The organism is Chryseobacterium sp. WG14 (assembly GCF_024586945.1).
Classification (GTDB): domain Bacteria; phylum Bacteroidota; class Bacteroidia; order Flavobacteriales; family Weeksellaceae; genus Chryseobacterium.
Window position 1 is genome coordinate 57672 of the sequence record NZ_JALCZD010000004.1, and the last position, 57671, is coordinate 115342.

Sequence of the window (57671 nt, forward strand, 5' to 3'; positions counted from 1 at the left end):
CTGTTTCAGGATGAGGGATATCTCCCTGAATAATTATGGTTCCTGTTTCTTCAATTGCTGTATCAGTCACAAACTTCCTTATGGCAGACATGCCTCCGTTGGCACCAATGACAAGATCTGCCGTAGCTGGTAATCCGTTCTCAAAAAGCAGTTGCCATTTCCCGCCACAAACCTTAAGGTCGATGCATTTTCTATCCCAACTCACTGAATCATTGGTTAAACTTTCGAGTAGCATTTTTCTCAGGTTATTTCTGTTGATTTCAGGATTGTCAAACTGATTTTCAGGGGTGATTTGTTTGGTGAACAATATTTTCCCCTGTTCATCAGTGATGGTAATCCCCATGGGTACAGCTGTTTTGTAATAAGCTTCCAGCAATCCGGCCTTTTTCATCGCTTTCTGTCCGGAATCTTTGTGAAGATCCAGCGTTCCACCACATATTCTGGCATCCGGATCTTTATCTCTTTCGTATACGGTTACTTCAATGCCTTTTTGCTGAAGTAATTTTGCCATTGTCAGCCCAACAGGACCGGCTCCAATAATGGCTACTTTTTTGTCTTTGAGTAACATAATTGTTGTGCTATTAAATATGGATACAAATTTCCGTGTCATTTTAGAGATAAAATAATTATATTAGACTTAAAAATAGCTGTAAAAGACTTTTATGGATATGATTGATCAAACGGTTCCCAATATTCTAAAGACCTTAGCCTGTTTATTGGGTTCTGAAATAAAACAGAGAAAACTGGAGATTCCATTCCAGTTTGGAAAAGGATATTGCAGTGGGTTTATTTTTAATCAGTATATCCGGATGCTCATTAGTAATTATGAGCTATATGAAGACTTGATCATTGAAAATCCGGATGTGAATATTGCTAAAAAAATGATCTTTTTTAAGTTTCAGAATATTTTTCCCAAAACAGAAATATCTCCGGGAGGAAATCCGGCCGAACTGCCTTCGGTTATGGTGGCAACGAGCCGTCTTAATACCGATAGGTTCATCCCTATTCATTCCAATAGAAACACAATCAATATAGAAGTGGATGCAGATTACTTGAAAGGGTTGTTTCAGATATCAGATCAGTCACCGATATTGAAAAGTCTGCTGGAGAATACTGAACCCTTTCTGTTTGAACATATGATTAATCCTTCTCTGCAAAATGTTGTCAATGAGATCGTTTCTGAAGAGGTAGATGAAAATTTTAAGCTGTTTTTTTTAAGGATAAAAGCTGAAGAGCTGATTTGCAGACTATTGATAGAATTGGAAAAACGAGATGAAAAACGTCTCTACGCGCTCAACATCCATGATATTGAAATGATGTATACAATAAAGGCAAAAATTCTTGAACAACTAGAAATTCCTCCTGTCATCAAAGACCTGGCTGCAGAAGCTGGAATGAGTGCTACCAAGCTCAAACGACTGTTCAGACAGATTTTTGGGAACAGTATTTTTAATTATTATCAGGAATTCAGAATGAAGGAAGCCGCGCTATTGCTGAAAGAGAAAAAGTATTCCGTTTCTGAGGTGGGCTACAAACTGGGGTTTTCTAATCTGAGCCATTTTTCAAAAGTGTTTAAAGAGCACATCGGGATGAATCCTAAACAATACTCAATGGGATAAAAAGTGAAACAGCAGAGGTGATTTCAACAGCGAAATGGCCTTTTTGTTATAATTAAATCTAATTTTGTTGCCAAATAAAATGAAAGACGGTTATTCTATTTTTCAACCGGTATTAATTCTATTGAGTATGGCTTGAAACTACATATTTTCCGGCTTCGGTAAAAGAAGAAACTGACACCTATAAGTAAATAAATAGCAAATATTCCAATGTCCAGAAAGCTTGTTTAACTTGAGTTGGAAGCATGAATAATCGTTATTGTATTAACGCTGCGTTCGCCAAGGTTCTATTTAAGTCTTTATTTACGTTCACAAGGGCACTTTGTTTAGCAGAGAAAGAATACTTTGCTGAGCTAATTGCCCTTGCGAACGTAAAAAATTTCAATTGTAAATAATCCTTTGCAATCTGTAGCGTTTAAAAAATTATTTATAGGTTTTTACCCTGGATTCGGAGTATTTACTTGGCCTGTCCAATATCCAGTCTTTCAAATTTACCTTCAGAATTCTTATGAAACTTGAAAAATACGGGAAATGTTCCCCATTGTCCGGCTTTAAAGCTTCCGTAAATGTCCTTTCCTTCATTTTCTACGCGGTCTATGCTGAGAAAATGTTCTTTACCCAAGGCTTTGGAGAAAAAAGAGGTAAAATCTACAGTATTGCCGTCATCTGTCATGACCGGATTTTCTGTAAAGAAGCTGTACCATTTTTTATCTCCGGTTTGCAGTGCTTCTATGGCATTTTTTACCGTTTCGTCTGTTATTTTTGATAAGTCCATTGTTTGTTGTTTAGAGGATTGTGTTTTTTTTTGATTTTCTTTGACCTGTCCGCAAGCTGTCAGGGAGAAGCTTGTAACCAATATTGTCATGTATATATATTTTTTCATCTCTGTTAGGATTTAAGAGGATGTTGCAGATAAATGATCAGGAGGTTGAGAAATAAGAAGGGAAGCTCAATAGCTACACCTTTAAAATCTTTGTCCATAAGGTGAAAGCAGATAATCAACAGGATACCTGCTGCCATCAGGAAATTCCCCCAGACAAATGTTTTTGGAAATAAAATCATCACTGAAGCCAGGATGGTAACAGCTCCATTAATCATGAGTGCTGTTCGGCTGAATCCCCATTTTCCGAACATCTCCACCATTTCCTGTTTTCCGGAAAACATGGCAGTTCCTTGTTTAAGTCCCATGAATACAGCGCCCAGAATAAGTATTGAACTAATAATCTTTATTATCATAATGTGTATTTTATAAAGTCAGCTGCTTTAATAAACAGTATAACAAATATGCAGGAAAAGAATGGTTTTTGAATGGTGAATTTTTCGGAAGTTATTGCTCATTGTCATTTTAAATGTATTAAAAGATAGAAGCCACAGTTTATAAACTGTGGCTTCTATAACTACTAAGAACTATTTAATACTATTTTGTTTCCAGGTAACCGTAGTGTAAAGAGGGGTCTTTTCCAAATAAACAGGAAAAAATATTCTGGAACTCATGGATATACCTGCATTTTATAGAATTGCCATATATTTTGAGCCCTTCCAGTATTTTCCTGGAACTCAAGTCTATATCATATTTTATAAATGTTTCCGGTCTTTCATACCGTATTCTCTGATCTGAACTATACGTTCTGGAAAAGCCCAGTTTTTCAAGCCATTCTTCCGTGATACGAATAGGTTTAATAGAATCTGCCGGAACTGAAAGGCTCTGACTGTCATTTTCAATTTTAACAAAATAAGCTTGCTCCAAACTCTGAAAAATTTCAGTGATCGTATAAATCTGATTTTTGTACTCGACTAAATTTTTGATTTTAAGATCTGCTACGTTCATAATATTTTGATTTTAAAGGTGGTATTAGTACTATATAAATTAGCAAATACTATGCCCTGCATCATATTGTCTGCCAGCGTTTTAATGAATATTGTGTTAAATATCACACCTAAAAGATTAATAAAGTGTTAAAACCTTTATAGTCAGAGGGATTAGAGCCTGTTTTTATAAAAAATGTGTGGTATCTATGTGGTACCGGTATTGGCAGATGTATTGGCTGTAGCCAGCAGAAGGGCTAATATAACAGCAATAACAAGTACGGAGATAAATACATTCCAGGAAAATGAATGAAGGAGATATCCGGTACCACTTCCCAGAATACTGGACCCAAAATAATAAAATAACCAGTAAATGGAAGTAGCTGAAGATTTTCCCTTTCTGGCATGAAGGGCAGTCATCTGGCTGGCCATAGTATGGGCTGCAAAAAAGGAAAGTGTAAATATCCCCAGCCCGAAAATGACCACATACAAATTTTCTGACAGCAGTAAACATAGTCCGCAAAGCATCAAAAGAATGAAGCTTTTCAGAATGTTATTTTTGGAAAATCTTTTAGAAAGCTTTCCTGTAATCATAGTACCAAATACTCCGAAAATATACATCAGAAATATAAAGGCAATAATAAAGTGACTTAATGAAAAAGGTTCTGCTTCTAACCTGAAAGTAAGATAATTGTAAACACTTACAAAAACACCCATCAGTAAAGCTGCAATAAAGTATAACCGAAGCATATAAGGATTCATGAGAAACCCTTTCATCTGTTTTACCTTTTGATGGTAATCGGTTTTCTGTGGATTGAAGAATTTTGACTCGGGAAATAGTTTCCAGAATATAAGCCCTAGGATCAGACTTTCCAGCCCAATAATAAAAACCGCATTACGCCATCCGAATTCGCCAGCTGCAATGGTAGCCAATATCCTTCCGCTCATCCCTCCAATAGTATTACCACTTAAATACATACTGATGGCAGCGGGTACCGCAGCGAGATAAACCTCTTCAGTAAGGTAGGCAAGGGCGACAGCAGAAACACCGGAAACCACAAATCCTTTCAGTACTCCAATTCCAATAAGAAGACTGAGACTGGGAATCCAGGTTGAAATAATAGTTAATAAAGCTGATGAAATCAACGAAAATACCATCAGCCGTTTTCTGGAATAGCTGTCTGCCTTAAAAGCGAAAAACAATAATCCCAGTGCCATCCCTATAGTAGATGAAGAAACAAGCAGGGAAGTATCACCTACGGTTACATTGAACTGCTCTGCAGCCATCGGGAGCAACGGCTGAAAAAGATAAAGCTGCGCAAATACAGAAAGTCCCGAAAAAAAAATACAAAGTTTTATATATCGGAGGCGCAGGCTTCCCTGGTTGGCTTTTTCAGGTGAATTCATGATTTTTTGCAATTAAAATGCAGTATTGACTGTAGAAATTTTGGTTCTGTAAATTTCAAGATATTTTTTTAATCCTGAAAATGCTTATCTCAATGATTTTTATCGGCAAAACCAATCAATGCATCATCTCGTATACCTTAATCAGCTCTGCAATATTACTGACCTCCAGTTTTTGAAATATCCTTTTCTTATACGTGCTTACAGTAGACATCTGGATACTGAGCTTATTGGAAATCTCCAGGTTTCCGTATCCGTCAGCCAACAGCTTAAAAATTTCATACTCTCTTGAAGAAAGCTTTTCTACAGGATTATCCCGCTTATTCTGAATGATCAGGCCGATAAGTTCTACAGGATAAAAATAACCTTTTTCAATCACTGTTTTCACTGCGTTTTTAATTTCTTCCTCACTGCTCTGCTTGTTCAGATATCCTTCAGCACCTTCCCTGATATACTGGATGGCTACATCCTGGTCATAGCCTGAAAATACAAGAATCTTTAAATCTTTCTGTATATTTTTGAGCTCAGAAATCATTTTTTTATATTGAGTTCCCGGCATATCAATATCCAGGATCAGAAGATTATAATATTGAGACTTCAATGCTTCTTTTACCCGTTCATAGTTTTCAGCAAAGTCTATTTTCAGTTCAGGGTAAGCAGATTCAAGAACAAGGGCTGTTCCTGCTCTTACCACATAATGATCATCAGCAATTAAAATTCTTTCATTCATATAATTAGTTTTTTTTGAGGGTAATTTCTACAATGGTTCCTTTCGGGAAATTTTGGCTGAAACTGATCTCAGCGTTAATCTTTTTAACCAGGTGAATAACCATATGCAGCCCCAGTCCTTTACCTTTAAAACTGGGCGTTTTCCATTTAGGATTTTTGAACAAATTCATATAAATGGCTATTTGTTCCGCAGACATTCCGGTTCCCGTATCATCTATGATGATAATGACTTTCTGTTCATCCTCTATAATATTAAGACTAATCTCTCCTTTATATGTATTTTTTACAGCATTATCGAGGATATTATGAATAATGGCAGACAGAATACTTTCGCTCATTCTGCTGTTTACATTAGTCTCCGTAGCATTAATAATAACAGTCTCTCTTTCCTTTGCGATTTCCCAGAATAATTTTTTCTTGATCTCTAAAATCCTGTTGACAGGATATTCCTGTTCCTCAACAATGCTTTCGGCTTTATAAAGTTCTGTATATTCTTTTAAATTCAATGTAAACTGGTACAGCTGTTCCGAAGATTTGTAAATACTGTCAAAATACTTTTTCTGAAGCTCTACATCATCAGATTCATGAAGCTTTTGGGAAAGCATGGCAATAAACCTGATGGGAGTAGTGATATCATGACTAATGGTCTCCACCAGCTTTTTTTGATATTCCGTTTCTTTCTGTAAATCATTTTTTACCACCTCAAGCGTAAGGGAAGTTTCCTTAAGTTTGGAATTTTTGTTGTGAACAATCCGTTTTAAAGCTTTGTTTTTTGTTCTTAATAAATTGGTAGTCAACATTATAATAATGATGATTCCCACAAGGAAAATAATAGAAAGTAATATCTTAAATAGCAGCGTTTGAAAAAAATAAGGCTGAATTCTGAACTTAACAGCTTTTTCTTCATATTTCCCATCCGCAGAGGCAAGTACCCTCACCTTTAAGGTATATTCTCCCGGGCTGAGGGTGCTGATAGTATACTTCAGATCTTTCCCCAACGTCACCGCTTCCCAGTCAGATTCTTCTTCTCCCGATATTTTAGCCTCTATATAAAGGTTTTCAAAATCAGAGAAATAAGGAATATCTATGAAAATGTCAGCTGTTTTGTAGTCATTCTTCAGATCGAGTACATCATCAAAATAGAGGGTTTCAGCATGACCAATTTTCGCTCTTTCTATATAGATTTTTTTAGGATCCGGATAATAGGTCTGAACCTGAACAGGGTTGAAAAATACAAAACCATCCATGGAAGGAAACATAAACTCTCCATTTTCCAAAGCATAAGCATTAGGCTGGGAATTGCCATTGAATTCATTAGAAGTAAAACCGTCTTTTTTAGTGAAACGGTAATAGAAGACCGGCCTTTTCCTGTTCTCTGCGTACTGAAGAAGCTGTTTTTTAGGAACTTTATACAGGCCATTATTCGAGGATATCCAATAAAACCCCTGTTGATCCTCAAGAATAGAATGGGCAGACTGCAGGTAGTTATTCCTGTCATTAGGCATCTTAATCAGTTTCCTGTCTTTAAAAAGATAAAAACCGTTTTTATGAGTCATAATCCAGATCAGATTATCCTTTGTTTTTACAATACTTTTTACAGAGATATTTTTGATTAACAGATGAACTGTATTTTTATCTAACATTACCAAATGCAGTCCATTATTATTGCCTGCCAGCACCTGATTTTCATTATATTGGAGAAAAGCAGTGACAGGGCTTTTAAAACTATAAATATAATCTGGCTTTGTAAACTGATCCTTTTTGAAAATCTGCAGCTGGTACCGGGAAGAGTTTAACAGGGAAAGGGCATATAAATTTCCACTTTTCATAAAGTTCTCAAAACCCAGTTTAAAAAAAGTAGAATCTTTTTTCTTATAACCCGAATTTTTATAAAACCTAATGATGCTCTTTCTTTTGCGGATCAGAATATTACCCGAGTTATCATACATCATAAGGGAATTGTCATTATTCCCAAAAGCATATTTATTGACAATGCCGTCTTTCCCAAACTCGGTTCCATCCTCCGTTATAATTGTATTTTTACTAAAAGGTAATGAGGCATTGGATACATTATTTGAAAAATCATCTTCCTTTCTGGCCACATGTATGTTTGAAAGATGAACAATATTAAGTCCGTTATTCAATGTACCAAGATAAAGATTATTGAAATTTTTGCCGTAATACATAGAGTAGTAGGAGTGGCTGCCTATTTCTTTATAGGTTACAAGAAATTTTAAAGAAGGCCTGTTTCTGCTGTCCTCTACAAGGTAGATATTACTTTTGTTGATGATAAAAGACTGATTGGTGATCTGCTGCCAGTATATTTTAGTTTCCGGATCATTAAAAAGACTCGGTTGATCAAAAACAGAAAGTTTTCCTTTACAGAGAGAATATGTTTTTCTTGTTTGAAGATCATTTATAAAAAGAGTTTCATGGAGAACAAAAATATTATTCAGATCTTCATTGGTAAAAGGGATGGCTATTCTTGTTTCAATACCCTTTTCATCCTTATATATTACAGCGTTCTTTTCTCTGAAAATATACTTTGAGTTTTTGAGCTGTATAAAATATTGAACGTCATTATAAAAACTGGAAGATATGGTATTGTTTGCAATTCTTTGGATCTGCTGATCTCCTTTTGAAAAAGAAACCCTGTCATTAGGGTTGAGCTTACTGAGCCTTGGAAATCTGTTTTTGATGATGATCTTATCTTCCTGAGAATTAGTAAGTGTTGTAATACTGTCTTGAATGGAATCGCCAATAAACACCCCGAAATGCAGGCTGTTTATTTTAAAATTATTAAACGTGACAAACGAAATGCCATCATACCGCACAAGTCCGTTTTCCGTAGATATCCAGATAAAACCGTATTTATCCTTGACAATAGCCTTCGCACTGCTTTGTGGAAGACCATTATCTATATTATACCAGGTGGAAGTATAGCGTTGTCCGTAAATAGGTAAGTATAAGAAAGCAAAAAAAACTACCCAAGCCCTCATATGTGCAAAACTCATCTATGTTCTCGCATATCAATGCAAAAATTTGTTAATATTAGTTTTTGTACAAGCCGAAGTTTTTTTTAAGATTGAGAATGATTGAAAATAATTTTTTGTCACTTAAGTTTTCTAGGTTTTGCGTTTTATCGTTAAACATATTTGTTTTACGGTGTAAAAATAGTGAAATTATACAGATAAACCAGTATTTTTCAATTTGTTTTAATTTGTGTTTTTTTTATAACCATTGATAATTAAACATATAATGGCTGTTTTATTTCTATTGGTGGTGAATAAATATTCTTTGAAATTAGAATTTCTATTAATAATTTTAATCCAAAATACGCTGAAATCATCTGGTTTATTCCAGCAGATAGCTGTACTTCTTTTGATAATACATTGATAGATAAGAATATCGATACTAGATATTCTCAAATAGGTGATTTTTTGTATTAAATGTTTATTTTTTATATTATTTTAAAAATGAATTAATATTATTCTTTTACTGAGTTTTTTGTAGTAATAATTTTACAAAAAGTAGGATGTTAATTCTATGGATAAATTTTGCATCAGTGAAATAAGATATATATTTTTGCAAAACAATTTCTAAACATCGATGAATAGAGGGTTTTTATTTAAATAATGATTCTGAAAACACAAACGGTTCAACCCACAAAAAAAGGTCTCTTTTAAGAGATCTTTTTTGTTTTTTAAGGCTTTGCCCACTTTTATTTTTAAAATTCTTTTACTAAACGCTATAGAACTGTCATTTTTTTTAATGGTTTGATAATAATTATTTATTATATTTAATTTTCTATTACCAAAAAAATATTAAACTATGGATCTATTTATGTTAGTGCCAATTTTTGGTGTCGTGGCTTTGCTTTATACATTTCTTCAGAGTAACTGGGTCAGTAAACAGAATGCCGGAAACGAAAAAATGAAAACAATCAGCGGATATATTGCTGATGGTGCGATGGCTTTTCTAAAGGCCGAGTACAAGATTTTAACCTATTTTGTTATTGTAGTAGCTATTTTGCTCGCTGTGATGGGAACCACCAATTCCAATTCACACTGGAGCATAGGAGTTGCTTTTGCAGTGGGAGCTGTATTTTCGGCTCTGGCAGGCTTTATAGGAATGAAGATAGCTACAAAAGCTAATGTAAGAACTGCTGAAGCGGCAAGAACCTCACTTTCTAAAGCCCTTAAGGTCTCTTTCACCGGAGGTTCCGTTATGGGAATGGGAGTTGCAGGACTTGCTGTATTGGGATTAGGATCGCTGTATCTGATCATTAAACAGATTTTTGCTCCTGATGCTACAGTAGATTCACATGAGATGGAAAGGACAATTGAGATTCTTACCGGCTTTTCTCTGGGTGCAGAATCTATTGCTCTTTTTGCAAGAGTAGGTGGGGGTATTTATACGAAAGCAGCAGATGTAGGGGCTGACCTTGTAGGAAAGGTAGAAGCCGGAATTCCGGAAGATGACCCTAGAAATCCTGCTACCATTGCAGATAATGTAGGAGATAATGTAGGAGATGTTGCCGGAATGGGAGCTGATCTTTTCGGTTCTTATGTAGCCACAGTCTTAGCGACCATGGTTTTAGGAAGAGAAACAATCTCTGATGATTCCTTCGGAGGCTTTGCTCCAATTCTGTTACCCATGCTTATTGCAGGAACAGGGATTATATTTTCCATGATAGGGACTTTGTTTGTAAGAATTAACGACAATGAAGGTTCATCCACATCCAGCGTACAGAATGCTTTAAATCTGGGAAACTGGGGAAGTATTGTCATTACAGCTATTTCTTCTTATTTTCTGGTCAATTACCTGCTACCTGAAAAAATGATGCTCAGAGGTCATGAATTTACCAAAATGGGGGTGTTTGGAGCTATAATGGTGGGACTAGTTGTAGGAACTTTGATGAGTATCATTACGGAATATTATACAGCTATGGGTAAAAGACCCGTTTCAAGTATCGTAAGACAATCTTCTACAGGTCATGCTACCAATATTATCGGTGGGCTTTCTGTGGGGATGGAATCTACGCTGCTTCCAATTCTCGTACTGGCAGGTGGAATTTACGGTTCTTATTTGTGTGCGGGATTATACGGAGTTGCCATTGCCGCTGCCGGAATGATGGCTACTACCGCGATGCAGCTGGCTATTGATGCTTTCGGACCTATTGCAGATAATGCAGGAGGTATTGCAGAAATGAGTGAACTTCCTAAAGAAGTCCGTGAAAGAACAGATATTCTGGATGCTGTAGGAAATACCACTGCAGCTACAGGAAAAGGATTTGCTATTGCTTCAGCAGCATTAACGGCTTTGGCCTTATTTGCTGCTTTTGTAGGAATTGCAGGAATAGATGGTATTGATATTTACAGAGCCGATGTATTGGCCGGATTATTTGTAGGAGGAATGATTCCTTTTATATTCTCTTCCCTCGCGATTACCGCTGTAGGACAGGCTGCAATGGCTATGGTAGAAGAGGTTAGAAGGCAGTTCCGGGAAATTCCGGGGATTTTAGAAGGAAAAGCACAGCCGGAATATGAAAAATGTGTAGCTATTTCTACAGATGCCTCTATCAGAAAAATGATGCTTCCGGGAGCTATTGCTATCATTTCACCATTGCTGATCGGATTTATTTTTGGTCCTGAAGTGTTGGGTGGATTTTTAGCTGGTGCTACTGTAAGTGGTGTTTTAATGGGTATGTTTCAGAATAATGCGGGGGGAGCCTGGGATAATGCGAAAAAATCATTTGAAAAGGGAGTGGAAATTAACGGGCAGACTTATTATAAAGGTTCCGAACCTCATAAAGCTTCCGTAACAGGAGATACCGTAGGAGACCCGTTTAAAGATACGTCGGGGCCCTCAATGAATATCCTGATCAAATTAATGTCCATTGTTTCATTAGTAATTGCGCCCACCTTAGCGGTGTTGCATAAAGATAAAATTGAAGCCAACAGAAAAGCAAAGCTGGAAAGTTTAACCAGGGCAGAAATGGACCATGGAGGCAGTAACGGAACAGATTCAGTATATGTTTCAGCTCCCAAAGAAGTGAAAGGTCACCTTAATGAAAACGGAGACTTTGTCTATGAAACAGGGGCTGTCCAAAAGCTTAATTTAAAAGGAGGAAAAACAATTGCAATAGGAGAAGGAAGCCAGATCTACCAGCTGTATCAATCCATAAAGAAGAATGATCAGTCCATTGTAGATCCTAATAAATGGTATACCATAGAAAATCTTTATTTTGAAACCGGATCAAGCGATCTGAAAGCCGGCTATGAAATGCAACTGAATAATCTGGCAGAAATTTTAAATGCATATCCTGATCTTAAGATCAAATTGGGAGGTTACACAGATAACAGTGGAAATGAAGAGACTAACCAACGGTTATCTAACCTGAGAGCACAGACCGCAAAACTGAAACTCCTGGAATTGGGAGTGCCTTCAGACAGGGTAGAAGCTGAAGGATATGGTTCGCAGCATCCGATTTGTGAAGCAAATGATACCGATGAATGTAAAGCTAAAAACAGAAGAATTGATGTAAGGGTACTTGCTCTTTAAAATCAAACTAAATATAATTAAACACTGCTTCGGCAGTGTTTTTTTGCTTTATAAAGTATTAAAGTTTACTTTTCACAGATAGTATTGGTTATAAATAGAAATCCAGAGTCTTACGGAATGACAAAATCTGTGGTTAGAAAAAGAATTAAAGGTTTTTCCTCAAATGTTCTAAAGCCTGAATAATCACATCATCTTTTTTTGCAAAACTGAACCTTATATAATCTGAATTCTGTCTTGAATTGTAAAATGCAGAAAGAGGAAGACACGCTACTTTTTTTTCAACGGTCAGCCATTTTGAAAAATCCACATCTGACATCGTGGTGGAGACATTTCTGAAGTTGACGACCTGGAAAACACTTCCTTCTGCTTTCTGTTCAACCTGTAATGGAGTATCCCGGATCATCTCATGGAAAATATCCCTTTTTTTCTGCATCATGCTTTTATTGATATTGGGATCAAATACTTCGAGATATTTTGCCAAAGCATATTGGGCAGGGGCATTAGCACTGTAGGAAATATATTGCTGATGACATTGGAATAATGCCGTTAATGCTGCCGAACTAATCATATAGCTTACTTTCCACCCTGAGGTATGAAACATCTTACCAAAGGAAAAAATACAAAATGTCCTGTTTTTAAGTTCAGCATGAAGAAACGAACTGTAATGTTCCGTGTCATCATAGCAGTATGTATCATAAATTTCCTCTGAAATTAAATAGATTTCCCTGTCCTTAATCAGTTCATACAATTGGTTCCAGTCTTCCTTTTTCCATATTTTTCCAGTCGGATTTTGAGGAGAATTAACAATAATAGCCTTCGTTTTTTCTGAGATGCAGTTTTGAAACTTTTCCCAGTTTATCGTAAAATCATTATCAAGATCATAATAAACAGGAATTCCTCCGTTCATCACAACGGAAGGGCCATATGTATAATAGGAAGGCTGAATAATGATCACTTCATCTCCTTGGTTTAAAGTAGATTTCAAAGCAGTATATAAAGCAAAAGTAGCACACGGCACAATGGTAATCTCATCTGTTCTGAGCGGTATACGGTTTTCCCGTCTGGCGTTATAGGCAACGATGTTTTCAATGAGCAGCGGATTACCTGCAAGAGGTTCGTAATGATGATGGTCAAGGCTTGCAGACTCTTTTAAAAAGGCTTTTAGCCTTTCATCAATATCGAAATCGGGAAGTCCCAAAGAAAGATCAAAGCTTCCGTGCTTTGTGGCAAGCTCAGACATTTCCGTAAAAAAGGAATAATGAGTGAATCCGTAAATTTTATCCATCAATTTTGCATTTATATCAAATATAATGAAAATAACATTTCACCAATGATTAAATAAAATTTGTTATTTTTAAGAAAATTATTCTTTATGAAAAAACTGCTTATTCCGTTACTGGCCATTACTGTACTCACTGGCTGTAAAACGGCAAATACTTCTAATGGAACACCTACTGCTTCTTTTAAACATGACAAGGCCTTTTCGGCTGCCTATAAGATGATTAAAGCAGAGGACTTAAAGAAGAACTTATATGTAATTGCTGCTGATGGAATGGAGGGTAGAGATACAGGAAGCCCAGGGCAGAAAAGAGCAGGAGAATATATCGTTACCTATTATAAAAACCTCGGTATTTCCCACCCCAAAGTGCTTAACTCATTTTTCCAGAAGGTTCCGGCAGATTTTATGAAGAAAAGAGGTGGCGGAAATCTTCCCGATTCTGAAAATATCCTGGCTTTTATAGAAGGCAGTGAAAAACCGGAAGAAATTGTTGTAGTTTCTGCCCACTATGACCACGTTGGAACAAAAAACGGTGTTGTATATAATGGTGCCGATGACGACGGAAGTGGTACTGTAGCAGTGATGGAGATTGCAAAAGCTTTTCAGGAAGCTAAAAAGGCTGGTAAAGGGCCTAAAAGATCTGTTTTATTCCTTCATGTTACAGGAGAAGAACACGGGCTGTTTGGTTCCGAATACTATTCCCAAAACCCTGTTTTTCCATTGGCTAATACTGTTGTAGATCTTAATATCGATATGATAGGGAGAGATGATCCTGCCAACAGAGGGAAACAATATGTGTATGTAATTGGTTCTGAAATGCTGAGCTCTCAGCTTAAAGTGATCAATGAAGCCGCCAATAAGAGAACCAATAATCTGGAACTGAACTATAAATATGATGATTTAAATGATCCTGAACAGTTATATTACCGTTCTGATCATTATAATTTTGCCAAACATAATATTCCGGTGGCATTTTTCTTTGACGGAATTCATGAAGACTATCATAAACCGACAGATGATCCTGAAAAAATTGATTATCCACTGTTAGAAAAACGTACCCAGTTAATTTTTACTACTGCCTGGGATATTGCGAACAGAGCAGAAAGAATTGTGGTAGATAAGAAATAAAAACAGATAACAAAGGCACAGGTATATAAACTCTTTGTGCCTTTGTATTAACTAACCATATAAATACAATTCAACGAATGAATATGATCATCCGTGAAGCAACTTTAAAAGACATTCCACAAATCCAGCTCGTAAGAAATTCTGTGAAGGAGAATACATTATCAGATCCCGGTTTGGTTTCAGACAGAGATTGTGAAGAATTCCTGTTTGAAAGAGGAAGAGGCTGGGTAGCTGAGAACAATGAAAGAATTATTGGGTTTTCGATTGCTGACCTGAAAGAAAATAATGTCTGGGCTCTGTTTGTGCATCCTGATTTTGAAAACAAAGGTCTCGGAAGAAAACTTCATAATATCATGCTCGATTGGTATTTCACACAGAAAAAAGAAGCCATCTGGCTTGGAACTTCTCCTGAGACAAGGGCTGAAATATTTTACAGAAAATCGGGTTGGAAAGAAGTCGGAACCCATGGAAAAGGAGAGGTTAAATTTGAAATGACTTTTGAGAACTGGAAAAACCTGCAATAATGACGTCACAGATAAAATCAATCAGACCTTTTATCGGGGCTAAAGATTTTGAAATAAGCCGTAATTTTTACAGAGATTTGGGATTTGAGGAAGTGGTTCTTGAGCCTAAACTGTCTTTGTTTAGTTTACAGGGAATTTGTTTTTATCTTCAGGATTATTATGCCAAAGACTGGATTGAAAATACAATGATCTTTATGGAAGTGGCCGATACTGATGAGTTTTGGAAAGAGCTTCAGGCCTTAAACCTTACGGAGAAATATAAAGATATACAGCTTAGTCCTGTGAGAACCATGGAATGGGGAAAAGAATGTTTTGCCCATGATCCATCGGGAGTTTTATGGCATTTTGGTGAATTTATTAATAATGAACAGAAATGATTTACGCTTTTGATACCTATTATTATGAGGATTATGCCAATACCGTGTGTATTGCTTTTGAAGAATGGGATTCTGAAAAGGAGGTAGAAGTTTTTACCGAACAGATTTCCATTACCTCAGAATATGAGAGCGGAGCCTTTTATAAAAGAGAATTGCCCTGCATTCTGAGTTTGCTTAGTAAAATAGCATTGAAAAATGGAGATGTCATTATTGTTGATGGATATGTTACCCTTGATAATAATGGTAAACTAGGGCTGGGAGGATATCTTTATGATGCTTTGGACCAAAAATATCCCATCATCGGAATTGCAAAAAATGAATTTACCACACCTGATTCTCAAAGAAGAAATGTCTACAGAGGTGAAAGCAAAACGCCACTTTTCCTTACTGCAAAAGGTGTGGACGTGGATGAAGTACAACCTAAGGTGGAACAGATGCACGGACCTTTCAGAATACCCACTTTATTGAAGAAACTGGATCAGCTGAGCCGGTTATAAAAGATTCTTCTCTGATTGTATTGAAAACTTTACTATACAATAAAATACCAATTGGTATATTTTGTATATTTGACAAAACGCTTTTTTAACAATGAACATTTTAAAAAGGGAAATTTTTTAACCTAAAATATACTGATCGGTATATTTTTAAAACAATAGTATATGAAAGATGTATTTATTATGGCTGCAAAACGAACTCCTGTTGGTGGATTTATGGGGAGTTTATCCGGATTTACAGCCCCACAGTTAGGAGCAATAGCAATGCAGGATGCTTATGAAAGTATATCGCTTGCTCCTGAACATATAGACAGTGTATATATGGGGAATGTATTGAGTGCTGGGGTGGGGCAGTCCCCGGCAAGGCAGTCGGCTGTTTTTTCTAAAATTCCCGTAGATAAAGATGCTACAACAATCAACAAAGTTTGTGCTTCCGGGATGAAGGCTGTCATGATCGGGGCCCAGCAGATTCAGCTTGGACTGGAAAATAGGGTAATGACGGGCGGAATGGAAAGTATGAGTAATGTTCCTCATTACCTCTATATGCGTCAGGGGAAAAAACTGGGTGATGAAATGCTTACAGATGGGCTGATTAAAGATGGATTATGGGATGTTTATAATGATTTTCATATGGGAATTGCTGCTGAGCTTGGGGTAAAAAAATATGGCCATACCAGACAACAGTTGGACGACTATGCCCTGTTATCCTATAAGAGAGCCCAGGAAGCTTCGGGAAAGGGTAAGTTTAAGAATGAACTGATTGAAATATCAGTGACTGGAAGAAAAGGAAGTACAACGGTAGATAAAGACGAAGATATTGACAAGCTTATTCCTGAGAAGATTTCATTGCTGAAACCTGCTTTTGAAAAAGACGGCCTGCTTACAGCTGCCAATTCCAGTAACCTGAATGACGGCGCTGCTGCTATTTTATTAGGTTCATCGAAAGCTTTAGAGTTCCATGGCATCAATCCGCTGGCAAAAATTATAGCATATGCCGATGCTGCACAATCTCCGGAATGGTTTACCACTTCTCCTTCTATAGCTATTCATAAAGTACTCAAACAGTCCGGACTCAGTCTTTCTGATATAGATTATCTGGAGATCAATGAAGCGTATTCATCTGTTATTTTATCCAATCAGCAGATTTTAAGATATGATCTGGACAGGGTAAATGTATATGGAGGGGCCGTTGCATTAGGTCATCCGATAGGTGCTTCAGGAGCAAGGATCATTGCCACTCTGGTCAATATATTACGCCAGGAAGGAGGAAGGTATGGTATTGCTGCCATCTGTAATGGTGGTGGAGGAGCTTCAGCTATTCTTATTGAAAATATGAGTTAAAATGAGTTTACAGAAGATAATAATGTTAATTGTGTAACAAAATATAAGGGTAGTATGGAGAGGAGATCCCCGGTTTGTATGGTAATATAAAAAAACATGTAAAAAAGGATATCAAAATGAAGCTTCCTGGCCACTGTACTCAAATAGAGAAGCGGGAGATCAGGAATATGCAATCTTCCTGGGAAAAGGAGAAAGAAAAGTGAAACTTAACTGGTCTGATGCAAAGGATGCTATAGAAGACTACCAAAAGAAGTATGAATTATACAGAGAGAAATCACTGGAGATCATCAGAAATTACAGTAAAAGACAGTAGATCGTTTGAAAAAACATACGATGAAGGATAAAGCCTGAATTTTTATTTAAAAAAGTAAATTTCCATTTTTCCAAAGTAAGTGTTTGGCTGCTATTCGATTAATCAATTAATTTTCAGTTTTAAATAGTCTCTTTTGTCTCAAATGTTAATAAACTGATAAATGTCATTACATTCTTATTTTTATTGATTCTAAATAAATATAAATTTGTCTCATTCAAAATTAAGAATTCAATGAAAAAAATAACTACTCTTTCTGCTGTCATTCTCTGTTCTTTGATGGAAGCACAATATTGTACTCCTTCATTTCAATACGGGGCAGCCAGCAACATGATTACCCATATTAATTTTGGAAATATTAGTAATACCTCTCCGTTTCAATCGGGATCAACGCCTACTTATGAAGACTTTACATCAATATCTACTGATCTTCAGGCAGGGAATAGCTATCCTATAGCTATAAAAGGTCCTTCGGGAACATTTCCCAGCGATGTAGTTGTTTTTATTGATTTCAATAACAACGGAAGCTTTAATGATCCAGGGGAAAGTTTTTATATCGGAAGATTAACAGAAGCTACCCCTTTCAATGCTTTGACTATCAACGGAACCATTACAGTGCCGGCAAATGCTGCAAACGGTGCTACTAGAATGAGAGTGCTTAAAAACAGCAGTGTAGCAGCGTATTCGGATCCTAATGCTGGAAACTCGATCAGTACAGCTTGTGATGCCGGCTTAAGATCCGGGCAGGCAGAAGATTATACCGTTATTATTTCAGGGGGTAATGTCGTATTCCCGTCCCCTTATTGTGGAACTGAAAATGTAACCACTTCTACGGTAAGCGAAATAAGTAAGGTAGAATTTGCAGGAATCACCAATTCCAGTCCTATTGACGGAAATTCTGAACTTCTGGAGAATTTCACAGGTACTGTTTTTAGTGTTAACCGTGGAGAGACCTATCCTATAACAGTTACAGGAGGTACTCACGGGCAGATTACCGTATCCGTCTATGCGTATATCGACTTTAATCATAATAATATTTTTGATACTGATGAAAAGTTTAACCTGGGATATTTAGATAATTCCAGTCCTGTTTCCAGTACAGAATCTGGTATTACATCAGAAAATATTACCATTCCGGATACAGCATTGTTGGGAGCTACACGCTTCAGATTGGTAAAAGCTTATGAATCCAACTCATCGATGGGTACATTGGAAAATTTACCATGCCCTTCAGGTTGGTTTATAGGACAGGCAGAAGACTACACCATTGAGATACAGCCTGCTAATCTTTCCACAAAAGAAACAATGGCAGACTCTTCTGTGAAAATATATCCTAATCCTACAACAGGGTCAGTAAGTGTAAAAACAGCAAAAGGGCTTGAAAAGTACGAAGTTTACAATATCTCAGGACAAAAACTTACGGAAGGTAATACTGCCAGTATCAACTTAGATGGCTTTGTACCAGGGATTTATTATATTAAAATCCAGACTAAAGATAAGAAGGTAATCATTGAAAAGATGATTAAAAAATAAACACATATCTAATCATATCCATATCAATTTTTGTTTTTTGACCGGCAGATTCTTCTGTCGGTTTTGTTTTTTTGAAGGAATAATTAAGGAAAATCTTTATTCCGGTTCCAGGATTTCCAGAAGGTCCTGTTTTGAAAACCCTTGGAACTTGGCTCCATCTGTTTTAAGAAGTTGCTGGGCAAGCTGACTTTTTTTCTTCTGAAGAGAGAGGATTTTTTCTTCCACCGTATTGGAACAGATCATCCGGACAGCAATTACATTTTTAGTCTGCCCGATGCGGTAACTGCGGTCTATAGCTTGATTTTCGGCTGCAGGATTCCACCACGGATCTACCAGATAGATATAATCGGCCTGGGTAAGATTGAGGCCCACTCCTCCGGCTTTCAAACTAATCAGAAATACACGGATGTCCTCATTATTTTGAAAGCTATGTACTTTTTGCCCCCGGTCTTTGGTTTGACCTGTGAGGTATTCAAAGGTGATTTTTCGGCGTTCCAATTCGGCTTTTATAAGATCCAGCATTCCTACAAACTGTGAAAATACCAGAATTTTATGATCTTTTGATTTTCCAAGGATCTGCTCCATCAGAATTTCAATCTTCACGGAATGTTCCCCCGAATATCCTTCTTTGAGCAGGATAGGAGAGTTACAGATCTGTCTTAGCCTTGTTAGGCCTGTAAGAACGTGCATACTGTTTCTATTAAGGTCATCTTCATCATTGGCTGCAATAAATTCACGAAGCTCCTTTTCATAGGCATCATATATCTTTCGCTGTTCAGCATTCATTTCACAGTAGATCACCGTTTCAGTTTTTTCCGGAAGTTCTTTGGCTACCTGCTTTTTTGTCCTGCGGAGGATAAAGGGTTTTATCTTTTGCTGAAGTTCCATAGCCCGTTTACTGAACTCAAATTTATCAATAGGAATCGCATAGATGTCTTTGAAGTATTGCTTGCTTCCCAACAATCCGGGACAGGCAAAAGAAAGCTGGCTATACAGGTCGAAGGTATTATTTTCAATGGGAGTACCCGTCAGTACAATTCTGTTTCTCGACTGGAGAAGACGGGCAGATTTATACCTTTCTGAGTTGGGATTTTTAATAGTCTGCGACTCATCAAGGAACACATAATTAAACTGAAAGGTTTTCAAAAACTTAATATCTGAAAGAAGCATTCCATAGCTGGTGAGTATTACTTCATAATCAGACATATGAGTGATACTTTTCTGTCTTTCGGCTCCATAATGAAGCCATACTTTTATAGAAGGTGCAAATTTGCTGATCTCCTCCTGCCAGTTAAAAAGAAGAGAAGTGGGAACTACAATAAGATTGGTGGTATGACCTCTTTTCTCTCTTTGGGAAAGGATAAACGCAATAATCTGAACTGTTTTTCCTAGTCCCATATCATCCGCAAGACATCCACCGAAATTAAACCTATCAAGAAAGTTAAGCCAATTGAGTCCTTCGTGCTGATAGTCTCTGAGTTCCGCATGTAATGTAGAGGGAACAGGGATTTCCGGAATACTCTCACCTGAATAAAGATGGGATGAATAGGAGGTTATTTCTTCCTTTACTTCATCGCTTATCACTTCTTTTTCAAAAAGAGAAGAAACTTCCGTAAAACTTATTTTAGGAATTTTCAGTACTTCTTCATCAATTTCACCAGCCCGGAAATAGGCTGAAATCCTGTCTATCCATTCTTCAGGAAGCATTCCCAATGAACCGTCATCCAGCTGAATAAATTTACTTTTATTACGGATTGCCCTGTGAAGCTGTTTTAAAGAAGCATCTTTCTGTCCGAAGCTGACCTTCAGTTTGGCATTGAACCAATCCAGGCCACTGGTGATCTGAATGTTTATTTTAGCCCGGTGTGAATTGAGTTTATTGTTTTTCAGTTCATTAAAACCAAGTATAGAGACTCCCTCATTCCTCCAGACCTCGAAGGCCTCCAGGAACCAGTTGTCTTCCAGGAATTTATCCCGGTGGAGGTAGAAATACTGATACCCATCCATCTGTTCTTCAAAATCAGGATGCTGCTGCATGACCAAAGAGGTAAAACGGGCTTCTAACGCTTCATTTCTTTCTACTTTAAAGAGGTTCCCATTCTGATCAGAATCGAAAAGCTGCTTCCTTGAATAGACAGGAACTTCCAGTTGGCCATAACGCATCACGGGAGTAATTCCGATGTAATTCTCCTGTTGACGCAGATAAATGATCTTCTCCACATCAAAAGCCTTTTCTTTAAGCTGTACTTTCGATGCAGGCTGTATGTAGCTGTAATTTATATTAATACGTTCTTCTAAAGAGGATAGAGTAGACTGCATAAAATCTTCATATTTAGAAGAATGTACCAGCAATATTTCATTATTGGCTTTGAAAAATTTGATGACTCTGAGCATGTCAGGATCTTCTACTAAGCTGAATGTGTGGTTGTTATATACGAAATAGTCATTCCGGAGCATTACATTTTTAAAAGGGATAGAATGGTCCTGAAACTGAACTTCTCCCGTTATTTCATAAAATGGATCTTTCTTAAATACAGAAAGTTGAAGCTCTGCATTTAAAGTGTTCATTGTAACTTTTGTTAATGACTTTGAGGATATGGTTTCCGCTATTTCACGGTCATGATAATAGACTTCCAAGTCCAGAGGGTTCTGTACAATCAGTTTTAAAGCTTCAAGTTCTGCCGGATTATAATCCTGGTTATAATTATTCTGAAAGGACGAAATGGCAGTATAAAATTTTATTTCCAAAGGTTTTTCAGCCCTCCATATCAACTGCATAGCATCTACAGGGCTAACCGGATTTTTTATTTTTCCGGCTTGAGTCATTTCTGCTTCCATTAAATTAAAAATCAGATGATTATAATAACGGTGCTTACCAATGACCAATATCTGTTTTTTAGAGGTGTCGTGCAATGCAAGTTCATCCAGTTTCGAAGGGTGCTGAGGAAGAAGATCTTTTTTTAAAACGTGCTCATCAATCGGAAACATTTCTTTGATCTTAGGCATGATTTCAATTTTGCCTTCATGGTATTCCACCTGAAAATAAAGGTCAAGATCAGGTTCGTTTTCCAAGCCATATCCCTTAGCCTTGGGGATCATTGTTTTTTTACGAAGAGAATCATCAAAGAAAATCCGATACTTCTTTTCTTCTAAAATGCAATGAATGATTTCTGCCTGATGCAGGCAAAGTCTGTCTTCCGGAGTATCGCAGGTACAGGAACAAAGCAGGGTGTTGTTTATCCTGCTGATGGTGACAACAGGAGAACTCTGCAGGGATGATTTTTGAGTGAATATTCCCGTATTAATTTCAATAGAAACAGGATAGATACCGTGAAAATTTTTGCTTTCTATAAAAGAGCTCTCTGAAGTATGTTTCAGCAGGTCATATACGGAAAGTGTACTGATATTGATGTTTTCAAGAATATATTCTGCCATAAAAATTAATAGAAGCAAACTTACAAAAAAATGCGAATGAAAAGAACGGGGCTCGCATCCATTTTGGATACATTTTTACCCGTTTTGGCAACTCCGGCATTTTTTCTAATGCTGAACTTTGTCCTACAATTAAACAAAGAAAATATGAAAACAGTTTTTATAACAGGTGCATCTACAGGATTAGGAAAAGCAGCAGCTCAATTATTTCAGAATAAAGGCTGGAAGGTCATTGCTACGATGAGAAATCCTGAAGCTGGGGCAGATCTTTCTGCTTTAGAAAATGTAACGGTATTTCCATTGGATGTTACCAATCCTGAACAGATAAAATCAACCGTTAAAAAATCATTGGAATCAGGAGATATTGATGTGGTTTTCAATAACGCAGGATATGGCCTGCTGGGGCCTTTAGAGGCGCTGACAGATGAACAGATTGTAAGACAGTTGAATACCAATTTATTAGGCGTTATCCGGGTGACGCAGGAATTTATTCCGTATTTCAGAGAAAAAGGAAGAGGAACATTTATTTCCACGACTTCGATAGGAGGATTAATTACCTTTCCGCTGAATTCTGTTTACCATGCTACAAAATGGGCATTGGAAGGCTGGAGCGAGAGTATGGCCTTTGAACTTAATGCATTAGGAATAGATATCAAAACAGTCTCTCCCGGAGGGATTAAAACAGATTTTGTAAGCCGTTCTTTAGATTCTGCATCAAGTCCCGCTTATGAAGAAATGCTTAGTACTCTTTTTTCCCGTATGGAGGGTATGATGGATGCAGCTTCTACACCGGAACAGATTGCAGAAGTAGTATATGAAGCTGCTACGGATGGTAAACAGAATCTGAGATATGTTGCCGGTGAGGACGCAAAAGCTTTATATGCACAGCGCCTTGAGCTGGGAGATGAGGCATTCAGAGAACAGCTGGGAAAACAATTCATCTAGCCACTTGTAACCCGTGGCAGCATAAGTGATCATTTATGCTGCCTTTTTACGTTAATAATCAATACATTTATATCATGGAAAAGAAAGAAAATGTACCGCTGAAAATTTCATCCATATCAGAAATGCATAATATGCTCAAGCTGCCAAAACCTCTTCATCCGCTGGTGAGCTTAGTGGATAATACCAGGATGACTGTTAATAAGGAGCTCTTGGGAAGAAGTTTTATTCTGAATTTTTATAAAATTTCCTATAAATATTCCACAAACGGGAAAATGGGCTACGGACAGGGATATTATGACTTTAATGAAGGAGGAATGATGTTTACCTCTCCCGGGCAGATTCTTTCTACAGATGAAAATACAGAATATTGCGGCTATACTTTGCTCGTACATCCCGATTTTATCAGGAATTACCCTTTGGCTAAGAATATTAAAAAATATGGTTTCTTTTCCTATGATACCAATGAGGCGCTGCACTTATCTGATCAGGAAAAAACAATGATTACCGGACTTCTGGACAGTATTACCCACGAACTGAATACGGCTATTGACGAAATTAGCCAGGATCTGATTATTTCCTATATTGAAGTGCTGCTCAACTATAGCAACCGCTATTATAAAAGACAGTTTATCACAAGAAAATCTGTAAGCAATGATCTTTTATCTAAAATGGATACTATCCTGGAAAATTATTTTGACCGTGAAGAAACCCTGAATAAAGGGCTTCCTACCGTAGAATTTCTGGCTTCAGAACTTCATCTGTCGCCACACTATTTGAGTGATATGCTCCGTAATCTTACCGGGCAAAATGCGCAGCAGCATATTCATGAAAAACTGATAGAAAAAGCCAAAGAATATCTTACGCTCACTAATTTTTCCGTATCAGAAGTCGCATATGCACTGGGATTTGAGCATCCCCAGTCATTCAATAAGCTATTCAAAAAGAAAACAGATAAAACGCCTTTAAGCTACAGGCAGTCATTTAATTGAATATAAATATTTCTTATTGATCTACCCGGCGGTGTGCCGGGTATTTTATTTATGGCTGTTTGTAGAATGAAAAGGGTTTTACATAGATAAAAATCATTTTTAAAGAGGAAGCCTTTTTACTTTCGATAGAACAAAAAATAACATCAATATGAAAAAGTTAAACTCCATTGTATGCATTATGATAGGCATTACAGCCTGTGCACAGCCTTCAATAACAAGATTAGGTGTTGATAGGGTGAACGCCACCATTACTTTTAAGGCAGGAGATGCAGCCGCTACTGATACTCCGGGACCTTCAGGGGCTAATATAACCTGGGATTTTTCTGCCTATACCGGGCCAAACGTAACTACCACAAACACCAATGAATGTCCGGGACAGGCCAACTGTTTTAGGTTTGCAGGAGCCAACAGGATCACAAAACCAACACTTTCAGATGTCTATGATTTTGCTTCTATCACCGACACAGAAGCCATAACGCTGGGTTCTTATGCCGGCTCGGGCTTTGGAGATGCTACGACTACCTATACAGATCCTTTAATCGATTTTAAATTTCCAATCACTTATTTGCAGCAGTTTAGTGATACCTATCAGTTTACCAATGTTTCTGCAGCGAGCGGAACCACCAACGAGTCCGGGCAGGTAGACTATACGGTAGATGGCTATGGAACGGTCATCACACCTACGGGAACCTATTCCAATGTACTGAGGATGAAGAGTATGAAAGCATCAACAATCATTGTTCCGGGATCACCTTTGCCATTCAACTATACAAACGAAAATTATACATGGATCAGTCAGACCTCAGGGATCGTATTTACCTTTGGAATCAATACTTTTGCTTTTAATGGGGTGCCGAACATATCAAAATATATTTCTTATCTGGATACACTTGTTTTATCAACGGCCGGGTCTGCGGGTAGAAAAACAGAAATTTCGGTATATCCGAACCCTGGTTCCGATTTTATTAACCTGGAATCAAAAGAGGATATTAAAAAGGTGTCTGTGAATTCATTGGATGGTAAGACGGTTTTAATAACCGACAGCGCTAAAAATATTAATATTTCAAACCTTCCCAAAGGGACCTATATTCTTCAGGCCGAATTGAAGAACGGAGGGTCTGTAACCCGAAAAATTATTAAAAAATAATATAAATTTCTTTTAACAGTTTTTTTATGGCCGGGGACACACGATATAATAAACACAATGGGTCTTACTGTGGATTTCAAGGTCCCCGGTTTTTATAAAAGCTGGGAGAATTTTGTTTTTTTCTTAAAGGCTTTTTGATTCTTTTAACTACTGATGTTTTCAATAGCTTCAATCTGCCATTGATTCGCTTTACGCAGGGTATAGCGGTAGGTCATTCCGCAATTTTTTAAATGAAATTCCACATAACATAATCTATTGTTGACAGGTTTTAGATTGAAAATTATAGTTTCAATATTCTTTAAATCAGATTGATAGTAAAAAAACGAACTTACAAAAAATAGATAATCTATTTACTTTTTAATTTTATAATTCTCTCTGTAAGTATTGGCTGTAATACCCGTACAACGCCTGAAATACCGACAGAATAGGGAAGAGTCTACAAACTGCAATTGGTTGCTGATCTCTTTAATAGACAGTGAAGTTGTTTTAAGAAGCTCTTTGGCCTGTTTGATAACCCTATAACTGATCCACTGCTTGATGGGTTTTCCCGTTTCTTTTCTTATTAAACTGCTTAGATACTGGGGCGAAAGATGCAGCTGATCAGAATAATACAAGACACTTCTTTGCAAATGACCATGTTCATTTAATAGTTTAAAAAAATGGTCTATGATATCCTGACTTCTGGTTTGTAATAGACTGTTGTTTTTAATGACCGGCAAATAAAGTTTTGAAACCAGCTCCAGTAAGGCATACAGCAGATATTGTACAGACTCCAGAGTGCTTTTTTCTTTCGTTTTGGAATGATATTCCTGGATCAGTTTTACTGTAGGCCAGATCAGTTTTTTAGAAGAAGCTTCCACTTCCATGACAGGACTGAATTTTATTTCATCACTGGCCAGCAGTACCGTGAGGAAACTATAGGTACTGATGAAGTCTAAAGAAATAAAAAATACAGTCAATTCTAAATCCTTACTCCCCGAAACATCAGTCAATTCGGTATCCGGTAGAATCATGATCACAGCATTTTTCTTACTATGAAACGGAAGTGTATGGATTGTAAGGCTTAATTTACCTTCAGATAGAAAGCAGAGTATCAGCTTGTTAAGCTTGCTGGCTTTTTTCTGAAGCCCGGTAATGCTTGCTGCCTTATATTTTTCAATATACAACCCTTCGAAATTTGGCTTACTATCTGTCATGGTACTGGTGGATGACTTCCTGGATTGGGTTAAATGTTTTTGGCTTCTGTATTTTTGTGATTAACTTCCGGACAAATGTAAGCAGTTAATTTTTCTTTTTAAACGGGTTGTTTAAAATGGAATATAAAATACCAGAAATGGAATATATTTTATTCCTGAACTGTTCCTAAATTCGCAGTCGGAAACTTTAATCAAATACTGTTATAATGCACAATACAGAATCTCCTAATGCGAAAATGCCGAAAGCCTGCTTTTTACTTTTCTTTGCCCACGGGCTTGTTTTCTCTTCCTGGGCAAGTAGAATTCCTATCATTAAGGACGCCCTTTCAATTAATGAAGCCGAACTGGGGACGCTCTTATTGTTAATGCCTATAGGACAGATTTCCACCATGGTTCTTGCCGGAAAGCTGATCAGTAGGTACGGAAGTTCCTGGATCATCAAAAGATGTTTTCTGCTGTATCCGATGTTTCTTTTACTGATTGGGTTAGCACCTTCTTACTGGGTTTTGGCAGCTGTTTTGTTCTTCTTTGGAGTTTCCGGTAATTTATGCAATATAGCGATCAATACACAGGCAATTGAGATAGAAGGGATTACAAAAAGGACCTTGCTTTCTTCCTGCCATGGCGCCTGGTGTTTTGCAGGACTGGTTGGTGCTGTTGTGGGATTGCTGATGATTAACCTGGGAGTAGGAACTTTCTATCATTTTATAGTTGCTTTTGTACTGGTATTTCTACTTTGGTTATACAGTAAGGCTCACCTGACCAATATCATTCATAAAGTAGCTCCTCAAAGACAGTCAATTTTCAAATCGGTAAACCCTACCTTGGTTGCTTTAGGGATCATAGGGTTTTTAAGCATGGCTATTGAAGGAGCTATGTTTGACTGGAGCGGGGTGTATTTTCAGACTATTGTAAAAGCACCGGAAAAGCTTGTGATCGTAGGATATACCAGTTTTATTTTAATGATGACACTAGGCCGTTTTGTGGGAAACCGTGTTATAGAAAAATACGGAAAAAGACTTGTTCTGCAGATGTGTGGTATTTTGATGAGTACGGGCCTTTTTCTAAGTGTTTTCTTTCCGGAATTATGGGTGTGTATTATTGCCTTCATGATTATTGGGTTGGGAAGTTCTCTGAGTGTTCCGTCTGTTTATAGCACGGTAGGAAAGGTGAGCACTGTAGCTCCCAGTATTGCATTGTCATTTGTATCCAGTATTTCGTTTTTAGGATTTTTAATGGGGCCGCCTCTTATCGGATATATTGCTGAAAGCTTTGATTTACGATATTCTTACGGACTTTTTGCATGCTTTGGAATCTTACTGTCTGTTATGGCAGGGCAGATGAAAGTATTCCGAAATAAAAATTGATGAGAGAATCTCTATCTGAATCAAAAGCTACCCGGAGGTAGCTTTTGATATTGTAAGCTTAGGATATCCATTTTTCTACCAGATGAAGCCATAATGCTTTTTCCTCACCAATGAGAAAAACAGCAGACGATTTCCGCTTTGTAGGAGTTTCTCCCGTTACCTGAATTTCGGTATAGGTAGCCAGTCCGTGACTTTCCGAATGTTGGATTTCTATATTTTCCACCGTCACATGACGATCCTGGAATTTGCCATATACCGTGGGAAGCCAGTCGGAAAGCATGGCTAAGGTAACCAGATCATTATTGCCGTTAATCATTTTAAAATCCGGAGAAAATCCGGAAAGCAATTGCCTGTAAAGCACTTCCTGATCTTCTGATTTTCCCTGAAACCATTTTTCAATATCATCATGAAAGCCCTGAATATCTTTACTTATTTTTTCTGTAATGCTCATAGAGGTAAGTTTATATTATTTATTTCGAAAATGTGTTGATCTCTTTAAGACCGTTGAATATACTTTTTTAATCTGACAGTAATGAGTATTCCGGTTACCTGAAAGATACCAATCATAGCAATGGCTGCTGCAAAAGCTGTGGGAAATCCCAGCAAGTCTGTCAGATTAAAAAATAAAGTGCCAATAACAGCTCCTCCGGTTACACTGCCTATCTGGATTCCGATACTGATGAGCCCGGATGCCTGTCCTGCTTTATCTTTGGAAGTAAGGGAAATGGCAGTCCTCATCATAACAGGCATAATCGTCCCATGTCCCAATCCTGCTAAAAAAAAGGTGATATTTGTTATATAAGAAGGTTTTTGCTGAACATAAAAGGTGATGGCACTGAAAACAAAACCTCCCATCAGTAACCCTAACCCTATATAAATCATTTTATGAGTTTCTAGCTTTACTCTTGCCGAAACTAAGGGCCCCAGGAAAAAAGCAATTCCATAGGGAACAATGGCAAGCCCGGTCTGCATAGAGCTTTGATGCAAAAATTGCTGAAGATAATAAGGATAGCAGATAAATAAACCGGCGGTAAAGTTGTAGAAAAATATGATTAAAAGACTTAACGCAAATGGCTTATGCTGCAATAATATAGGGTCTATAAGTACCGGACGTCCTTTTTGCTGTAAGGCTATTTCATATTTTAATAATAATGTTAATGAAAGTATTCCTGTACATATAATTCCGAATATCCACCATGCCCATTGAAATTTTTGCCCGAAGATTAATGGACAGATAAGCATTAATAAAGCAAAGATTAATATCAGAGAACCTTTATAGTCAATACCCATCTGGTCTGTGCTGTGATTATTGTCCATTGTAAAATGTATGCCGGCTATGCAGATGATGGTAACCGGAACATTCACAAGGAATACAAGCTCCCAGGAGAAATCTCCCCAATGCATACTCAGCAGTATACCCCCAAGCAATTGTCCGATCACGGAAGCTAATCCGAAGACAGAGCTGAAAAGACTTACTGCCTTAGGCTGTTCCCGGCTATCAAATAATGTTTTTATGGAAGCTAAAACCTGTGGCGCTAATAAAGAAGCTCCAACACCCTGGAATAATCTGGCAAAGATCAATAAGGTGATGGTGGGTGAGAATGCACAGGCAAGAGAAGAAAACAGGAAGGTATACAAACCTAGGACAAAAATCTTTTTCCGGCCGTAAATATCCCCTAATTTTCCGCCCACAACAACCAGTGCGGCATAAGTAAGCCCATAAATAGCTACTACCATCTGCAACTGATGGTCGCTGGCTTTGAACGCCTCTTTTATGGAAGGTAATGCCATATTCACAATAAAATAATCCAATGGCGAAAGAAATGCTCCTGCTATCAGAAAATTTAATGCCTGCCACCGTTTGGAATAGATACTCATATTTTTTTTATGCAAAATTAACCTCTTAATGTAATAGTAAAATTGTACTTTTGGAGGAAAATTAAGTTCAAAGAATGAAAAGCTTACATCTTGAAGGAATAGACGTAAAAGAAATATGTTTGAAAGGCGAGGAGCTTCCTTTCAAAACAAAAGACTTTCTTTCCTTTGCTTATGTTGTAAAAGGCGAAGGGGATCTAGCCTATGATGAACGCAGTATCCGTTTTTCTGCAGGTAAACTTTTTATTATTCCCCAACAGGAACTTTACCATTTTACAAGTAGCGATGCAGAGCTTATTGTTATCCAGTGTCCCATTGAATTTATTGATAAGATACGCCTTGAAGCAGACCGTATTGAAAGTTGTGAAAATTTATATAAACTGCAGTATGTCAGCAATAATTACCATGCGAGAGCCGGATGTGTTTTCCGTAACAAAAACGATGAACATTTTGCCGAAACTATTATTCTCCAAATCGCCAATGAATTCAAAAATAAAGCAGATGATTATCTGATCATCCGTAACTGCATTTCAATTCTGCTCAACCTTATTGCCCGCAATATCATTCAGAGTGAGACTTCAGATCTTCAGGAAAACAGGAAAGCTTTTTCCATCATGAAAATCATCACCTATATTCAGCAAAATATAAAGGATAGAGAAAAGACAGGTATTCAGACTATTGCAGATCATTTTGGGATTTCAGGAAACTATTTCGGGGAATATTTTAAACAACAGACGGGGATCTCCTACCAGGATTATCTGCTGGACTACAGACTTAAGCTTGTAGAAACCTATTTAAAATACAGCAGTATACGCTTAAGTGAAATTGCCTATGAACTTCAGTTCAGCGATGAAAGCCATCTTTCAAAGCTTTTTAAAAAGTACAGAGGGCTTACGCCGGGAGCATTCAGAAAAAATTATAAATGATAGATAACCATTGTGTTATGTTAATTATTTATTAAATATAAAGTTAACTATATAGTTGACTTTATATTTTTATATATTTACTATAAATATTTTTTCAATGGATTTTGACTTTATTAAAGAGCTGGGATACAAAGCTTTTGATAGCCGGCTGAAAAGAATAAGTGACCGGATGTCTCATGACGTAAGAAAATTCTATAAAGAGTTTGGAATTGATGTAGAGCCCAATTGGTATCTTGTTTTTATGTTGCTGCAAAAAAGGGGGGAGATTTCTATTACAGATATAGCGGAACCCCTGGGATATTCTCATCCCTCTGTAGTGGTCATTGTAAAAAAAATGACAGAGAAAGGCTATCTGCTTGTCACCAAAGACAGTATTGATAAACGGAAACAAATGATCTCATTATCACCCAAAGCTATTGAAATGCTTCCCCATCTTGAAAAAATATGGGATAGCTGTGAAAAAGCTATTTTAAAACTTTTATCAGAAGATCTTAGCATTTTATCGTATCTGGATACCATAGACCAGGAACTGAAAAACAATCCTTTTCATAATAGATTTAAACAGGAATATTTAAAATCACTATAATCATGAAAGTATTTATCCTCATCGCAACGTTTCTTTTTTCTAATCTTATGATCTCTGCTGCGGAAACGAAAATAATGATCCGAGCTAAAGCAAGAGATGCCAAATTTATCGGAAGTTCACTTGGCGGAGCTCATATCATCGTGAGAAATAAGCTAAACCAACAGATTCTCGCAGAAGGAAATACGGTTGGAAGTACTGGAAATACAGATTTGATCATGAAAAATCCTAAACTAAGAGGAAATTCAATTGCCGATGCCCAAACAGCCGGCTTTCTGGCTTCCGTGGATATTGATGAGCCTACATTTATTAACATAGAAGTGATTTCTCCTTTAAACAATAAACAGGCCCAAGCTACAGTAAGCACTGAATTATGGCTGATTCCCGGCAAACATATTTTGGGAGACGGTATTGTTCTGGAAATCCCGGGTTTTATTATTGATATTCTTAAACCCAGAACCCATCAGTATATTCCTCTGAATACAGTTAAAGACAAACCTTTTACATTTCAGGCTAATATTGTCATGATGTGCGGATGTGTAATAGACAAAAACGGGATATGGAATTCTGACGAAATAGAGGTGAAAGGAATTCTTAAAAAAGACGGTAAATTTATGAAAAATGTAGAGATGTCCTTAGTGTCAACCAACTTGTTTGAAGGAAATACGGTAATCAGTACTGCAGGGAATTATGAACTGGTTTTATACGCTTATTATGAGAAAAGCGGGAATACGGGAGTCGATAAAATTAATTATGTAGTGATTGAATAATAAGGATACAGTATAAAGGGGATTAATGAGTAGCCTGTAATAATTCTAACGAAGACTTTTTATAGAGCTTAATTAATGCAGTAGAAAAGCATTATTAATAGGATGGAGGCCCGGATGGTCTCCTTTTTTTGATGGCAGTGATTCTGCAATGCTTTTTGAAAACGGAAAATTTACAATTAATATGGGGCAAGATAAAAACGAACTTTGTACTTCAGGTATTGCATTAGTAAAATATTATTAAAATGAAATTATTAAATAAATTATTCTTTTCATTTTCCATTTCAATTATACTTTTTACCATTTCAATTTTAAAGTATAATATCAATTGTATGGAAGAAACTCAGCAAGGCATTGGTCATTTTCTTGTTTGGTCGGTAAGAGGTTTTACTTCTTTAAGCTATAAAGTAGATTTGTTAAGATTGATATGTGATTTTTTATTATTATTTTTTGTGCTATTTTTTTTATTAAAAAGGCAGTTAATAAATGGTTTAAAATAATAATTTATGTCATTTCATTTATAATAATTTTATTGCTAGTACCCTATTTTTTAATTACAGAAATATATTTTGAAAAAATTGCCTGCCAGGTAATTTATTCTAGTTTTTCTTTAGGTTGGTTTTAATTAAAAATGTTATTATATCAGAAATGATAAAAAATATTTTTATAGTATCGGAAGTACAGGTTATAAGATACTGAAAAATAGATAAAAGGACCTGAGATAACAACTTTGGAAATTAATATACCGGAACTGAATGTAAAGACGGAAGACTAGAACCCAGATGGGGAGAAATAATAGCCTAATATAAGGCATGAATAAATGGAAAATATTTCCCGGCATCATTATTTTAATACAGCTAATAAGTTTAGGACATCTGTATTATACTTATCAATATGAGAATAGTGAGATTCCTGCAACATTTATTGAGCTCAATATTTTTGCTGGTATCAATATTATAATGTTGGTATTATCATATTTCTTTTATTTCAAAGCAGATAAAAAACATATTTTGTGGTGGGTGTCTATATCTGTATCTGTTATTATTATTGTTTTTACTTTGATTTGCTACATCACTATGGGAATTGATAAATATAGATAGTATCTGCTTGCTTCTGAACCTGGAGGCCGTAAAAAAAATGATTAGGGGTTGAACAGGTAAATTATCCTGTCTCTTTTGAATACATTCGGTATACTTATAAATGAATTATGAAAAATATAGCAGCTTATACCATCTTATTATTCCTTACAGCAAATACTAATGTGTTTTCGCAAAAAACGATTAATAAAGATAATTACACATCTCTGATACAAAAAGAAGAGGGTGATTTGAATTATGATAAAAAGAATGACAGGATCATGGTGGAAATGGATATAAAGGATGAGACCAGACCATTAAGATTACAAATATTCCTCTCCCAACCAGATAAGAAACTTCAATTAGTAGTTTCTTCTACAAAAATCATTGAAAGCCAATATCCGGTTAATAAGAAAGGAGAGCATAATGATAATGTAATTCCGGATTTTTTTATTGAAGAAGGTAAATTGAAAATGCTTACCGACATTAAAGATCGAAAAAGCAGCTATGAATTCAGGCTGAAGCAAAATAATTTTGAATTGATCAAAATATCACGGGTAATATGGGATGGAAAAGACACCACTTTTGAAACAGAAATTGACTTAATCGCAAAAACGAAAATTGAGTATGAACAAGTAACAGGTTCAGATAAACTTTTAAATAAAAAGAAAAAACTGATAAAAGTCAGTGCATTGCCAAAAATCCAGGATTTAAGCTTTTACGATTTGGAACAGTACTAAAATATCAATCAGACTGATGACGAAAATTTCCTCTAAATAATACTAAGAGAATAGCTGATCAACTAATATAACGAAAGGAAGATACAGCAACTGAAAATGGATAGGAAATCAGTAGAATAACAGGAATGGAAGATGTAGCAAAACAGGAATATACAAAGGTAAAGGTAGAAGGGATTCTGAACCTAAAAAACTTTCCGGAGAGTATAAGCTCACTCCGGAAGAGTTGGTAGGTTTCATAATCAATACTGCAGTCTTCAGGAGTTGTTGACCTTGTCACTGCCTAAGTATGTGGAGTATATTTATATTCCTTCTGATAAGTTCGAAACCAGGGACAGGAAATTACTGAAAAGTGCAGTATTGGAAATTCCTTCCATTTCCGGTGATAAGATTTATGGAGTGATTATCAAATTTTCACCTAAAGATCTGCAGATTCACTACAAAATAAAAGTAAAGAGGACTGCATTCCAAATTGAACTCACCAAGGAAAAAACATATGTAAACAATCAGGGAATTGATAAAATAATAGAGCAGCTGCTTGAAAAAGCAGAGCAAATTTTGTATCCGTTACAGATTTCGCTAAAGAAAAATGGAGGGCTTACCAACATTATCAATCATGAAGAAATAGTAAAGCGCTGGAAAACTGAAAGTCTAAAACTGAAAGACTATTATCAGTCTGAAACAACAGATCAGATATTTGAAAAAATGGATGAGATGTATGCTGATATTAATCTGAAGAAAGACTGGTTTGACAGAAGTATATTTTATAAGTTATTTTTTCTACCTGTTTATCAGGAGTACCCACAATTTTTGAAACATAATTTCCTGCAGATTTATTTTTCAGGGCTGTCTCAGGATGAGAGAGCAATATCAGAAGAGCATTAAAAAAAGAAAGAAGGTTAAAAATAGATCATAACACCTGTAGCTCTTTAAAAACATCAATAACAGCCTCAATGAGCCCTTTTTCTATGGCTGGATTTGAAGCGTTATCAGGAACGATAGCCCGTAAATTACCCTCATCATCCCGCTCAAAGACTACATCGGTACCATTGATATTGACATAAAGTTTATAACCGTAGGTAAATGTGGCAAGGCGTCCGGTAAAAAGAAGGTCTTTGCCTTTATAGGTTACCGGTATTTCTAAATCATGTTCCATGAGTGTGAGTTTCTATATATTCTAAATACCGGGCAAAGGTCGGAAATCTTACCCTGAAATTATAATTTAAATAATAATTTTTTAGAATATGGAAAAAAACGTTTTCATCCTTTCAATCAATGGTAAACCGTTCATCGAATGATAAGATTAACTAATATTTCCTGATCTGGACTGAAGATACTTGCTTTATTTTTACCCTTTTTCCTACTTTTTTCAGCAGTCCCGTTTCTGCATTTCGTCTGAATACAAATGCATCTCCGCTTTGAGCATTCGTCACAATTAAGAATTTTCCGGTTTCATCAATAGCAAATACTCTTGGATGTTTCCCTTTGGTTGGCTGATAGCCTACGGTTTTTAGTTTTCCGTCATTTTGAATTGAAAATATGGCGATATTATTTTCAACGCCACGATTGGAAGCATATAAATAAAGCCCGTCAGGAGAAATATGAACGTCAGAACTTTCAAAATCTTCTTTAAATTTTTCAGAATGAGTATCTATTCTCTGAATAGGAGTCAGTTTTCCCTGAGCGTACGAATATACACTTACAGCACCACCCATTTCTTCAATACAATAAGCATATTTTCCGTTCGGATGGAAGGTGAAATGTCTTGGTCCGCTTCCTGAAACAGTCTGTGTAAAAGGAGGCTCTGCAGGAACTAAAGGCTCATTTTTTTCATTTTCAAATCGATAACTTCTGATTTTATCCGCTCCCAGATCAGGAAGGAAAACATAATCAAAATCTGGCGAAAAAACAGTAGAATGAATATGAGAACGTTCCTGTCTTCCGGGATCGATACTGCCTTCCAAAAATTGAAAATTCTGAACACCCGGCTGTATGCTTCCATTTTCTAAAACCGGATAAACAGAAACACTTCCTTCTGTATAATTTCCATTAATTAACCATTTTCCATTTTGGTGAGCCATTACATACACCGGGTTTTCGCCGCCGCTTTTCTGACTGTTTATAAAAGTCAGCTTTTTATCTGAAGGATTAAATGCAAAACTGCTTACACTGCCCGCATTTTTTGTTTTGCTTTCCGTACACGCAAAAACATATTTTCCATTGGGAGATAAAGTCAGAAAAGATGGATTTAAAATACCTTTAACGGAGGTTACTTTTGATAATTTCCCCTTGATGGTATCCAGTTCATATACATAAATTCCCTCAGCGGTTTTATCACGGTTAAACGAACCGAAAAACACATACGTATTTTGTGAATATAATTTTGTAAAGGCTAAAATTATAAAGACTAAGCTTAGGGTCTTCTTCAAGGGTATAAATAATTTTTAGAAATTTTAAGGCAGTACCGCCGATAGATTGCAAATCTACATATTTAGGTTGGCTTGACAGCATATTTCTTTATGAAAATGAGTGTAACTCTAATGTTTTATTCGTAGTTAAGAATTTTCAGTCATTTCGTTTTTATTGCTCTAGGAAAACCATTATATTTCCCGGTATAAAGATCACCTTAGCAGATAAGTAAAAGAGAAGCTTTTATGAAGACTGCGAACGCAGTTCAGCCAGGGTAAGTTTTACGGTAAACTTTACCGTGCAAATAAAATTCGAAAGCTAAATGATAAATTTTGTTAAAAGATATTACACTATAATATTTGCTATTTTAACTATAGCAATGATCTTTTACCAATATCATTTTATAAGAAAATTTAAAAGTTCTTATAAGCAAGATGGCCTTTATGCAATTGGTACAATAAAAAAAATTAATGGTTATGGAAGAGGGACTGGTTTCAATTTTATATACACTTTTATTGTAAACGGAAAGAAATTTACATCAGTATGTGATATTGGAGATTTATCGTTTTCAACTGCACAGAAAGAAGTAGATAAAAAATGTTTAATTATATATTTGAATAATGATGTTCATAACAATAGACTTTATCCAAGTATTCCTTTAAATGATTCTCTAAATAATGATATTAAAATACGAAAGTGGATTGATAGTAATTCTAAGGTCAAATCTAAAATAGATCCAGTTCCTTCACCAGGTTATTTTTTGCAAAATTATTTTTAGAAATATTTAAAAATAGTTTTCAACTCTGTTACTCTAATGATTTTCTTGAAGTGAATCAATACTATTCCCTAAAATCAATGCCTACAATATTTAAAAATAGCCCCACCAGGAATCGAACCTGGATCTAAAGTTTAGGAAACTTCTATTCTATCCATTGAACTATGGGGCCTTTGGAGTCGTAAAGATACATATTATTTAAATCTGTTTTAATGATTTGAAGATGGCAGAATGGAAATTGGTATTGGTTTATCCAACAAAAAAATAAAAGAACCCGCTCTTTAGGAGCGGGATTCAGTAGATAAATACATCTCATTTTTTTAATTAGACAACAATAAAAAGCACAGCCGACAATGCTGTGCTTAAATTTTTATTTCAAATTTAATTGCAATTTCAATAGTAGTAAGAAAAGCAAATAAAGTTTCCACTTCGATTATTATTACATAGTAAATGTACAAATAATTCTCATACGAAATATGAACTTAATGTTAAAATTCACAAGTTATCCACAATTTTTTGTGGATAAGTGTGGTTGTGCAGATTTTTCGACTCACAGAAGAAGGGAGATAAAAAAAACAGAGAGCTCGGTGGCTCTCTGTTTTATAGTTAGTTTTCAAGTTTTTCCTTGATATATTTTGCAGTATAAGACTTCTTATTTTTTGCTAAATCTTCCGGGGTTCCGGCGAATACCACCTCACCACCATGTTTTCCGGCTTCAGGGCCGATATCGATAATATGGTCGGCACATTTGATAATATCCGGCTGGTGTTCAATAACGATCACAGAATGTCCAAGATCAATCAGTGCCTGCAGAGATTTCAAGAGTTTCTGAATATCATGGAAATGAAGCCCTGTAGAAGGCTCATCAAAAATAAATAGGGTTTTATCTGTTGTAACGCCTTTAACAAGGAATGATGCCAGTTTTACACGCTGTGCTTCACCACCGGAAAGGGTAGAAGAACTCTGCCCCAGCTGCAGGTAGCCCAGTCCAACCTCCTGTAAAGGTCTCAGTTTGGTGACAATTTTTTCTTCATTATTATCTTTAAAGAATTCCAATGCTTCATCTACTGTCATATGAAGGATATCAGAAATATTCTTTTCATCAAATCTCACTTCAAGGATCTCATTTTTGAAACGTGTCCCTTTACAAACCTCACATTCCAGTTCAATATCAGCCATAAACTGCATAGAAACATTGATTACCCCTTCACCCTTACATTCATCGCATCTTCCGCCATCTACGTTAAATGAGAAATGTTTAGGTTTATAACCCATCATTTTGGAGATTTTCTGCTTGGCAAAAAGATCACGAATATCATCATATGCTTTCAGATAAGTTACAGGGTTGGAACGGGAAGACTTTCCGATCGGGTTCTGGTCGATCAGTTCAATATTTTTAATCAGTTTTTTAGGGAATTCTACAGAATCATAATCACCTTTTTTACCACCCATTCCTAACTGGATCTGGATATCATTGGTAAGGATTTCTTTCATTAAAGTAGACTTTCCGCTTCCTGAAACTCCCGAGATCACAACCAGGCTTTCCAAAGGAACATCTACATCAATATTTTTAAGGTTGTTCTGGCGTGCCCCTTTGATATGAATCCATTCCTTGGCCTTTCTGCGTTTTTCAGGAACTTCTATTTTCAATCTTCCGGTAAGATATTTTGACGTCAGTGTGTCAGCGTTTTTCAGATCTTTGTAATCGCCTGCAAATACAAGCTCTCCACCAAGATAACCAGCTTCCGGGCCTATATCTATAATATAATCGGCGGTTCTCATCACATCTTCATCGTGCTCTACCACAATGACTGTATTTCCTAAATCACGAAGGTTTTTCAATACTTCGATCAGGTTTTCCGTATCCTTGGAATGAAGACCAATAGAAGGTTCATCCAGGATATAGATAGACCCTACTAAAGAACTTCCCAAGCTTGTGGCAAGATTAATTCTCTGACTTTCACCACCGGAAAGTGTATTGGAAGTTCTGTTTAAAGTTAAATATCCTAAACCAACCTTTAATAAAAATTCCAGACGGGTCGTGATTTCATATAACAGTCTTTTTGCTACTTCCTGATCATGTTCAGACAACTGTAATCCGTTAATTAAAGGTGCCAGCTCATCCAAAGGAAGTTCAATCATCGATTGGATGTTATGTCCGTCTACTTTTACCCAGCTGGTTTCCTCACGAAGCCTTAACCCTTCGCAGGTATGGCATAAGGTTTTTCCTCTGTAGCGGGAAAGCATCACACGGTATTGGATTTTATACAGGTTTTCCTCAAGCATCTTGAAGAAATTATTGATAGAAGGGAAGCTGCTCTTTCCGTCACCTTTCCAAAGGAAGTTTTTCTGTTCCTTTGTTAATTGATGATAAGGCTTATGAATAGGGAAGTCGCCTGCTTTTTTTATGAAATCTTTTTTCCATTCGCTCATGGATTCCCCTCTCCAGCATACTACGGCATCTTCATAGATGGATAACGTTTTATTGGGTACCACAAGATCGTCATCAATTCCGATTACTTTTCCATAGCCTTCACAAGCGGGACATGCCCCATAAGGATTATTGAAGCTGAAAAAATGAACATTGGGTTCCAAAAACTCTATCCCATCCAGCTCAAACTTATTGGAGAATTCTTTTACCACTCCCGTATCCGGATTTTCCAGCGCACAATATCCACGGCCTTCATAAAAAGCCATCTGGATAGAATCGGCAAGTCGCTGTAAGAAACTTTCGTCTTCCTCATAAGAAAAACGGTCAATCACAAGATTGATGATCATTCCTTTTTCAGGGATAAATCCGAAACTCTCCAAATCTTCTATTCCCGCTACATTTCCGTTTATTTCAAGTCTTGTGAAACCGGCTAGTTTTAAAATATTCAGTGTTTCTTTAAAATTATCTGCATCATATTCCAAGGGTGCAGTCAATAAAAAAGGAGTGTCTTTTTTTGATGCTTTAATAAAATCTACCACATCAGAAACAGAATCCTTTTTCACTTCCTCCCCGGAAACCGGAGAAAAAGTTTTCCCGATCCTTGCAAACAGAAGCTTCATATAATCGTAGATCTCAGTAGATGTTCCTACTGTAGACCGTGGATTGGAAGAAATTACCTTCTGCTGGATGGCAATGGAAGGAGCCAGCCCTTTAATATCATCAATTTTAGGTTTTTCCAGTTTTCCTAAAAACTGTCGTGCATAAGAACTTAAACTTTCTACATATCTTCTCTGTCCCTCTGCATAGATTGTATCAAAAGCCAAAGATGATTTACCGCTTCCCGAAACTCCCGTAATCACGATCAGTTTGTTTTTAGGAATCAGAACATCTATATGTTTCAGATTGTTAAGATGTGCATTCTTAACGAAAATCTGTTTTTTTATATCTATTTCTGTAGTATTAGCCATATTTTGTTTATTCATATAGAGTATATTCTGACTGGAAGGTATCGCCAGCCAGTGTGATTGTTTTGTTTCCGTAGCTAATATTTACATTTGCCACAACTTTATTTTCTGATTGGGTTTTGACTTTAGTCATTCTTTCCTGATCATCATAAGAAAATGTTTCCACATAACCGGGTTCTTTACCGTCAAATAATGTAATTCTCTCAGCAAGTAAGCCATTTTGATAGCCGTATTTAAAAACAAGTGAGCTGGTACTGATAGAAGTGTTTTTATCTGGATTGTATGAAGATTTTACCATTTGTTTTATTCTGTGGTCTTCATCATAATCATATTGCCCATCTTCTGCTTTATTTCCATTGTAAGTAAGAATATAGTTTGTGAGAAGATTGTTTGTATAAGAATACCTTTTTTCTATAGAGGTTCCCGTATTTTTAAAAGAATCTGATAGAATATTGCCATCTGTATCATATGAAAAAGAATTAAGGCTTGTTGATAACTTTCCCTTAGAAGAAATATATTCACCGGATATTACAGCCACTTTTCCTTTAGCATTATATTCATAGGTGATTACACTCTTTTCCCCAGCATACTTTTCAATTTTTTTTATCAATTTCCCCTTTTCATATATATATTCATATTCTTTCCCCTTTCCCGTTATTTTTGAAATATTATTTTTTAAGTCGTAAAATATCTCACTTTTATCTGTGGGAAGGTCAAGAGATGATTGCTCAAAAGAAATGATTCTATTGTCTGCTACAGCAATTTTATATTCATCCTTTCTTGTTGGTTTATTTGATGTTTCTGTTATATCACTGGCGAAAAGTATATTTCCTTGAGGATCAAATTTCTTAAGTTCAATAATAGTCTCATTTTCTTCTCCTTTTGTTTTTATGTATGATTCTTTAATCTTTTGTTTTCCAATAATCAAATTAATGAGCTCATCCTTTTCTATCATATCTTCTGCAGGATTAGATATCTTAGGATCTGGATAAGTAAACTGAGCATTTACATAAATGCCTATAAAAAATATAGAAAAAAATAATGTTTTCATTGTAAAATTAAGACCCACAAAATTACGAATTTTTAGTGAAAATTCTATGCTTGTTCTGTTTTCAAAATAAATAGCAGAATAAGTGAAAAAAGTGTTTTGAAAGCTAAATAATGCACTGATAAAAAAGAAAATAGAGACTTTTTTGCTGCATTTACTTTTTTTAAATATTTATTTTTCATTGTATTTTATGGAATTTTATGATTTTGATTATGTTTTTTTATGCAAGTATTGTTTTATGTTTAAAAATTATTTAAAATTGTATTCATAAATATGTAATATAGAGATGAGGAAATTATTCAGAGATCTGGTTACACATTTAATGAGAAAAAGATAGAAAAAATTACTCCCTCAACACAAGATGCAGCACCCCATGCTGCATCTTTTTTTATGACAAGTATCATTTGTCTGTCTTAGTGAACTCCCTTACTTTTGGAATCTGTTATAAAAGAAAATTACGGATACGTTATGATCAAAAAGATAGGAAGTGCTTTTTTTCTGGGATCACTGCTTTGGGTACAGGCACAGGAAAAGACAACAGATATTGAAAGCATTGAATTTCAGGGGAAATTTATCTCTACACCTTATAAAAGTGCCAATCAGAATATCAGTGTCATCACCAAAGAAGATATTGCTCATTCTCCGGCCAGAAGTATTGATGAAATTCTTCAGCAGGTTTCAGGAATGGATATCAGAAGGAGGGGAGCCAACGGGGTGCAGAGTGATATAGGCTTCCGTGGAAGTTCTTTTGAACAGGTCTTACTATTGCTGAACGGGATCAGAATGAATGATTCCCAAACCGGGCACAACAATATGAATATTCCGGTAGATTTAGCAGATGTAGAAAAAATAGAAGTTATCAAAGGTCCTGCTGCCAGACGATTTGGTCAGAATGCCTATGCGGGGGTAATTAATATCATCACTAAAGTAATCCCAGGAAAGCGAGTGAAAATCAATGCAGATGGGGGAGATTATGAAACGTATGGCCTCGGTTTCAATGCTCAGTTGGGAAATGAAAAATTTTCAAGCGCCTTTCAGGCAAATTCTGCTTCTTCACAGGGATATATGTACAATACTGATTATGAAATCAGGAATGTATTTTACCAGGGCCGGATGGGGATTAAAAACGGAGATCTTAAACTTCAGGCAGGTTTTTCAGAGAAAAAGTTCGGAGCTAATGGATTTTATGCTTCTAAAAGCGCTACAGAACAGTATGAGGAAACCCAGGCATCCATTGTAAGCGTAGCCCATCAGCAAACTTTTGGAAAGCTGAAGCTTAATTCTAACGTATATTGGAGAAGAGGGCAGGATATGTACCTTTATAACAGGCAGAATCCCTCTTTTTACAGGAATATGCATATTGGAAATAATATAGGAGGAGAAGTAAATTCAAGTTACCAATGGGGGCTGGGAACAACCGGAGTTGGCGTGGAATTGAGGAAAGAGTTTTTAGTAAGCAGTAATTTGGGTAACCCTAACCGTTTTGTGTCGCAGGTTTTCTTTGAACATCATTTTTCATTACTCGATAAAAAGCTGAATATCAGCCCGGGAATTTCATGGGCTAATTACTCCAAAGAAGGCAATTTTTTCTATCCGGGACTTGATGTAGGCTATAATTTCAATGCGAATAATAAAATCTACGGAAATATTGCAAAAGTACATCGTATTCCAACATTTACTGAGCTTTATTACGTAAGCCCAACCGAACATGGTAATATCAATTTGCAGCCTGAAAATGCCATTTCATCAGAAGTTGGATATCAGTTTCAAAACAGTAAAATTCTTGCGAAAATCAGTGGATTTATGAGGAATTCCGATAATTCTATCGATTGGGTTAAAAATACGTTTAATGATAAGGTCTGGTATGCCCAAAATGTTGGCGAAATTAAAATAAAAGGTATAGAGGCTGAAGTGAATCATAAGGTAAATGATTGGTTAAGATATTCGGTTGGATATACTTTCCTGGATAGCAAATACAAAGAAAATAATGAGTTTGTTTCAAGGTATATTCTTGATAATTTGAAACATCAGGTGGTAGCCAGACTGGAGACGAAATTCCTTAAAAGCTTTACGAATGAGCTTGTGTACAGATATAATGAAAGAGAAAATCTGGGAACCTATAATCTGCTGGATGAAAAATTAAGTTTTGCCCAAAAGGACTTTTCAGTCTATATTCTGATCAATAATGTGACCAATACAAATTATACTGAAGCCTTTGGAGTAGAAATGCCCCAAAGATGGTTCCACATTGGTTTTTCATACACTATTGATATTAAGTAGCTGTTAATTTAATATGAATTAAAGTTAATATTAACAAATTGTTAAAAAATATACATTTGCAAAAATTTTTTTATGAAACTTTTTTTAAGTCTGAGTTTACTTTTGAGTATGACATTATATAAAGCCCAGGAACATCTTTCCAGCTTCAATGCTGTGACTTTAACCTATAAGTTTCATCCAAAATTTTTCATATATGCAGAAGGGCAGCTGCGTGGCAATGAAGACTATACTTACCCCGACTATTATGAAATAAAAGGTGGACTGGGATATAATCTTACCAAAAACCATAAACCTTTTGTAGGGCTTGGGAGATATGTCAATTATAAAGACCATAGCCTGAGCAGAGAAGAGTTCAGGGTATGGCTTCAGGATGTAATCGATTTAAAAAAAGGTATCGTAAAATTTGAAAACCGTTTCCGTGTTGAAAAAAGCTGGTTTTATGAACCGCAGATAGACAAAACCTCTCAAAGGATGCGTTACCGCTACCGTTTGAATGTCAGTGTCCCTTTAAATGCTAAAACAATAAAGAAAGGAACTGTTTTTGCCAATGTCTATGACGAAATTTTCCTTGTATCACCTATGAAGCCTACTTTCGCCAGAAACAGGGTATATGGAGGGTTCGGCTATCAGATCGATGAATACTTTGGAATTCTAACCGGATATCTTTGGCAGCGTGAATTTGAAGCCAAAGGAAATAAAAACTTACATTTCATCTACCTTGCCTTGAATATCAATATTGACGGTACGGATCATCACGTGAAGACGTACGACTTCCCGGGTGCCGATTAGTATTTCTCTATCAGGTAATGATAGGCTTTCAGATATTTATTAAACCTTTTGATATCCTTAGGACTAAGCTCCCTGTTTACTCTTCTGAGGTCCATATTGTCGCGAAGGTCATTTAACTTTACCGCAACAGCCAGCGGTGATCTTTCGGTCCTTTTCACAAATTCGTCGTAATCTTCTTCCGGATCAAACTTGGTAAGACAGCTGATCGCGAAAATGATATATTCCGGAAAACCTTCGGTTCTTAAATAATCCAGACTGAACTCCACAGGATGGTCTTCTACGACATCGTGCAGTACACCCACTATTTTTTCATCCAGTGTTTTACCATACTCCATAACCCGCATCACATGAGCTATGTAAGGAGCATGATACTTATCCGTTTGTCCTTTGTGTGCTTTGGTCGCTATTTTTATAGCTTTATGTAATAAATCTTCTTTTGTCATTTTTTCTAAAAAATAGAGTGCAAAAATAAAAAATGCCCTAAAAAGATAAGACATTTTGTTGATATTATTTCAGATGTTTTTTTATAAATCTGTTTCATCATCTAAAGAGGCATGGGGAGCATTGTTTTTTACGGATTCTATTCCGTTTTCCATACCGTTTTCAGATTCATACATCTGGCTTGATCCTATGATCTGTCCGTTTCCAGCTTTAAGATTAAAATAACATCTGTCATCTTTAGCCTTATTTCTTTCATATTTTGTGTCATCCTGAGAATGGGTTCTTACAGATTCAACTCCTTTTTCACAGGAAGATTTTGAGCTGTATCCCTGGCTCGTTAAGATCACCTGTCCGTTTCCTGCTTTAAGGTTAAATTGAAATTCACTGTTTGTTCTCTTTGAAATAACGAATTTTCCCATATGTTTTTATTTTGAGTTATTAGTTTATAAGGCTGTACAAAAGCTGAGTGAAACGCTATAAACACTTTAGTTTATTAAACTTAAGCGTTCAAGGAACGCTGTAACTTTTATGGTTAAAATAAAAAGTGTAAACAAGTTCTGTAAATAAAATTAGGAAAAAATATTGAATTCCGGAGTTTTCTGAAATTCGTTTGCTCTTTTATACTTTGTAATTAAACATAAAAACGCCCCAAAAATGGGACGTTTTAAAATCAAATTTATGTTATAAAGACTAATAAGCTCCTTTTTCGATATAATGAGCCGCTACTTTTTCAGTTAGGGCCACTACATTTGGATGGTTAGCATATTTTGTAAATCTTCTTAACCCTGAAAGCATCATTCTCTGTTCATCACCTTCAGCAAAAGAAATAATTCCTTCTTTAGCGGCTACGATGATTTTCTCAACAGCCTTGTAAAGGTTTAACTGAGCCATTGCAGCTTCTACAGAATCAGGAGAGAAGTGTTTCTCAGCTCTCAATACAGCAGATTCAGCCATGTAGATCTGGTTAAGAATTTCAGAAGCATTTAATAATAAATGCTGTTGTTTCTCAATATCCATCATGTATTTCTGAAGAGCAGCTCCGGAAACCATTAAGAACACTTTCTTAAGGTTTGCGATAATTGATTTTTCCTCACTCATAAATTCTGAATAATCAGGAACTTCAAATGAAGGGATTCCCATCAACTCTTTACTGATAGCCATTGCAGGAGATAAAAGGTCTAATTCACCTTTCATCGCTCTTTTAATAAGCATTCCTACCGCTAATAATCTGTTGATCTCATTCGTTCCTTCATAGATTCTTGAAATTCTTGAGTCTCTCCATGCAGATTCCATTGGGGTGTCTTCAGAGAATCCCATTCCTCCATACACCTGGATGCCTTCATCAGCAGTGTGCTGTGCAAGGTCGGAAACGAATACTTTAAGGATTGAACATTCTACAGCGAATTCTTCAACACCTTTTAGCTCAGCTGCCTGATGATCCATTCCGCCAGCTACCAACTCATCAATTTTATCCTGAATATCTTTTGCTCCTCTGTAAGAACCAGCCTCACTTACGAAAACACCGGTAGCCATTTCTGCAATTTTCTTTCTGATCGCCCCGAACGTTGAAATAGAAACTCCAAATTGCTTTCTCTCGTTAGAATACTGGATAGAGTGGTTTAAAATTCTTCTCTGTGCATCTAAACAAGCTGCTGCTAATTTGATACGGCCAACGTTAAGCGCGTTTAAAGCAATTTTAAAACCGTTATTTCTTTCCCCTAAAAGATTTTCTACAGGAATCTTCATATCATTGAAGAATACCTGACGGGTAGAAGAGGCACGGATACCCAGCTTATGTTCTTCTTCACCGAAAGTTAAGCTTTCAGGATTCTCAAGCTCTGAACGGTTGATTACAAAACCTGTGATATTTTTATCATCATCAATTTTAGCGAATAGTGTGAATGTATCTGCAAATCCTGCATTGGAGATCCACATTTTCTGACCATTGATGATATAGTGTTTTCCGTCTTCGGAAAGTTTAGCTCTTGTTTTTCCTGAGTTGGCATCAGAACCTGCATCAGGCTCTGTTAAACAGTAAGCCCCGAATTTTGTTCCTGTTGCCAGGTCCGGAAGGTATTTTTTCTTTTGCTCTTCCGTTCCGTAAAGAACGATAGGAAGTGTTCCGATACCTGTATGAGCTCCGTAAGCTGTTGCTAACGATCCTGTAGTTCCAGAAAGATAGTCGCAGGCAAGCATCGTGGTTACAAAGCCCATTCCCAAGCCTCCGTACTCTTCAGGAACAGCAATTCCCAACATTCCCATATCTCCAAGTTTACGCATTGTTTCTTCCGTAAATGCATAATCTTTCTTTTCAAAACGCTCTTTTTGAGGAACCACTTCTCTGTCTATAAATTCTTTTGCAGAATCACGAAGCATTTTTTGTTCTTCGTTCAGTTCTTCAATACTGAAAATTTCGCTTGCAGGAATTTGTTTGATTAGGAATTCCCCGCCTTTTAATGTAGCCATATATTATTTTATTTTTTAAGATTAAAGAACAAAGAGAAAAGAATAAAGACTTTATGGTATTAAATTTTTTTTGAAAGCCAGAAATCATTCTCTGTAGTTCTGTGATTTTATTTTCTATTTGTTCAGTTGTAGAAAACTCAAAATAATTTCTATTACCTGAAATAATAAGTTGAGTTTGCAATTCGTAAAGAGAGCCGAGACTTATTTCTAAAAAACGATTAAAATCTTTAGTTGAACTCCGGCTTGAGCCTTCAGCAATATTTGAAGCGACAGAAACTGCGCATCTCCTAATTTGAGACTTTAATCCAAATTCTTCATTTCTTGGAAAGGTATCCGTGATTACATAAATTTCATCAGCTAATTCTATGGATAGTTTCCAGATATTGAGATGTTTGAAATTATGTTTCATTAAAGTCTTTACTCTTTATTCTTTACTCTTTTAATCTATAACAATTCGAAAATTGAAGCTGCTCCTTGTCCTGTTCCTACACACATAGAAACCATTCCGTATTTGTTGCCACGCTTTCTCATTTCGTCTAAAAGCTGAACAGTAAGTTTGGTACCTGTACATCCCAGTGGATGCCCAAGAGCGATTGCTCCTCCGTTTACATTTAAAATATCAGGGTTTAAGCCTAATTCTTTTTTAATAGCAACAGACTGAGAAGCGAAAGCTTCATTAAGTTCAATCAAGTCGATATCTTTTAATTCTAAACCTGCCTGTTTTAAAGCTTTTGGAATCGCATAAATAGGTCCCATTCCCATGATTCTCGGCTCAAGTCCCGCAGCCGCATAAGCTACCAGTCTTGCCTCCGGCTCCAAGCCCAATTCTTTGACCATTTCTTCACTCATTACCATTACAAAAGCAGCTCCGTCACTCATCTGAGAAGAGTTTCCGGCAGTTACACTACCTCCGTTGGCAAATACAGGTCTTAATTTTGATAATCCTTCAAAAGAAGTGTCTTTTCTTGGACCTTCGTCTACAGAGAAATCAAACTTTTTAGTCTGCATTTTCTGATTTTCATCAAGGAAATTATATTCTACTGGGATAGGAACAATCTGATTGGCAAATTTACCTTCCTGATTAGCCTTTAAAGCTTTCACATGAGATTCAAAAGCAAACTGATCCTGTTCTTCTCTTGTGATATTATATTGCTTGGCTACTTCTTCAGCGGTGTAACCCATTCCCCAGTAGTAATCAGGGTTAGTCTTTGCAATATCCGTTTCAGGAACCGGTTTGTAACCTCCCATTGGAATATAAGACATAGATTCTGTACCACCGGCAATAATACAGTCAGCCATTCCGGCCTGAATTTTTGCCGAAGCAATAGCGATAGCCTCACTTCCTGAAGCACAATATCTATTGACCGTTACTCCCGGAACTTTGTCTGTATTTAATCCCATTAAAGAGATCAGACGTGCCACGTTAAGCCCTTGTTCAGCTTCCGGCATAGCATTCCCAACAATAAGGTCATCAATTCTGTTTTTATCTAATTGTGGAAGCTCAGCCATTAATTTTTCAATAACGGTAGCTGCCATGACGTCAGGTCTTGTGAATCTTAAACTTCCTTTTGGAGCTTTTCCAACGGCAGATCTAAAACCCTTTACTATATATGCTTGTTTCATTTTTTTGTTTAATTAATTTGTTTTTGAAATTTTTTTGCCTCGTAGAGGTAAACTGTTCATAGCTGTTTATTTGTCTTCGTATTTTTTGTGGAGCTCCGTAGGAGCGACCTGTTAATCTTCAATCCATTCAAATAGGTATTTTGGATCATATTCAATTTCGAATTTTGACATCAGATTCAGATACTCTTCTCTAAAAGTTTTCTTTTTATGATGCTCCTCCTGGTTTAAAATATATTTCAATACCGGATCAATACTGCTTTTAGAATAAGAAAACGCTCCGTATCCTTCCTGCCAATTGAATTTTCCATTTATCCATCCTTTTTCATTAATGAATTTTGAAGAGCCTGCTTTAATATCTCTTACTAAATCTGAAACTGACATTGTCGGATTCATACTTACAAGAATGTGAACATGGTCAGGCATTGCAAAAACTGCGAATAATTTTTGATTTCTATTGGAAACAATACCTGTAATAAATTGATGTAATTCTTCTCTGTTTTCTTTCGAAATCAGGTTTTGTCTTCCTTTAACAGCGAAAACAATTTGAATATAAATTTGTGTGTATGTGTTTGCCATAAAAACTAACAGGTCGCCTCTACGAGGCTCTGCAAAAATTGTAAATTATTCATATAGCTATTAACAGCCTGCTCCTACGGAGCCGCCCATTAATTTCTCAACGGTTTACCATTTTGTAACATGTACTGGATTCTTTCAAGGGTTTTTCTTTCTCCGCAAAGTTGAAGGAAGGTTTCTCTTTCAAGGTTCAGTAAGTATTGTTCGGTAACTACTGTTGGTTCAGATAGATTTCCACCTACCATTACATTAGCCAGCTTATCTGCAATTTTTTTGTCGTGAGCAGAAATATAGTTTCCGGTAAGCATCTGGTCTGTTCCTACGTAGAACATTCCTAATGCGTCCCTACCCAATACTTTTACTCTTTGCTCAATAGGCTGGGTATACCCTTGTTCAGCTAGTAGTTTTGCTACTTTTTTAGCTTCTGCAATCTGTCTGTTTTTGCTTACAGAAACGATATCTTTACCTTTTTCAAGAATTCCCATATCGTAAGCTTCGTAAGCTGAAGTGGCTACTTTACCCATAGCAATGTTCATGAAAGCTTCACGAAGTCTGTTGTTTTTAACATCATCGCTATGGAATTCTCTTGAAGTTCTCAGGGTAAGTTCTTTTGTACCACCCCCTCCAGGAATTACACCCACTCCGGTTTCTACCAGTCCGATGTACGTTTCTGCTGCGGCAACCACTCGGTCTGCGTGCATGGTCATTTCACAACCACCTCCTAAAGTCATTCCGTGGGGAGCAACTACTACAGGAATAGAAGAGTATCTTACTCTCATCATTGTTTTCTGGAAGTAGGCGATCGCCATATTTAGATCATCCCAATCCTGCTCAATAGCCATCATAAGGATCATAGCAAGGTTAGCTCCTACAGAGAAATTTGTTCCCTGATTTCCTACCACTAATCCGTCATATTCTTTTTCTGCTAAATCAATAGCTCTGTTTAATCCATCAAGAACTTCGCCTCCAAGAGAGTTCATTTTTGAACGGATCTCGAAGTTGATGATTCCGTCTCCCAAATCTTCAATAGCAGCACCCGAGTTACTCCAGATTGTTTTATTCTTTCTGATATTATCTAAGATGATGAAAGCATCCTGACCAGGGATCTTGTTGTATTCTCCTGAATTTTTATCAACGTAAATACTTTGTCCTTCATCATTTACTTTATAGAATGTTTCTACGTTTTTCACCCAGTCTGAAACTTCGTATCCAGCATCTTTTGCCAGTTCAATACCCTTTGCAACGCCTACGGCATCCCAGATTTCAAATGGTCCGTTTTCCCATCCGAAACCAGCTCTCATGGCATCATCAATTTTGTAAACCTCGTCAGAAATTTCAGGAACTTTATGTGAAACGTAGGCGAATAGTGCCCCTAAAGATTTTCTGTACAATTCCCCTGCTTTATCTTTACCACCGATCAATACTTTAAATCTGTCAATAGGTTTGTCGATCGCTTTTGTAAGCTCAAGGGTAGGGAATGAAGATTTTCCCTGAAGCTCATATTCTAAAGTATCAAGGTTTAATCCGTGAATTTCAGATTTACCTTCAGCATTTTTTACTTTTTTGTAGAATCCCTGTTCTGTTTTTGATCCTAACCATTTATTATCCATCATTTTCTGGATATAACCCGGAAGAGCAAATACATCATTGAAATCGTTAGCTTCAGCACCGCTTTGACGAACTCCGTTGGCTACCATTACCAATGTATCAAGACCTACTACATCAGCGGTTCTGAATGTTGCAGATTTAGGACGTCCAATGACAGGACCTGTCAATTTATCTACATCAGAAACCGTTAATCCTAATTTCTGTACATTATGAAGAAGATCCATCATAGAAAATACACCGATTCTGTTGGCGATGAAAGCCGGAGTATCTTTGGCTAAAACAGTCGTTTTACCTAAGAATTTTGCTCCGTAGTTCATATAGAAATCTATAATCTCAGGATCCGTATCGTTAGTAGGGATAATCTCTAAAAGAGGAAGATATCTTACCGGATTAAAGAAGTGTGTTCCTGCAAAATATTTTTTGAAATCCTCACTTCTTCCTTCTGTTAAGAAATGGATCGGAATTCCGGATGTATTAGAAGAAATTAATGTACCCGGCTTTCTGAACTGTTCAATCTTTTCATATACTGATTTCTTGATATCAAGTCTTTCTACCACTACTTCAATGATCCAGTCTGTATTTTTTATTTTCTGTAGATCATCATCGAAGTTTCCTACTTTAATTCTATCTGCAAACTTTGGAGAATAAAGAAGTGCAGGACTTGCTTTTTTCAGTTTTTCAAAGTTTTCGGTAGCAATTCTGTTTCTTACTACTTTGTCATCTTTGGTCAAACCTTTTTTCTGCTCAGCTTCAGTCAGTTCAAAAGGAACAATATCCAAAAGTGACACTTCAACACCGATATTGGCGAAGTGAGCCGCGATACCGCTTCCCATAATTCCTGAACCAAGAACCGTTACATGTTTGATTCTTCTTTTCATATGTAAATTTTTATTTTTAATAAGGTCGTATGTAACCATACGGTTTCATTATAATTTATTTTCTGTTGTTTAATAATTCGTTGGCTATCTTCATGATTTCAGTCATCACATCTTTAAAAGTATCCAGCTTCTCGGGAGCAATTTTTTCCATCACCTTTTTATTAAAGTTGACCACTACTTCCTTAGACATGTTTCTGGAATTTAACCCTTTATCTGTAAGTTTAATGATAACCTCTCTTTTATCAGTGGTTGTCTTTTCCTTATAGATATATCCGTTATCTTCTAAAAGTTTGATGATTCTCGTTAAAGAGGTGGGCTCTATGGCCATCTTAGGGCCAAGATTCGTACTTCGGGTTCCTTCTTTGGGATCTATCTTAAGAAGGGTGAGGGCTTGTACTGCTGTAGAATCATGTTCCTGAGCTAATTCTGTGTACATTTTTGAAACAGCCAGCCAGGTCTGCTTCAAAATTAAATCTACGTTTTCTATTTTATCTTTGTCCATCATTTTTGCGCTAATGGTTTTACCCAAATTTAGTAAATATTATGCATGCATAGTATTTATTAACGTTAAATTTTGTTAATAAGCTGATAATAAACGGATTAAATTGTATGATTAGCATAATACTATGCATGCATAGTATATGAAATAAACAACAAAAACTAAGTATTAATGAATGTTTTCAACGAAATTGATGATTTCTTCAAAGGATTGATATTGTTGTTTGGTGTTATCTTTAGTAATTACCCAAAAATGGTTCTTAAGCTCAAAATGAAATGAAGAAAGATCTTTTTGGAAGTTTTTTTGAAGCAGAGAATATAACATTTCTTTATAAACCTGGGGTGCCGAGATATGAGGAGCTATAAAATTCTCACTCATTTGAAATAAAGAAGTAGTAGTCAGTTCCTCATTCTGAAGCAGAATATCTTCTACAATTCCCGAATATAACTGATAGTTCTTGATATACCATATTTTATCTGCAAATTCTTTTGCCAGCCTCCAGTCATGAGAAGAAAACAGGATAAGTTTATTCTGTTCTTTAGCCAGCTTTCTAAGGGTTTTAAGAATGATAATCTTATTTTTTTCATCAAGATGAGTAGTAGGCTCATCCAAAATAATAATAGGGGAGTTCTGCGTTATAGCCCGCCCGATAAAAGCTTTCTGAAGATTACCATCCGAAAGATTTTTAAGAAGGGTATGTCGATATTGGGTTAACTCTAATTCTTCTATAATGTGAGCGACTTCGTTCCGGTCTTCTTCTTTTAATTCAAAATAAAAAGGATAGTAAATATATTTTCCCAACGAAATAAGGTCTTCAACCGTATAATGCTGCGGGACAACCGATTTTGAAAAAACAACAGCAATCTGCTCAGCAATTTCTTTTACCGAAAACTTTTTTACATTTTTACCATTAATTAAAATCTCTCCACTCTGTAAAGAAATCTGATGGAGAATAGATTTGATTAATGTTGTTTTCCCAACCCCGTTATTACCAATCAACAGACATACATCGCCAAGCTTAATCTCTGCATTAGCATTTGATATTAAAGTAGTATGGTAACCGATGTTAGCTTGTTTGATTTGTAGATGCATATTTGAGATGGTTAAACGCAAGGCGCGAAATATCTTACAAAAATACTGTTTTTAAGGCGCAAAGAATTTGACTTTGCCAGTTTTTTATACTTTTTATAGTTTATAAATGATTGACAACTCTTGTTACTCCATCTTTGAAAACATTGGATTGAAAGTTAAGTAATAATCCTAATTTGCAATTTGTCATTTTTAAATAGGTTAAAAGTTGAGCTTTATGGGTAGGGTTTATATAATCAACTGTTTTTATCTCTAAAATCAATTTATTTTCAATGATAATATCTAACCTGAAAGCATTCTCGATTCTTAAATCTTCATAAACAATGGGGAGCAATTTTTGTTTTTCTACTAAAAGTCCTGCTTTAGTTAGTTCATAAAACATGCATTCTTCATATACATGTTCAAATAATCCTGCTCCAAGTTTTTTATGAATTTTTAAACCCATAACAAAAACAATTCTTGATAATTCATTTTCTGTCATTTGTGGTATTTTAAATAAATATATGAATTGTTGGGTAAACGCAAAGGCGCAAGGGGGGGCTCCTGAATTACGTATATTTTAAGGCGCAAGAAAATCAAAGATTTTCAGGAAATACTTTTGGTATCGATTAGTATATAAAAACTACCATTTTAGCAATGTGGGATTTAATTTTATCGGAGATAAAATCCTTGCGTCTTAAAAACATTATAATTTGAAAATTTCTTTGCGCCTTAGCGTTTACCAACCACAATTAAGTTTTATTTTGCTTTAAAAGCATCATCAGGATCACTGGAATATTGAAAACGGAGCTTATTAGATTCAAGGAATTTAATGTTGGGTAAACGCAAAGGCGCAAGGGGAGCTCCTGAATTGCGTATATTTAAGGCGCAAGAAAATCAAAGATTTTCAGGAAATACTTTTGGTGTCGATTAGTATATAAAAACTACCATTTTAGCAATGTGGGATTTAATTTTATCGGAGATAAAATCCTTGCGTCTTAAAAACATTATAATTTGAAAATTTCTTTGCGCCTTAGCGTTTACCAACCACAATTAAGTTTTATTTTGCTTTAAAAGCATCATCAGGATCACTGGAATATTGAAAACGGAGCTTATTAGATTCAAGGAATTTAATGTTGGGTAAACGCAAAGGCGCAAGGGGAGCTCCTGAATTGCGTATATTTTAAGGCGCAAGAAAATCAAAGATTTTCAGGAAAATACTTTTGGTCTTGATTAGTATATGAAAACTACCATTTTAGCAATGTTGGATTTAATTTTATCGGAGATAAAATCCTTGCGTCTTAAAACATGATCTCCTAAAATTTTCTTGCGTCTTTGCATTTTTCCAAATAAGATCAAACTTTATTTTGCTTTAAAAGAATCATCAGGATCACTGGAATATTGAAAACGGAGCTTATTAGATTCAAGGAATTTAATGTTGGGTAAACGCAAAGGCGCAAGGGGAGCTCCTGAATTGCGTATATTTTAAGGTGCAAGAAAATCAAAGATTTTCAGGAAAATACTTTTGGTCTTGATTAGTATATGAAAATTACCATTTTAGCAATGTTGGATTCAATTTTATCGGAGATAAAATCCTTGCGTCTTAAGAACATATTCATTTGAAAATTTCTTTGCGTCTTAGCGTTTACCAACCCAAATCAGATTTTATTTTGCTTTAAAAGCATCATCAATATCACTGGAATACCAAAAACGGAGCTTATTACGTTCAATGGAATCTGTGTTTTTTCTGCAATAATGGAGAAAAACATCATGATTAGCATTCCTAAAAACATATTCAGGATCCATTGCTGCCATAGTTTGGACGGGTTATAGACCAGCCTGCAGAAATGTGGAACAATAATTCCAATAAACAGGATAGGTCCTAAAAACGCTGTAATAGAGGCGGAAAGGAGAGAAGATGCTATAATAATTAATAGCTTCAGACGTTTTAAATTTACACCCAGGCTCTGTGCGTACGATGTTCCTAAAGAATTTCCGATCAGGGGTTTTATAGTTTTAAAACAGAAAAATAACCCTATTAACACAAGAATTGATAGAATATAAATCTGATTTCTGCTTACCATATTATTAGCTCCAAAAGACCATAGAATATAATTTTTAAGACTTTGGTTTTCGGCATAGAACTGAAGCAGGGAAACAATAGCTCCTGCAAAAGCAGAGATAAGGAATCCAAAAATTATAAGGTAAGATTTATCCTGGAATTTATTAGACATCGATAATAATATCAACATCAGCACTAAACTTCCTCCTATGGCGGATAAGCTCAAAAAACTATTTTGAAGAAATTCAGGAAGGAGGATATCTTGTGAAAAAAAAATGTAAAAAGCTACAGATAAACTGGCTACCGAAGTAATCCCCAATATATCCGGACCGGCTAATGGGTTTTGAAAATATTCCTGCATCAGAAAACCGGAAGTAGGAATTGAGATTCCTGCAAGAAGCATCACAAATACACGATTGATACGGATTTCGGCAATCTGGCTATGGGCAGAATCCTGAAAAAAATCCTGCAGCTCTAAACTTAAAAATCCTGTGTTCAGATTAATGCCAGCAGCTATAATAATAGCTACTACTAATAATAAACACAGGATTCTAAACCTTTTTGACATTATTCAGAAAGAATTTCTGTATATTTTTTACTTTAAAAAAGAATCGATTTTTGAATTCAGTACATCTTCTGTCATCATTCCTAAATACTCATCTGTTTTATCACCCTTTCTCATGAAGGTAAATGGAATAGAGCCACCATCCCATTGTTTGAAGTTACCGGAGAAGAAGGTTGGATCTAATTTTTGTCCATCCAAAAGAATAACGCTGCCGCTCAGATTGTTTTCTACAACAAAATTTTTCACAGCACCATCCCAATCTGATTTTTCATCGAGATTGACAAACGTGAATTTTACAGGTTTCCCTTTCAATTCCTCCATTTTATTTTTAAAACTAGGAATTTCTTTCATACACGGTCCACACCATGTAGCAAAAAAATTCGTCACATATAAAGTATCATTATTTTTGGCTAAATGTTGACCCACATTTTCCGGAGAAAGTTCTTTTGGAACATAGGCAGTTGTTTCAGCAGCCGTATTTTTTGTTACTGAAAGTGAATCTGTAGCGGTATTCTCTGTTTTCTGGCTTTCTTTTTTACAGCTGAAAAGAGCGGTAATAATAAGCGTGGATAAAATTATCTTCTTCATAAATTATTTTTTATCTATTTTTGAATTGAAGTATGGAACAACAAATCTATAAAGGGAAACTGATACAGTTTCATCGGTTAAAAGTAGCGAAAAAGGAAGAACTGACCAAAAATACTTTTTCTCTGGAGTTTGAAATTCCCGAGAATTTAAGGGATAATTTCAAGTTTGAAGCAGGGCAGTATGTGAGTGTAAAGTTTCAGTCTCATGGTGAAGAAGTAATTAATGATTATTCAATGACTTCGGCTCCGTATGAAGGGAAAATTTGTCTGGGAATAAAGGTTAATTCCCCTGAAGGAGCTACTTCGCAGCTATTTCAGAATTACAATGAAGGAGATCAGTTGTTGGTAGGTGAGCCTGCCGGAAGATTTACATTAGGGTCTAAGCCAAGTGAATTCCGGACTATTGTGGCTTTTGCTGGAGGTATAGGAATTACTCCCGTTTTAAGTCATTTTAAAAAT

At 36.1% G+C, this 57671-nt stretch carries 49 protein-coding genes and 1 tRNA gene (2 of these 50 cut by a window edge); 21 read left to right on the forward strand and 29 right to left on the reverse strand.

Annotated features, from left to right (window positions below; all coding sequences use genetic code 11):
* On the reverse strand, positions 1 to 568 hold the 5' portion of the coding sequence (locus MP478_RS08445) for an FAD-dependent oxidoreductase (RefSeq protein ID WP_373691684.1). The gene continues 551 nt to the left of window position 1, outside the view; only the first 568 of its 1119 coding nucleotides appear in the window; the start codon lies at positions 566 to 568; the stop codon falls past the left edge of the window.
* A 94-nt stretch (positions 569 to 662) separates the two neighbouring features.
* On the opposite strand from MP478_RS08445, the gene MP478_RS08450 reads away from it, so the two are divergent.
* Entirely contained in the window at positions 663 to 1619 is a 957-nt protein-coding gene (locus MP478_RS08450) for a helix-turn-helix transcriptional regulator (protein WP_257200191.1), read from the forward strand.
* Positions 1620 to 2073: 454 nt separating this feature from the next.
* On the opposite strand, the gene MP478_RS08455 is transcribed toward MP478_RS08450, so the two are convergent.
* From MP478_RS08455 to MP478_RS08480, 6 genes are all read right to left on the reverse strand, one after another.
* Positions 2074 to 2499 carry a hypothetical protein gene (locus MP478_RS08455; protein ID WP_257192187.1) on the reverse strand — a complete coding sequence of 142 codons (426 nt, stop codon included), beginning with the start codon at positions 2497 to 2499 and terminating at the stop codon, positions 2074 to 2076.
* Between the two features lie 5 nt (positions 2500 to 2504).
* Positions 2505 to 2852 carry a DoxX family protein gene (locus MP478_RS08460; protein ID WP_257200192.1) on the reverse strand — a complete coding sequence of 116 codons (348 nt, stop codon included), beginning with the start codon at positions 2850 to 2852 and terminating at the stop codon, positions 2505 to 2507.
* A 181-nt stretch (positions 2853 to 3033) separates the two neighbouring features.
* Positions 3034 to 3444 (reverse strand): hypothetical protein, encoded by a 411-nt coding sequence (locus tag MP478_RS08465; protein WP_230036811.1) that lies wholly within the window; start codon positions 3442 to 3444, stop codon positions 3034 to 3036.
* 185 nt (positions 3445 to 3629) lie between these two features.
* Entirely contained in the window at positions 3630 to 4829 is a 1200-nt protein-coding gene (locus tag MP478_RS08470; RefSeq protein ID WP_257200193.1) for an MFS transporter, read from the reverse strand.
* Between the two features lie 115 nt (positions 4830 to 4944).
* Complete coding sequence (locus tag MP478_RS08475) at positions 4945 to 5556, reverse strand: response regulator transcription factor (RefSeq protein ID WP_230036807.1); 612 nt, start codon at positions 5554 to 5556, stop codon at positions 4945 to 4947.
* Between the two features lie 4 nt (positions 5557 to 5560).
* A complete protein-coding gene (locus tag MP478_RS08480) occupies positions 5561 to 8569 on the reverse strand; it encodes an ATP-binding protein (protein WP_257200194.1) in 3009 nt (1002 codons plus the stop codon).
* 817 nt (positions 8570 to 9386) lie between these two features.
* On the opposite strand from MP478_RS08480, the gene MP478_RS08485 reads away from it, so the two are divergent.
* The gene (locus MP478_RS08485) at positions 9387 to 12119 is read left to right on the forward strand and encodes a sodium-translocating pyrophosphatase (protein ID WP_257192190.1); all 2733 of its coding nucleotides are present in this window, start codon (positions 9387 to 9389) and stop codon (positions 12117 to 12119) included.
* 145 nt (positions 12120 to 12264) lie between these two features.
* On the opposite strand, the gene MP478_RS08490 is transcribed toward MP478_RS08485, so the two are convergent.
* Complete coding sequence (locus MP478_RS08490) at positions 12265 to 13404, reverse strand: aminotransferase class I/II-fold pyridoxal phosphate-dependent enzyme (protein ID WP_257200195.1); 1140 nt, start codon at positions 13402 to 13404, stop codon at positions 12265 to 12267.
* Positions 13405 to 13491: 87 nt separating this feature from the next.
* On the opposite strand from MP478_RS08490, the gene MP478_RS08495 reads away from it, so the two are divergent.
* The 6 genes from MP478_RS08495 to MP478_RS08520 all read left to right on the forward strand — a co-directional run bounded on the left by MP478_RS08495 (position 13492) and on the right by MP478_RS08520 (position 19105).
* On the forward strand, positions 13492 to 14526 hold the full coding sequence (locus tag MP478_RS08495; RefSeq protein ID WP_257200196.1) for a M28 family metallopeptidase: 1035 nt from the start codon (positions 13492 to 13494) through the stop codon (positions 14524 to 14526).
* Between the two features lie 77 nt (positions 14527 to 14603).
* On the forward strand, positions 14604 to 15050 hold the full coding sequence (locus MP478_RS08500) for a GNAT family N-acetyltransferase (protein ID WP_257192194.1): 447 nt from the start codon (positions 14604 to 14606) through the stop codon (positions 15048 to 15050).
* Positions 15050 to 15427 (forward strand): glyoxalase, encoded by a 378-nt coding sequence (locus tag MP478_RS08505; RefSeq protein WP_257200197.1) that lies wholly within the window; start codon positions 15050 to 15052, stop codon positions 15425 to 15427. The genes MP478_RS08500 and MP478_RS08505 overlap by 1 nt, the downstream gene beginning before the upstream one ends.
* A complete protein-coding gene (locus tag MP478_RS08510) occupies positions 15424 to 15924 on the forward strand; it encodes an endonuclease V (protein WP_257200198.1) in 501 nt (166 codons plus the stop codon). The genes MP478_RS08505 and MP478_RS08510 overlap by 4 nt, the downstream gene beginning before the upstream one ends.
* A 162-nt stretch (positions 15925 to 16086) precedes the next feature.
* Positions 16087 to 17262 (forward strand): acetyl-CoA C-acyltransferase, encoded by a 1176-nt coding sequence (locus tag MP478_RS08515; protein ID WP_257200199.1) that lies wholly within the window; start codon positions 16087 to 16089, stop codon positions 17260 to 17262.
* Positions 17263 to 17806: 544 nt separating this feature from the next.
* The gene (locus MP478_RS08520) at positions 17807 to 19105 is read left to right on the forward strand and encodes a T9SS type A sorting domain-containing protein (protein WP_257200200.1); all 1299 of its coding nucleotides are present in this window, start codon (positions 17807 to 17809) and stop codon (positions 19103 to 19105) included.
* A 96-nt stretch (positions 19106 to 19201) separates the two neighbouring features.
* Here MP478_RS08520 and MP478_RS08525 read toward each other — a convergent pair whose 3' ends face one another.
* Entirely contained in the window at positions 19202 to 22540 is a 3339-nt protein-coding gene (locus MP478_RS08525; protein WP_257200201.1) for a DEAD/DEAH box helicase, read from the reverse strand.
* 144 nt (positions 22541 to 22684) lie between these two features.
* Between MP478_RS08525 and MP478_RS08530 the strand changes: the two genes are divergently transcribed.
* The 3 genes from MP478_RS08530 (at position 22685) to MP478_RS08540 (ending at position 25618) form a co-directional block, all read left to right on the forward strand.
* Positions 22685 to 23482, forward strand: a complete 798-nt coding sequence (locus tag MP478_RS08530) for an SDR family oxidoreductase (RefSeq protein WP_257200373.1) — start codon at positions 22685 to 22687, stop codon at positions 23480 to 23482.
* 74 nt (positions 23483 to 23556) lie between these two features.
* Positions 23557 to 24471 (forward strand): AraC family transcriptional regulator, encoded by a 915-nt coding sequence (locus tag MP478_RS08535; RefSeq protein ID WP_257192201.1) that lies wholly within the window; start codon positions 23557 to 23559, stop codon positions 24469 to 24471.
* Between the two features lie 148 nt (positions 24472 to 24619).
* Positions 24620 to 25618 (forward strand): T9SS type A sorting domain-containing protein, encoded by a 999-nt coding sequence (locus tag MP478_RS08540; protein ID WP_257200202.1) that lies wholly within the window; start codon positions 24620 to 24622, stop codon positions 25616 to 25618.
* A gap of 350 nt (positions 25619 to 25968) precedes the next feature.
* On the opposite strand, the gene MP478_RS08545 is transcribed toward MP478_RS08540, so the two are convergent.
* Positions 25969 to 26814 carry an AraC family transcriptional regulator gene (locus MP478_RS08545; RefSeq protein WP_257200203.1) on the reverse strand — a complete coding sequence of 282 codons (846 nt, stop codon included), beginning with the start codon at positions 26812 to 26814 and terminating at the stop codon, positions 25969 to 25971.
* Positions 26815 to 27020: 206 nt separating this feature from the next.
* On the opposite strand from MP478_RS08545, the gene MP478_RS08550 reads away from it, so the two are divergent.
* Positions 27021 to 28181: an MFS transporter gene (locus tag MP478_RS08550; RefSeq protein WP_257200204.1), complete on the forward strand. Its 1161-nt coding sequence runs from the start codon at positions 27021 to 27023 to the stop codon at positions 28179 to 28181.
* A gap of 58 nt (positions 28182 to 28239) precedes the next feature.
* Here MP478_RS08550 and MP478_RS08555 read toward each other — a convergent pair whose 3' ends face one another.
* Positions 28240 to 28632 carry a hypothetical protein gene (locus tag MP478_RS08555; RefSeq protein WP_257200205.1) on the reverse strand — a complete coding sequence of 131 codons (393 nt, stop codon included), beginning with the start codon at positions 28630 to 28632 and terminating at the stop codon, positions 28240 to 28242.
* Positions 28633 to 28676: 44 nt separating this feature from the next.
* Complete coding sequence (locus MP478_RS08560; protein WP_257200206.1) at positions 28677 to 30059, reverse strand: MFS transporter; 1383 nt, start codon at positions 30057 to 30059, stop codon at positions 28677 to 28679.
* Positions 30060 to 30133: 74 nt separating this feature from the next.
* Between MP478_RS08560 and MP478_RS08565 the strand changes: the two genes are divergently transcribed.
* The 5 genes from MP478_RS08565 to MP478_RS08585 all read left to right on the forward strand — a co-directional run bounded on the left by MP478_RS08565 (position 30134) and on the right by MP478_RS08585 (position 35030).
* Positions 30134 to 30982, forward strand: coding sequence for an AraC family transcriptional regulator (locus MP478_RS08565; protein ID WP_257200207.1), 849 nt, complete (start codon positions 30134 to 30136; stop codon positions 30980 to 30982).
* 97 nt (positions 30983 to 31079) lie between these two features.
* Entirely contained in the window at positions 31080 to 31568 is a 489-nt protein-coding gene (locus MP478_RS08570; protein WP_257192207.1) for a MarR family winged helix-turn-helix transcriptional regulator, read from the forward strand.
* Between the two features lie 2 nt (positions 31569 to 31570).
* A complete protein-coding gene (locus MP478_RS08575; RefSeq protein WP_257200208.1) occupies positions 31571 to 32335 on the forward strand; it encodes a hypothetical protein in 765 nt (254 codons plus the stop codon).
* A gap of 1204 nt (positions 32336 to 33539) precedes the next feature.
* Positions 33540 to 34148, forward strand: a complete 609-nt coding sequence (locus MP478_RS08580; RefSeq protein WP_257200209.1) for a hypothetical protein — start codon at positions 33540 to 33542, stop codon at positions 34146 to 34148.
* A gap of 288 nt (positions 34149 to 34436) precedes the next feature.
* Positions 34437 to 35030: a hypothetical protein gene (locus MP478_RS08585; protein WP_257200210.1), complete on the forward strand. Its 594-nt coding sequence runs from the start codon at positions 34437 to 34439 to the stop codon at positions 35028 to 35030.
* 25 nt (positions 35031 to 35055) lie between these two features.
* Here the strand turns inward: MP478_RS08585 and MP478_RS08590 are convergent, their stop codons facing one another.
* Positions 35056 to 35301, reverse strand: a complete 246-nt coding sequence (locus MP478_RS08590; protein WP_257192212.1) for a hypothetical protein — start codon at positions 35299 to 35301, stop codon at positions 35056 to 35058.
* A 151-nt stretch (positions 35302 to 35452) separates the two neighbouring features.
* Positions 35453 to 36574, reverse strand: a complete 1122-nt coding sequence (locus tag MP478_RS08595; protein WP_306592610.1) for a lactonase family protein — start codon at positions 36572 to 36574, stop codon at positions 35453 to 35455.
* A gap of 302 nt (positions 36575 to 36876) precedes the next feature.
* Between MP478_RS08595 and MP478_RS08600 the strand changes: the two genes are divergently transcribed.
* Entirely contained in the window at positions 36877 to 37332 is a 456-nt protein-coding gene (locus MP478_RS08600) for a hypothetical protein (protein WP_257192213.1), read from the forward strand.
* A 97-nt stretch (positions 37333 to 37429) separates the two neighbouring features.
* Here the strand turns inward: MP478_RS08600 and MP478_RS08605 are convergent.
* The 3 genes from MP478_RS08605 to MP478_RS08615 all read right to left on the reverse strand — a co-directional run bounded on the left by MP478_RS08605 (position 37430) and on the right by MP478_RS08615 (position 41776).
* Positions 37430 to 37501, reverse strand: a tRNA-Arg gene (locus MP478_RS08605).
* Between the two features lie 434 nt (positions 37502 to 37935).
* Positions 37936 to 40728 (reverse strand): excinuclease ABC subunit UvrA, encoded by a 2793-nt coding sequence (uvrA, locus tag MP478_RS08610; RefSeq protein ID WP_257200375.1) that lies wholly within the window; start codon positions 40726 to 40728, stop codon positions 37936 to 37938.
* 7 nt (positions 40729 to 40735) lie between these two features.
* Entirely contained in the window at positions 40736 to 41776 is a 1041-nt protein-coding gene (locus MP478_RS08615) for a hypothetical protein (RefSeq protein WP_257200211.1), read from the reverse strand.
* 465 nt (positions 41777 to 42241) lie between these two features.
* Here MP478_RS08615 and MP478_RS08620 point away from each other — a divergent pair, with 465 nt between their 5' ends.
* Positions 42242 to 44053, forward strand: coding sequence for a TonB-dependent siderophore receptor (locus MP478_RS08620; RefSeq protein ID WP_257200212.1), 1812 nt, complete (start codon positions 42242 to 42244; stop codon positions 44051 to 44053).
* A gap of 72 nt (positions 44054 to 44125) precedes the next feature.
* Positions 44126 to 44842, forward strand: a complete 717-nt coding sequence (locus MP478_RS08625; protein WP_257200213.1) for a DUF2490 domain-containing protein — start codon at positions 44126 to 44128, stop codon at positions 44840 to 44842.
* On the opposite strand, the gene MP478_RS08630 is transcribed toward MP478_RS08625, so the two are convergent.
* The 12 genes from MP478_RS08630 to MP478_RS08685 all read right to left on the reverse strand — a co-directional run bounded on the left by MP478_RS08630 (position 44839) and on the right by MP478_RS08685 (position 57213).
* Positions 44839 to 45285, reverse strand: coding sequence for a phosphohydrolase (locus MP478_RS08630; protein ID WP_230036739.1), 447 nt, complete (start codon positions 45283 to 45285; stop codon positions 44839 to 44841). The genes MP478_RS08625 and MP478_RS08630 overlap by 4 nt on opposite strands.
* Positions 45286 to 45366: 81 nt before the next feature.
* Entirely contained in the window at positions 45367 to 45702 is a 336-nt protein-coding gene (locus tag MP478_RS08635) for a YegP family protein (protein WP_230036737.1), read from the reverse strand.
* Between the two features lie 271 nt (positions 45703 to 45973).
* On the reverse strand, positions 45974 to 47749 hold the full coding sequence (locus MP478_RS08640; RefSeq protein ID WP_257192217.1) for an acyl-CoA dehydrogenase family protein: 1776 nt from the start codon (positions 47747 to 47749) through the stop codon (positions 45974 to 45976).
* A complete protein-coding gene (locus tag MP478_RS08645; RefSeq protein ID WP_306592612.1) occupies positions 47682 to 48158 on the reverse strand; it encodes a four helix bundle protein in 477 nt (158 codons plus the stop codon). The genes MP478_RS08640 and MP478_RS08645 overlap by 68 nt, the downstream gene beginning before the upstream one ends.
* A gap of 35 nt (positions 48159 to 48193) precedes the next feature.
* Positions 48194 to 49372: an acetyl-CoA C-acyltransferase gene (locus MP478_RS08650; RefSeq protein WP_230036732.1), complete on the reverse strand. Its 1179-nt coding sequence runs from the start codon at positions 49370 to 49372 to the stop codon at positions 48194 to 48196.
* Between the two features lie 111 nt (positions 49373 to 49483).
* Entirely contained in the window at positions 49484 to 49948 is a 465-nt protein-coding gene (tnpA, locus tag MP478_RS08655; protein ID WP_230036730.1) for an IS200/IS605 family transposase, read from the reverse strand.
* A gap of 89 nt (positions 49949 to 50037) precedes the next feature.
* Complete coding sequence (locus tag MP478_RS08660) at positions 50038 to 52431, reverse strand: 3-hydroxyacyl-CoA dehydrogenase/enoyl-CoA hydratase family protein (RefSeq protein ID WP_230036728.1); 2394 nt, start codon at positions 52429 to 52431, stop codon at positions 50038 to 50040.
* A 55-nt stretch (positions 52432 to 52486) separates the two neighbouring features.
* Positions 52487 to 52936, reverse strand: a complete 450-nt coding sequence (locus MP478_RS08665; protein WP_373567445.1) for a MarR family winged helix-turn-helix transcriptional regulator — start codon at positions 52934 to 52936, stop codon at positions 52487 to 52489.
* A gap of 162 nt (positions 52937 to 53098) precedes the next feature.
* The gene (locus MP478_RS08670; protein ID WP_257200214.1) at positions 53099 to 54022 is read right to left on the reverse strand and encodes an ABC transporter ATP-binding protein; all 924 of its coding nucleotides are present in this window, start codon (positions 54020 to 54022) and stop codon (positions 53099 to 53101) included.
* Positions 54023 to 54122: 100 nt separating this feature from the next.
* On the reverse strand, positions 54123 to 54500 hold the full coding sequence (locus MP478_RS08675) for a GxxExxY protein (protein WP_257200215.1): 378 nt from the start codon (positions 54498 to 54500) through the stop codon (positions 54123 to 54125).
* Between the two features lie 1156 nt (positions 54501 to 55656).
* Positions 55657 to 56628 (reverse strand): iron ABC transporter permease, encoded by a 972-nt coding sequence (locus MP478_RS08680; RefSeq protein ID WP_230036722.1) that lies wholly within the window; start codon positions 56626 to 56628, stop codon positions 55657 to 55659.
* Between the two features lie 27 nt (positions 56629 to 56655).
* Entirely contained in the window at positions 56656 to 57213 is a 558-nt protein-coding gene (locus tag MP478_RS08685) for a TlpA disulfide reductase family protein (RefSeq protein WP_230036720.1), read from the reverse strand.
* 32 nt (positions 57214 to 57245) lie between these two features.
* On the opposite strand from MP478_RS08685, the gene MP478_RS08690 reads away from it, so the two are divergent.
* Positions 57246 to 57671 carry the 5' end (the start) of a ferredoxin--NADP reductase gene (locus MP478_RS08690; protein ID WP_230036718.1) on the forward strand. 699 nt of this gene lie beyond the right edge of the window, so 426 of the gene's 1125 nt are visible here — the first part of the coding sequence; its start codon is at positions 57246 to 57248; its stop codon lies off the right edge, out of view.

Coding starts and splice junctions, on each gene's coding strand:
- MP478_RS08675 (WP_257200215.1), bottom strand. CDS start 54,500: ATGACAGAAAATGAATTATCAAGAATTGTTTTTGTTATGGGTTTAAAA.
- MP478_RS08615 (WP_257200211.1), bottom strand. CDS start 41,776: ATGAAAACATTATTTTTTTCTATATTTTTTATAGGCATTTATGTAAAT.
- MP478_RS08455 (WP_257192187.1), bottom strand. CDS start 2,499: ATGAAAAAATATATATACATGACAATATTGGTTACAAGCTTCTCCCTG.
- MP478_RS08510 (WP_257200198.1), top strand. CDS start 15,424: ATGATTTACGCTTTTGATACCTATTATTATGAGGATTATGCCAATACC.
- MP478_RS08560 (WP_257200206.1), bottom strand. CDS start 30,059: ATGAGTATCTATTCCAAACGGTGGCAGGCATTAAATTTTCTGATAGCA.
- MP478_RS08650 (WP_230036732.1), bottom strand. CDS start 49,372: ATGAAACAAGCATATATAGTAAAGGGTTTTAGATCTGCCGTTGGAAAA.
- MP478_RS08685 (WP_230036720.1), bottom strand. CDS start 57,213: ATGAAGAAGATAATTTTATCCACGCTTATTATTACCGCTCTTTTCAGC.
- MP478_RS08525 (WP_257200201.1), bottom strand. CDS start 22,540: ATGGCAGAATATATTCTTGAAAACATCAATATCAGTACACTTTCCGTA.
- MP478_RS08465 (WP_230036811.1), bottom strand. CDS start 3,444: ATGAACGTAGCAGATCTTAAAATCAAAAATTTAGTCGAGTACAAAAAT.
- MP478_RS08620 (WP_257200212.1), top strand. CDS start 42,242: ATGATCAAAAAGATAGGAAGTGCTTTTTTTCTGGGATCACTGCTTTGG.
- uvrA (WP_257200375.1), bottom strand. CDS start 40,728: ATGGCTAATACTACAGAAATAGATATAAAAAAACAGATTTTCGTTAAG.
- MP478_RS08590 (WP_257192212.1), bottom strand. CDS start 35,301: ATGGAACATGATTTAGAAATACCGGTAACCTATAAAGGCAAAGACCTT.
- MP478_RS08550 (WP_257200204.1), top strand. CDS start 27,021: ATGCACAATACAGAATCTCCTAATGCGAAAATGCCGAAAGCCTGCTTT.
- MP478_RS08555 (WP_257200205.1), bottom strand. CDS start 28,632: ATGAGCATTACAGAAAAAATAAGTAAAGATATTCAGGGCTTTCATGAT.
- MP478_RS08470 (WP_257200193.1), bottom strand. CDS start 4,829: ATGAATTCACCTGAAAAAGCCAACCAGGGAAGCCTGCGCCTCCGATAT.
- MP478_RS08630 (WP_230036739.1), bottom strand. CDS start 45,285: ATGACAAAAGAAGATTTATTACATAAAGCTATAAAAATAGCGACCAAA.
- MP478_RS08670 (WP_257200214.1), bottom strand. CDS start 54,022: ATGCATCTACAAATCAAACAAGCTAACATCGGTTACCATACTACTTTA.
- MP478_RS08635 (WP_230036737.1), bottom strand. CDS start 45,702: ATGGGAAAATTCGTTATTTCAAAGAGAACAAACAGTGAATTTCAATTT.
- MP478_RS08680 (WP_230036722.1), bottom strand. CDS start 56,628: ATGTCAAAAAGGTTTAGAATCCTGTGTTTATTATTAGTAGTAGCTATT.
- MP478_RS08460 (WP_257200192.1), bottom strand. CDS start 2,852: ATGATAATAAAGATTATTAGTTCAATACTTATTCTGGGCGCTGTATTC.
- MP478_RS08535 (WP_257192201.1), top strand. CDS start 23,557: ATGGAAAAGAAAGAAAATGTACCGCTGAAAATTTCATCCATATCAGAA.
- MP478_RS08645 (WP_306592612.1), bottom strand. CDS start 48,158: ATGAAACATAATTTCAAACATCTCAATATCTGGAAACTATCCATAGAA.
- MP478_RS08530 (WP_257200373.1), top strand. CDS start 22,685: ATGAAAACAGTTTTTATAACAGGTGCATCTACAGGATTAGGAAAAGCA.
- MP478_RS08640 (WP_257192217.1), bottom strand. CDS start 47,749: ATGGCTACATTAAAAGGCGGGGAATTCCTAATCAAACAAATTCCTGCA.
- MP478_RS08570 (WP_257192207.1), top strand. CDS start 31,080: ATGGATTTTGACTTTATTAAAGAGCTGGGATACAAAGCTTTTGATAGC.
- MP478_RS08480 (WP_257200194.1), bottom strand. CDS start 8,569: ATGAGTTTTGCACATATGAGGGCTTGGGTAGTTTTTTTTGCTTTCTTA.
- MP478_RS08515 (WP_257200199.1), top strand. CDS start 16,087: ATGAAAGATGTATTTATTATGGCTGCAAAACGAACTCCTGTTGGTGGA.
- tnpA (WP_230036730.1), bottom strand. CDS start 49,948: ATGGCAAACACATACACACAAATTTATATTCAAATTGTTTTCGCTGTT.
- MP478_RS08500 (WP_257192194.1), top strand. CDS start 14,604: ATGAATATGATCATCCGTGAAGCAACTTTAAAAGACATTCCACAAATC.
- MP478_RS08490 (WP_257200195.1), bottom strand. CDS start 13,404: ATGGATAAAATTTACGGATTCACTCATTATTCCTTTTTTACGGAAATG.
- MP478_RS08545 (WP_257200203.1), bottom strand. CDS start 26,814: ATGACAGATAGTAAGCCAAATTTCGAAGGGTTGTATATTGAAAAATAT.
- MP478_RS08600 (WP_257192213.1), top strand. CDS start 36,877: ATGATAAATTTTGTTAAAAGATATTACACTATAATATTTGCTATTTTA.
- MP478_RS08565 (WP_257200207.1), top strand. CDS start 30,134: ATGAAAAGCTTACATCTTGAAGGAATAGACGTAAAAGAAATATGTTTG.
- MP478_RS08580 (WP_257200209.1), top strand. CDS start 33,540: ATGAAAAATATAGCAGCTTATACCATCTTATTATTCCTTACAGCAAAT.
- MP478_RS08450 (WP_257200191.1), top strand. CDS start 663: ATGGATATGATTGATCAAACGGTTCCCAATATTCTAAAGACCTTAGCC.
- MP478_RS08665 (WP_373567445.1), bottom strand. CDS start 52,936: ATGATGGACAAAGATAAAATAGAAAACGTAGATTTAATTTTGAAGCAG.
- MP478_RS08485 (WP_257192190.1), top strand. CDS start 9,387: ATGGATCTATTTATGTTAGTGCCAATTTTTGGTGTCGTGGCTTTGCTT.
- MP478_RS08540 (WP_257200202.1), top strand. CDS start 24,620: ATGAAAAAGTTAAACTCCATTGTATGCATTATGATAGGCATTACAGCC.
- MP478_RS08575 (WP_257200208.1), top strand. CDS start 31,571: ATGAAAGTATTTATCCTCATCGCAACGTTTCTTTTTTCTAATCTTATG.
- MP478_RS08505 (WP_257200197.1), top strand. CDS start 15,050: ATGACGTCACAGATAAAATCAATCAGACCTTTTATCGGGGCTAAAGAT.
- MP478_RS08520 (WP_257200200.1), top strand. CDS start 17,807: ATGAAAAAAATAACTACTCTTTCTGCTGTCATTCTCTGTTCTTTGATG.
- MP478_RS08625 (WP_257200213.1), top strand. CDS start 44,126: ATGAAACTTTTTTTAAGTCTGAGTTTACTTTTGAGTATGACATTATAT.
- MP478_RS08495 (WP_257200196.1), top strand. CDS start 13,492: ATGAAAAAACTGCTTATTCCGTTACTGGCCATTACTGTACTCACTGGC.
- MP478_RS08475 (WP_230036807.1), bottom strand. CDS start 5,556: ATGAATGAAAGAATTTTAATTGCTGATGATCATTATGTGGTAAGAGCA.
- MP478_RS08660 (WP_230036728.1), bottom strand. CDS start 52,431: ATGAAAAGAAGAATCAAACATGTAACGGTTCTTGGTTCAGGAATTATG.